The 53,291-nt window shown below is 73.5% G+C and carries 55 protein-coding genes and 1 pseudogene (1 of these 56 only partly in view); 28 read left to right on the plus strand and 28 right to left on the minus strand.

Annotated features, from left to right (window positions below):
* On the plus strand, positions 1-886 hold the 3' portion of the coding sequence (locus tag AB0K17_RS16235; protein ID WP_365983293.1) for a hypothetical protein. The gene continues 14 nt to the left of window position 1, outside the view; the window shows 886 of its 900 coding nt (coding positions 15-900); the start codon falls outside the window, past its left edge; its stop codon occupies positions 884-886.
* Positions 887-1,009: 123 nt separating this feature from the next.
* Positions 1,010-2,020 carry an LLM class F420-dependent oxidoreductase gene (locus tag AB0K17_RS16240; protein ID WP_365983294.1) on the plus strand — a complete coding sequence of 337 codons (1,011 nt, stop codon included), beginning with the start codon at positions 1,010-1,012 and terminating at the stop codon, positions 2,018-2,020.
* Between the two features lie 286 nt (positions 2,021-2,306).
* Here AB0K17_RS16240 and AB0K17_RS16245 read toward each other — a convergent pair whose 3' ends face one another.
* The 5 genes from AB0K17_RS16245 to AB0K17_RS16265 all read right to left on the minus strand — a co-directional run bounded on the left by AB0K17_RS16245 (position 2,307) and on the right by AB0K17_RS16265 (position 7,796).
* Positions 2,307-3,725, minus strand: a complete 1,419-nt coding sequence (locus AB0K17_RS16245) for a M1 family metallopeptidase (RefSeq protein ID WP_365965411.1) — start codon at positions 3,723-3,725, stop codon at positions 2,307-2,309.
* A gap of 12 nt (positions 3,726-3,737) precedes the next feature.
* On the minus strand, positions 3,738-4,529 hold the full coding sequence (locus AB0K17_RS16250; protein WP_365983295.1) for a maleylpyruvate isomerase family mycothiol-dependent enzyme: 792 nt from the start codon (positions 4,527-4,529) through the stop codon (positions 3,738-3,740).
* A gap of 75 nt (positions 4,530-4,604) precedes the next feature.
* On the minus strand, positions 4,605-5,687 hold the full coding sequence (locus AB0K17_RS16255) for a prenyltransferase (protein ID WP_365983296.1): 1,083 nt from the start codon (positions 5,685-5,687) through the stop codon (positions 4,605-4,607).
* Positions 5,684-6,415 (minus strand): class I SAM-dependent methyltransferase, encoded by a 732-nt coding sequence (locus AB0K17_RS16260; RefSeq protein WP_365965408.1) that lies wholly within the window; start codon positions 6,413-6,415, stop codon positions 5,684-5,686. The genes AB0K17_RS16255 and AB0K17_RS16260 overlap by 4 nt, the downstream gene beginning before the upstream one ends.
* 124 nt (positions 6,416-6,539) lie before the next feature.
* On the minus strand, positions 6,540-7,796 hold the full coding sequence (locus AB0K17_RS16265; RefSeq protein WP_365983311.1) for a glycosyltransferase family 4 protein: 1,257 nt from the start codon (positions 7,794-7,796) through the stop codon (positions 6,540-6,542).
* Between the two features lie 317 nt (positions 7,797-8,113).
* Between AB0K17_RS16265 and AB0K17_RS16270 the strand changes: the two genes are divergently transcribed.
* Both AB0K17_RS16270 and AB0K17_RS16275 read left to right on the plus strand, forming a co-directional pair.
* Complete coding sequence (locus AB0K17_RS16270; protein ID WP_365965407.1) at positions 8,114-8,779, plus strand: TetR family transcriptional regulator; 666 nt, start codon at positions 8,114-8,116, stop codon at positions 8,777-8,779.
* Positions 8,780-9,109: 330 nt separating this feature from the next.
* Positions 9,110-9,514 (plus strand): annotated as a pseudogene (locus tag AB0K17_RS16275) (response regulator transcription factor); the annotation flags it as partial.
* On the opposite strand, the gene AB0K17_RS16280 reads toward AB0K17_RS16275, so the two are convergent.
* The 6 genes from AB0K17_RS16280 to AB0K17_RS16305 form a co-directional block, all read right to left on the minus strand.
* Positions 9,440-11,251 carry an ABC transporter ATP-binding protein gene (locus AB0K17_RS16280; protein ID WP_365983297.1) on the minus strand — a complete coding sequence of 604 codons (1,812 nt, stop codon included), beginning with the start codon at positions 11,249-11,251 and terminating at the stop codon, positions 9,440-9,442. The pseudogene AB0K17_RS16275 and the gene AB0K17_RS16280 sit on opposite strands and share 75 nt — an antisense overlap.
* A gap of 296 nt (positions 11,252-11,547) precedes the next feature.
* Positions 11,548-13,233 (minus strand): ABC transporter ATP-binding protein, encoded by a 1,686-nt coding sequence (locus AB0K17_RS16285; protein WP_365983298.1) that lies wholly within the window; start codon positions 13,231-13,233, stop codon positions 11,548-11,550.
* A gap of 78 nt (positions 13,234-13,311) precedes the next feature.
* Positions 13,312-13,437, minus strand: a complete 126-nt coding sequence (locus AB0K17_RS16290) for a SapB/AmfS family lanthipeptide (protein WP_365965404.1) — start codon at positions 13,435-13,437, stop codon at positions 13,312-13,314.
* Positions 13,438-13,474: 37 nt separating this feature from the next.
* The gene (gene lanKC / locus AB0K17_RS16295; RefSeq protein WP_365965403.1) at positions 13,475-16,087 is read right to left on the minus strand and encodes a class III lanthionine synthetase LanKC; all 2,613 of its coding nucleotides are present in this window, start codon (positions 16,085-16,087) and stop codon (positions 13,475-13,477) included.
* 146 nt (positions 16,088-16,233) lie between these two features.
* Entirely contained in the window at positions 16,234-16,473 is a 240-nt protein-coding gene (locus tag AB0K17_RS16300; protein ID WP_365965402.1) for a ferredoxin, read from the minus strand.
* The gene (locus tag AB0K17_RS16305; protein WP_365965558.1) at positions 16,470-17,957 is read right to left on the minus strand and encodes an aldehyde dehydrogenase; all 1,488 of its coding nucleotides are present in this window, start codon (positions 17,955-17,957) and stop codon (positions 16,470-16,472) included. Before AB0K17_RS16305 ends, AB0K17_RS16300 begins: the two co-directional genes overlap by 4 nt.
* A gap of 242 nt (positions 17,958-18,199) precedes the next feature.
* Here AB0K17_RS16305 and AB0K17_RS16310 point away from each other — a divergent pair, with 242 nt between their 5' ends.
* From AB0K17_RS16310 to AB0K17_RS16330, 5 genes are read left to right on the plus strand one after another with little or no spacing between them, the layout of a single operon-like run.
* Positions 18,200-19,483 (plus strand): prenyltransferase/squalene oxidase repeat-containing protein, encoded by a 1,284-nt coding sequence (locus AB0K17_RS16310; RefSeq protein ID WP_365965401.1) that lies wholly within the window; start codon positions 18,200-18,202, stop codon positions 19,481-19,483.
* On the plus strand, positions 19,480-20,145 hold the full coding sequence (locus AB0K17_RS16315) for an SCO2322 family protein (RefSeq protein WP_365965400.1): 666 nt from the start codon (positions 19,480-19,482) through the stop codon (positions 20,143-20,145). Before AB0K17_RS16310 ends, AB0K17_RS16315 begins: the two co-directional genes overlap by 4 nt.
* Positions 20,142-21,362 carry a CbiQ family ECF transporter T component gene (locus AB0K17_RS16320; RefSeq protein WP_365965399.1) on the plus strand — a complete coding sequence of 407 codons (1,221 nt, stop codon included), beginning with the start codon at positions 20,142-20,144 and terminating at the stop codon, positions 21,360-21,362. The genes AB0K17_RS16315 and AB0K17_RS16320 overlap by 4 nt, the downstream gene beginning before the upstream one ends.
* The gene (locus AB0K17_RS16325; protein ID WP_365965398.1) at positions 21,359-23,032 is read left to right on the plus strand and encodes an ATP-binding cassette domain-containing protein; all 1,674 of its coding nucleotides are present in this window, start codon (positions 21,359-21,361) and stop codon (positions 23,030-23,032) included. The genes AB0K17_RS16320 and AB0K17_RS16325 overlap by 4 nt, the downstream gene beginning before the upstream one ends.
* The gene (locus AB0K17_RS16330; RefSeq protein ID WP_365965397.1) at positions 22,981-23,859 is read left to right on the plus strand and encodes an ECF transporter S component; all 879 of its coding nucleotides are present in this window, start codon (positions 22,981-22,983) and stop codon (positions 23,857-23,859) included. The genes AB0K17_RS16325 and AB0K17_RS16330 overlap by 52 nt, the downstream gene beginning before the upstream one ends.
* Here the strand turns inward: AB0K17_RS16330 and AB0K17_RS16335 are convergent.
* The gene (locus tag AB0K17_RS16335) at positions 23,843-25,012 is read right to left on the minus strand and encodes a steroid 3-ketoacyl-CoA thiolase (protein ID WP_365965396.1); all 1,170 of its coding nucleotides are present in this window, start codon (positions 25,010-25,012) and stop codon (positions 23,843-23,845) included. The genes AB0K17_RS16330 and AB0K17_RS16335 overlap by 17 nt on opposite strands.
* Before the next feature lie 431 nt (positions 25,013-25,443).
* On the opposite strand from AB0K17_RS16335, the gene AB0K17_RS16340 reads away from it, so the two are divergent.
* From AB0K17_RS16340 to AB0K17_RS16355, 4 genes are all read left to right on the plus strand, one after another.
* Complete coding sequence (locus AB0K17_RS16340; RefSeq protein ID WP_365965395.1) at positions 25,444-26,685, plus strand: cytochrome P450; 1,242 nt, start codon at positions 25,444-25,446, stop codon at positions 26,683-26,685.
* Between the two features lie 287 nt (positions 26,686-26,972).
* Positions 26,973-27,593 carry a DUF6230 family protein gene (locus AB0K17_RS16345; RefSeq protein WP_365965394.1) on the plus strand — a complete coding sequence of 207 codons (621 nt, stop codon included), beginning with the start codon at positions 26,973-26,975 and terminating at the stop codon, positions 27,591-27,593.
* On the plus strand, positions 27,580-27,984 hold the full coding sequence (locus AB0K17_RS16350; RefSeq protein ID WP_365983299.1) for a DUF6114 domain-containing protein: 405 nt from the start codon (positions 27,580-27,582) through the stop codon (positions 27,982-27,984). The genes AB0K17_RS16345 and AB0K17_RS16350 overlap by 14 nt, the downstream gene beginning before the upstream one ends.
* Positions 27,984-28,661 carry a hypothetical protein gene (locus tag AB0K17_RS16355; RefSeq protein WP_365965392.1) on the plus strand — a complete coding sequence of 226 codons (678 nt, stop codon included), beginning with the start codon at positions 27,984-27,986 and terminating at the stop codon, positions 28,659-28,661. Before AB0K17_RS16350 ends, AB0K17_RS16355 begins: the two co-directional genes overlap by 1 nt.
* Here the strand turns inward: AB0K17_RS16355 and AB0K17_RS16360 are convergent.
* Positions 28,648-30,576: a bifunctional glycosyltransferase 87/phosphatase PAP2 family protein gene (locus AB0K17_RS16360; protein WP_365983300.1), complete on the minus strand. Its 1,929-nt coding sequence runs from the start codon at positions 30,574-30,576 to the stop codon at positions 28,648-28,650. The two genes, AB0K17_RS16355 and AB0K17_RS16360, sit on opposite strands and share 14 nt — an antisense overlap.
* Before the next feature lie 73 nt (positions 30,577-30,649).
* On the opposite strand from AB0K17_RS16360, the gene AB0K17_RS16365 reads away from it, so the two are divergent.
* Entirely contained in the window at positions 30,650-31,345 is a 696-nt protein-coding gene (locus AB0K17_RS16365; protein WP_365983301.1) for a helix-turn-helix domain-containing protein, read from the plus strand.
* Positions 31,346-31,369: 24 nt separating this feature from the next.
* Positions 31,370-31,696 (plus strand): antibiotic biosynthesis monooxygenase, encoded by a 327-nt coding sequence (locus tag AB0K17_RS16370; protein ID WP_365983302.1) that lies wholly within the window; start codon positions 31,370-31,372, stop codon positions 31,694-31,696.
* A gap of 52 nt (positions 31,697-31,748) precedes the next feature.
* Here the strand turns inward: AB0K17_RS16370 and AB0K17_RS16375 are convergent, their stop codons facing one another.
* A complete protein-coding gene (locus AB0K17_RS16375) occupies positions 31,749-32,342 on the minus strand; it encodes a hypothetical protein (protein WP_365983303.1) in 594 nt (197 codons plus the stop codon).
* A gap of 109 nt (positions 32,343-32,451) precedes the next feature.
* On the opposite strand from AB0K17_RS16375, the gene AB0K17_RS16380 reads away from it, so the two are divergent.
* Complete coding sequence (locus AB0K17_RS16380) at positions 32,452-32,964, plus strand: GNAT family N-acetyltransferase (protein ID WP_365983304.1); 513 nt, start codon at positions 32,452-32,454, stop codon at positions 32,962-32,964.
* 7 nt (positions 32,965-32,971) lie between these two features.
* Here AB0K17_RS16380 and AB0K17_RS16385 read toward each other — a convergent pair whose 3' ends face one another.
* Positions 32,972-35,062 carry an MFS transporter gene (locus tag AB0K17_RS16385; protein WP_365965387.1) on the minus strand — a complete coding sequence of 697 codons (2,091 nt, stop codon included), beginning with the start codon at positions 35,060-35,062 and terminating at the stop codon, positions 32,972-32,974.
* A gap of 304 nt (positions 35,063-35,366) precedes the next feature.
* On the opposite strand from AB0K17_RS16385, the gene AB0K17_RS16390 reads away from it, so the two are divergent.
* Entirely contained in the window at positions 35,367-36,059 is a 693-nt protein-coding gene (locus AB0K17_RS16390; RefSeq protein ID WP_365965386.1) for an HAD-IA family hydrolase, read from the plus strand.
* Between the two features lie 218 nt (positions 36,060-36,277).
* Here the strand turns inward: AB0K17_RS16390 and AB0K17_RS16395 are convergent, their stop codons facing one another.
* Together AB0K17_RS16395 and AB0K17_RS16400 are read right to left on the minus strand one after the other, a co-directional pair.
* Positions 36,278-36,646: a hypothetical protein gene (locus AB0K17_RS16395; protein WP_365965385.1), complete on the minus strand. Its 369-nt coding sequence runs from the start codon at positions 36,644-36,646 to the stop codon at positions 36,278-36,280.
* 111 nt (positions 36,647-36,757) lie between these two features.
* Positions 36,758-37,240 (minus strand): MarR family transcriptional regulator, encoded by a 483-nt coding sequence (locus AB0K17_RS16400; protein WP_365965384.1) that lies wholly within the window; start codon positions 37,238-37,240, stop codon positions 36,758-36,760.
* A 50-nt stretch (positions 37,241-37,290) separates the two neighbouring features.
* On the opposite strand from AB0K17_RS16400, the gene AB0K17_RS16405 reads away from it, so the two are divergent.
* Positions 37,291-37,734, plus strand: a complete 444-nt coding sequence (locus AB0K17_RS16405) for a hypothetical protein (protein WP_365983305.1) — start codon at positions 37,291-37,293, stop codon at positions 37,732-37,734.
* A gap of 10 nt (positions 37,735-37,744) precedes the next feature.
* Here the strand turns inward: AB0K17_RS16405 and AB0K17_RS16410 are convergent, their stop codons facing one another.
* From AB0K17_RS16410 to AB0K17_RS16420, 3 genes are all read right to left on the minus strand, one after another.
* Positions 37,745-38,638 carry a virginiamycin B lyase gene (locus tag AB0K17_RS16410; protein WP_365965383.1) on the minus strand — a complete coding sequence of 298 codons (894 nt, stop codon included), beginning with the start codon at positions 38,636-38,638 and terminating at the stop codon, positions 37,745-37,747.
* 29 nt (positions 38,639-38,667) lie between these two features.
* Complete coding sequence (locus tag AB0K17_RS16415) at positions 38,668-39,075, minus strand: hypothetical protein (protein ID WP_365965382.1); 408 nt, start codon at positions 39,073-39,075, stop codon at positions 38,668-38,670.
* A 265-nt stretch (positions 39,076-39,340) separates the two neighbouring features.
* On the minus strand, positions 39,341-40,099 hold the full coding sequence (locus tag AB0K17_RS16420; protein WP_365965381.1) for a GntR family transcriptional regulator: 759 nt from the start codon (positions 40,097-40,099) through the stop codon (positions 39,341-39,343).
* Positions 40,100-40,314: 215 nt separating this feature from the next.
* Between AB0K17_RS16420 and AB0K17_RS16425 the strand changes: the two genes are divergently transcribed.
* Positions 40,315-40,491: a hypothetical protein gene (locus AB0K17_RS16425; protein WP_365965380.1), complete on the plus strand. Its 177-nt coding sequence runs from the start codon at positions 40,315-40,317 to the stop codon at positions 40,489-40,491.
* A gap of 62 nt (positions 40,492-40,553) precedes the next feature.
* Complete coding sequence (locus AB0K17_RS16430; RefSeq protein ID WP_365983306.1) at positions 40,554-40,760, plus strand: DUF6255 family natural product biosynthesis protein; 207 nt, start codon at positions 40,554-40,556, stop codon at positions 40,758-40,760.
* Here the strand turns inward: AB0K17_RS16430 and AB0K17_RS16435 are convergent.
* From AB0K17_RS16435 to AB0K17_RS16445, 3 genes are all read right to left on the minus strand, one after another.
* Positions 40,726-41,466: a class I SAM-dependent methyltransferase gene (locus AB0K17_RS16435; protein ID WP_365965378.1), complete on the minus strand. Its 741-nt coding sequence runs from the start codon at positions 41,464-41,466 to the stop codon at positions 40,726-40,728. The genes AB0K17_RS16430 and AB0K17_RS16435 overlap by 35 nt on opposite strands.
* A gap of 51 nt (positions 41,467-41,517) precedes the next feature.
* Positions 41,518-42,099 (minus strand): TMEM165/GDT1 family protein, encoded by a 582-nt coding sequence (locus AB0K17_RS16440; protein ID WP_365965377.1) that lies wholly within the window; start codon positions 42,097-42,099, stop codon positions 41,518-41,520.
* A gap of 183 nt (positions 42,100-42,282) precedes the next feature.
* Complete coding sequence (locus AB0K17_RS16445) at positions 42,283-43,077, minus strand: ABC transporter permease (RefSeq protein WP_365965376.1); 795 nt, start codon at positions 43,075-43,077, stop codon at positions 42,283-42,285.
* A gap of 240 nt (positions 43,078-43,317) precedes the next feature.
* Here AB0K17_RS16445 and AB0K17_RS16450 point away from each other — a divergent pair, with 240 nt between their 5' ends.
* From AB0K17_RS16450 to AB0K17_RS16460, 3 genes are all read left to right on the plus strand, one after another.
* Complete coding sequence (locus tag AB0K17_RS16450; RefSeq protein ID WP_365965375.1) at positions 43,318-43,986, plus strand: HNH endonuclease family protein; 669 nt, start codon at positions 43,318-43,320, stop codon at positions 43,984-43,986.
* A gap of 186 nt (positions 43,987-44,172) precedes the next feature.
* Positions 44,173-44,589, plus strand: a complete 417-nt coding sequence (locus AB0K17_RS16455) for a DoxX family protein (RefSeq protein ID WP_365965557.1) — start codon at positions 44,173-44,175, stop codon at positions 44,587-44,589.
* Between the two features lie 160 nt (positions 44,590-44,749).
* Positions 44,750-45,391 carry a hypothetical protein gene (locus tag AB0K17_RS16460; protein WP_365965556.1) on the plus strand — a complete coding sequence of 214 codons (642 nt, stop codon included), beginning with the start codon at positions 44,750-44,752 and terminating at the stop codon, positions 45,389-45,391.
* Positions 45,392-45,459: 68 nt separating this feature from the next.
* Here AB0K17_RS16460 and snpA read toward each other — a convergent pair whose 3' ends face one another.
* Entirely contained in the window at positions 45,460-46,137 is a 678-nt protein-coding gene (gene snpA, locus AB0K17_RS16465) for a snapalysin (RefSeq protein WP_365965374.1), read from the minus strand.
* Positions 46,138-46,390: 253 nt separating this feature from the next.
* On the opposite strand from snpA, the gene AB0K17_RS16470 reads away from it, so the two are divergent.
* Together AB0K17_RS16470 and AB0K17_RS16475 are read left to right on the plus strand one after the other, a co-directional pair.
* Positions 46,391-47,359: a LysR family transcriptional regulator gene (locus AB0K17_RS16470; protein ID WP_365965373.1), complete on the plus strand. Its 969-nt coding sequence runs from the start codon at positions 46,391-46,393 to the stop codon at positions 47,357-47,359.
* A 206-nt stretch (positions 47,360-47,565) separates the two neighbouring features.
* Entirely contained in the window at positions 47,566-48,141 is a 576-nt protein-coding gene (locus AB0K17_RS16475; protein ID WP_365965372.1) for a sigma-70 family RNA polymerase sigma factor, read from the plus strand.
* Positions 48,142-48,163: 22 nt separating this feature from the next.
* Here the strand turns inward: AB0K17_RS16475 and AB0K17_RS16480 are convergent, their stop codons facing one another.
* Together AB0K17_RS16480 and AB0K17_RS16485 are read right to left on the minus strand one after the other, a co-directional pair.
* Positions 48,164-48,631, minus strand: coding sequence for an NUDIX domain-containing protein (locus AB0K17_RS16480; protein ID WP_365965371.1), 468 nt, complete (start codon positions 48,629-48,631; stop codon positions 48,164-48,166).
* Complete coding sequence (locus AB0K17_RS16485; protein WP_365965370.1) at positions 48,624-49,109, minus strand: helix-turn-helix domain-containing protein; 486 nt, start codon at positions 49,107-49,109, stop codon at positions 48,624-48,626. Before AB0K17_RS16485 ends, AB0K17_RS16480 begins: the two co-directional genes overlap by 8 nt.
* A gap of 266 nt (positions 49,110-49,375) precedes the next feature.
* Here AB0K17_RS16485 and AB0K17_RS16490 point away from each other — a divergent pair, with 266 nt between their 5' ends.
* Positions 49,376-49,888, plus strand: a complete 513-nt coding sequence (locus AB0K17_RS16490) for a DinB family protein (RefSeq protein ID WP_365965369.1) — start codon at positions 49,376-49,378, stop codon at positions 49,886-49,888.
* 12 nt (positions 49,889-49,900) lie between these two features.
* Here AB0K17_RS16490 and AB0K17_RS16495 read toward each other — a convergent pair whose 3' ends face one another.
* On the minus strand, positions 49,901-50,776 hold the full coding sequence (locus tag AB0K17_RS16495) for a YwqG family protein (protein ID WP_365965368.1): 876 nt from the start codon (positions 50,774-50,776) through the stop codon (positions 49,901-49,903).
* 38 nt (positions 50,777-50,814) lie between these two features.
* Positions 50,815-51,165 carry a hypothetical protein gene (locus AB0K17_RS16500; protein WP_365965367.1) on the minus strand — a complete coding sequence of 117 codons (351 nt, stop codon included), beginning with the start codon at positions 51,163-51,165 and terminating at the stop codon, positions 50,815-50,817.
* A 687-nt stretch (positions 51,166-51,852) separates the two neighbouring features.
* On the opposite strand from AB0K17_RS16500, the gene AB0K17_RS16505 reads away from it, so the two are divergent.
* Positions 51,853-52,434, plus strand: a complete 582-nt coding sequence (locus AB0K17_RS16505; protein WP_365965366.1) for a hypothetical protein — start codon at positions 51,853-51,855, stop codon at positions 52,432-52,434.
* A gap of 58 nt (positions 52,435-52,492) precedes the next feature.
* Complete coding sequence (locus AB0K17_RS16510; protein WP_365965365.1) at positions 52,493-53,191, plus strand: DUF899 family protein; 699 nt, start codon at positions 52,493-52,495, stop codon at positions 53,189-53,191.
* Positions 53,192-53,291 lie beyond the last annotated feature (100 nt).

Raw genomic sequence — 53,291 nt, forward strand, 5'->3', positions numbered from 1 at the left:
CCTCACTCGAGGCGACGGCGGGGTGATCGGAGCAGCGGTGTTGCTGTTCATCGCCTCGTTCCTCGAATTCCACTCCTACGACTGTCACGGCGCGAGCGACTGCCCGACCGGCCCCAACGGCTGGAAGTCCCAGCTCTTCCCGGTCCTGCCGTCGATCTTCCTCGCCGGAATCATCGCCGCCGCCCTGATCGTCGCCGCGCGCTTCCAGCCCGAGGGACGCAAGCTCGTGGGTCTGAGCCTGGACCAGTGGGGCACGGCGCTGGCCGTGTTCGCCGCGTGGTCCTCGCTGTGGACCATCCTGGGCGGCCCGGAGGGCGTGTCCGGCCCCCTGATCAAGATCGAGCTCTCGCCCGGTGTCGGCCAGATCCTGGCGCTCATCGCCAACCTGCTGCTGGCGGCGGTGGCGGTGCTCACCCCGCGCACCCCGGCCCTGAAGGCGCCGCTGATGGGCACCCCGCAGCCGACGCCGGCGCCGTACGGCGCGCCGGGCGCGCCCGCGGGCTACGGCTACCCGGGCCAGGGCGGGATGCCGGGTGCCGGTGCCCCGTCGCCGTACGGTGCCCCGGACCAGACGCAGCCGTACGGTGGCGCGCAGCCGGGCCCGCAGGCCCAGCCGGGTCAGCCGGTGCAGCAGCAGCCGCAGCAGGCCCAGGCCCAGGCGCCGCAGCCGGCGGCGGGCGGGGGCGAGCCGTTCGCCCCGTTCTGGTTCGCGGTGCCGGTGGGGCGTCCGCTGTTCGCGGAGGACGGTTCGCCGACGCAGGTCTCCGAGCTGGTGCCGGGCACCTGGTACCTGGCGGTGGACCAGCGCGGTCAGGCGCTGGTGGCCCAGACGCAGGACGGCCGTCGCGGCCTGCTGCAGGACACCTCGGGCATCCAGCGCGGCTGACGCACCGCATGTGACCGATACGGCCCGCCGGGTTCTTCCCGGCGGGCCGCCGTCTTGTCCGGGGCGGGTCGCGCCCGTACAGTCACCTGACGCCCGGTCAGTCCCGGTACGGGAGGTGGCGGCATGCGGCTCGGTCTCGCTCTCGGCTACTGGGGCCGGCGGCCCGCGCCCCGCCAGCTGGAGCTCGCCCTGCACGCCGAACGGCTCGGCTACCACTCGGTGTGGACCGCGGAGTCCTGGGGGTCGGACGCCTTCACCCCGCTGACCTGGATCGCCGCCCACACCCGGCGGATCCGTCTGGGCACGGCCGTGGCCCAGATGGCGGCCCGCTCACCGGCCGCGACGGCCATGCACGCGCTGACCCTGGACCACCTCTCGGGCGGCCGCCTCCTGCTGGGGCTGGGCCTGTCGGGGCCGCAGGTGGTGGAGGGCTGGTACGGGCGGCCGTTCCCGGACAGCCCGCTGACCGCGACCCGGGAGTACGTGGACGTGGTCCGGCAGGTGCTGCGCCGCGAGGTCCCCGTGGCGCTCGACGGGCGCTACCACCCGCTGCCGTACCGCGGGCCGGGCGCCACCGGGCTGGGCCGCTCACTGAAGTCGATGACCCACCCGCTGCGCACGGGCCTGCCGGTGCTGCTGGGAGCCGAGGGGCCGCGCAACGTGGCGCAGACCGTCCGCATCGCCGACGGCTGGCTGCCGCTGTACTGGTCGCCGACGCGCACCGACCTGTACACCGAAGCGCTGGCGAACCGGCCCGAGGGTTTCGTGGTGGCACCGATGGCCCAGGTGCACCTGTGCGCGGACGTGGCCGAGGGGCTGCGGCCGGTGAAGCGGATGCTGGCGCTGTACGTGGGGGGCATGGGGCACGCGGCCCGTAATTTCCATGCGGACCTGATGGGCCGGATGGGGTACGAGAAGGAGGCGCGGCGCGTGCAGCAGCTGTTCCTCTCCGGGCGGCGGGAGGAGGCGGCCGAGGCGGTGCCCGACGCCTTCGCCGACGAGATCTCGCTGGTCGGCCCGCGCGAGCGGATCGCCGAACGGCTGCAGACATGGCGCGCCGGCCCGGTGACCGACCTGCTGGTGACGGCGCGGGACGAGCAGACCTTGACGGTGCTGGCCGAGCTGAACGGCTAGGTGCGCCCCGTAGGCGCGGGGCGGTGCCGATTTGGCGGCGCGGCACCCACCTGCGGGCACGTTGTGGCTTGTCGCGCAGTTCCCCGCGCCCCTGACGGGGCGCCGTGGTGGCGCGGACCGTGCAGCGCCCGTCAGGGGCGCGGGACGGTGTCGATCTGCGGCTGCGCCGCGTGGGCGCGATCGGCCACCGACGGCCCGCAGGCGCGGCGGCAGCCGCAAATCGGCGCTGCCCCGCGCCCCTACGGGGCGCCGTGGTGGCGCCTGACGAAGATGCGCCGGGCGCGGCTCAGTCGCCGGGCGAGGCCGGCTTGCCGGCCTGGTGCAGCCAGGTGGCGAAGACCTGGTCGGCCTCCTTCTTGCCCGCCGTGCTCTCGACGAGGTGGACGAAGGCGTCGGTGCCGGCGTTGGAGTAGCGGTACAGCTGCGTCCAGCGCTGCAGGACGGCGAAGAACGCGCGGTCCCCGAGCCGCTCGCGCAGCTTGTGCAGGACCATCGCGCCGCGCCCGTAGACCGGTGGGTCGGAGACGGTGCGGGCGGTGGGGGCGTCGGGCGGGAAGGCCCAGATGCCCTGGCTCTGGGGGTCCTTGCCGCTGTAGTAGTCGGCGAAGATCTGCCGGGCGGTGCGGCCGCCGTGCTGCTCCTCCCACAGCCACTCGGCGTAGGTGGCGAAGCCCTCGTTGAGCCACATGTCGCGCCAGGTGCGGGGCGTGACGGAGTTGCCGAACCACTGGTGGGCCACCTCGTGCACGACGGTCCGGTCCTCGGGGGCGGCGTGGAAGTACGGTTTGGGCTGGGTCTCCAGCGCGTAGCCGACCTCGGGGTTGTTGTCGACGACCGCACCGGTGGAGGAGAAGGGGTACGGGCCGAACAGGCGGCTGCCCCAGTCGAGGACCTGCGGCAGCAGGGCGGCGGTGCGCGCCGCGGCGTCGGCCTGCCCGGGGGCGGCCGCGACGTACACGGGCAGGCCGTGCGGGGTCCTGGCGGTGGTGACGGAGAACCGGCCCACGGCGACGGTGGCCAGGTAGCTCGCCATCTGCTGCCCGGTGTGCCAGGTGAAGGCGGTGCGGCCGCCGGGCCCGCGCTCGGTGGACGTCAGCTCGCCGTTGGCGACGGCCGTGAAGCCCTCGGGCACGGTGACGGTGATGTCGTAGGTGGCCTTGTCGGAGGGGTGGTGGTTGCCGGGGAACCAGGCCGTCGAGCCGGCCGGCTCGCCCAGGCCCACCGCGGCGCCGTCGGTGGCGATCCAGCCCTCGGTGGAGCCGTCCGGGTCGGTGATCTGCTGCGGCTTCCCCTCGTAGACGACGACCGTCCGGAAGCCGGCGTGCTTCTTCAGCGGCTTGGCCGGGAAGACCGTCAGCTCGCCGCCCTTGCGCGTCGTACGGGCGTCCTCGCCGCCGACCCGCACGCTGCGGACGGTCAGGCCCTTCAGGTCGAGGTTGAAGGAGGCGAGGTCCTCGCGGGGGTCGGCGGTGATGACGGCGGTGCCGCGCAGCCGGCCCGTGGCGGGGTCGTAGTCGAGGGTCAGGCCGTAGTGGCCGACGTCGTAGCCGCCGTTGCCCAGGTCCGGGAAGAGCGGGTCGCCCACGCCGGCCGCGCCCGCCCGGGGACCCGCGGGGCCGCCGCCGGTGCCGCCGCACGCGGTGGCGAGCAGCAGCACCAGGACGGCGGACAGCGCACGGCGGCGCGGGAACGGCCTCGCTCTCATGGGCCGATCACATCAGAAGGCGGTCCGCTCCAGCCAGTGGTCCAGCACGGCGCGGTCGCCGATGATCTCCACCCGGTCGGTGTCGGCGGGCAGCCGGCGGTAGAAGACGCCCAGAAGGTCGGTCATGGGGCCGCGCACGGCGACGGCCGCCTTCTCGTGGGACCGCCGCCACTGCACCTCCTCGCCCGTGGCGTCGATGAGCCACTCGGCCTGCAGCTCGGCCGGGGTGTCCGTGGCGTGCAGGTGGAGGGTGCGGCCGGGGCCGGTGAGCTCCCCGAGGGCCGCCTTCCAGGCTTTGGCCATGGGTGAGGTGATGGCGTCCAGCCACTCGTCGAGGCAGTCGGCGGCGATGTCGGGGGCGACGGTGAACTCGGCGGCGACGGTGGCGGCGACGTCGGCCCGGTGCATCACCGTCTCGTGCGTCATGCGGCGGGCCCAGAAGCGGGACTTCTGCTCCGGGCCGAAGGTCCACACGTCGGCGTCCGGACCGGCCTCGCGCAGGGCCTCGACGACCATCTCGGCGCCCTCGGCCAGGTGGCGGTCGAGGGAGTCGGCGTCGAACTTCTCGGCGCCCTCGATGCCGGAGATGTCGCCCTTGGGCAGGACGAACTCGGTCACCCGGTCGCGCACCCGCTCGGCGACGCCCCGGTGCGCGCTGCTGACGTGCAGCACGAGCTGGGCGAGGGTCCAGTCGGGGCAGGTGGGGACGGTGGCGGAGAGGTCGGCGCCGCGCAGCAGCTCGCGCATCTGCGCGGTCTGCTCCAGGACCTCGGCACAGTAACGCTCATGGCTGAAGAGTGTCATGGCGCCACTGTAGGGCCGGGGTACGACAATCCCCCGGTGGGGCTGGATCGTTGACCGCAGGAGCGGAACCGGAGGTTACGATTCCATGCCGCAGGGGCACTCCGGCTCCAGACCCGCCGGCAGCCGTTCGCCGCCGAAGACCGCCGTCGTCGCCTCGTCGCCGCCGAGCGCCGCCACGGCCAGCAGCAGCGAACCGGCCGTCCAGGTGGTCAGCTCCTCCGGCCAGACGGCCTCGTCCTCGAAGACGTAACCGGTCCAGTACATGCCGTCCTCGGCCCGCAGGTGGCCGATCCAGCGCAGGATGTCCACGGCCCGGTCGGACTCCCCCATCGCCCACAGGGCCAGCGCCAGCTCGCAGCTCTCGCCGCCGGTCACCCAGGGGTTGGGCACCACGCAGCGCACGCCGAGGCCCGGCACCACGAAGTCGTCCCAGCGCTCCTCGATGCGCTCCTTGGCGGCCACACCGGTCACGGCGCCGCCGAGCACGGGGTAGTACCAGTCCATGGAGTAGTGGCTCTTGTCCAGGAACCGCTCCGGGTGATGGCGTATCGCGTGCCCCAGCAGCCCCAGGGCCAGCTCCCAGTCCGGCTGCGGCTCCTCGCGGTGCTCGGCGACGGCCAGCGCGCAGCGCAGCGCGTGGTGGATGGAGGAGCTGCCGGTCAGCAGCGCCTCGCTGCGCCGGCTGCCGTCCTCCTCGGCCTTCCACCCGATCTGACCGCCGGGCTGCTGGAAGGTCAGGACGTACTCGACGGCCGCGTAGACGGTGGGCCACATGCCGTCGAGGAAGGCGTCGTCGCCGGTGGACAGGTAGTGGTGCCAGACGCCCACCGCGACGTAGGCGACGAAGTTCGTCTCCTTGGCGCGATCGGTGGGCTCGTCGGCGGCGCCGTCGGCGTACGCGGCGTACCAGGAGCCGTCCGGGTTCTGGTGCCGGGCGAGCCAGTGGTAGGCGGCCCGGGCCCGCTCGTGCTCGCCGGCCGCGTCCAGGGCCATGGCGGCCTCGACGTGGTCCCACGGGTCGAGGTGGTGGCCCCGGAACCACGGGATGGCCCCGTCGGCGCGCTGCACGGCGGCGATGCCGGCGGCGGTGCGGGCCGCCTCCTCGGCGGTGAGCACGCCGGGCAGGGCGAGGTGTTCGATGCGGCCGGCGCCGGTCATTCGGCGGCCGCCGGCAGGTGGGGCTTGGTGGCGTAGGCGACGAAGCTCTTGCCGATGACGGGGTTGAGCAGCTGCTCGGCGACGCGGGTGGCCGCGGGCTTCTTCATGATGTCCCAGACCAGCAGCTTGTGGTACGCGCGCACCGGCAGCGCCTTGTCGTTGTCCACGCCGAAGGCGCACTTCAGCCACCAGTACGGGCTGTGCAGGCCGTGGGCGTGGTGGGTGCCGTACGGCTTGAGCCCGGCCTCCGCCATCTTGCCGAGCAGCTCGTCGGCCTTGTAGATGCGGATGTGCCCGCCCTCGACCTCGTGGTACGCGTCGCTGAGCGCCCAGCAGATCTTCTCCGGCCCGTAGCGGGGCACCGTGATGGCTATCCGGCCGCCGGGCCTGAGGACGCGCACCATCTCGGCGAGCACACCCTTGTCGTCCGGGATGTGCTCCATCACCTCGGAGATGATGACGACGTCGAAGCTGGCGTCGGGGAAGGGCAGCGCGAGGGCGTCGCCCTCCATGGCGGTGGCCGTGGCCCCGGCGGGGGCCTCGCCGGCCTCCTTCATGGCGGCGAACCACTTGGCGACCTCGCGGATCTCCTCGCCGTTGCGGTCGAGGGCCACGACGTGCGCACCGCGCCGGTAGCACTCGAAGGCGTGCCGGCCGGCGCCGCAGCCCAGGTCGAGCACGCGGTCGCCGGCGGCGAGCGGGAAGCGGGAGAAGTCAACGGTCAGCAAGGCACTGCGCTTTCGCTCGTGGTGGTTTGTAGGCAGGCGTCCCGCTGGGGGCCCCTCCCAGCGGTAGCTGGGGGAGGGACGGGTGGGCACAAACCCACCCACGGTCCGCACGCGGGGGACGGCATCAGGCACCCCGGCCGGCGGACGCCGGCGCCATGGCGTTGCGATAGTGCTCCACCGTCCCGATCGCCGCCTGGCGCCACGTGAACTTCGCCAGCACCCGCTCCCGCCCCGCGGCCCCCAGCCGCCGCCGCAGCTCCGCATCGCCCAACATGCGGCTCAGCCCGGCGGCCAGCGCCTGCGCATCGCCCGGCGGTACCGCCAGGCACGTCTCGCCGTCGGGGCCGGCGACCTCGGGTATGGCCCCGCCCGTCGTGGCCACGAGCGGCGTGCCGGTGGCCATGGCCTCCGCGGCCGGCAGGGAGAAGCCCTCGTAGAGGGAGGGGACGCAGGCGACCTGCGCCGAGCGGACCAGGTCGACGAGCTCCGCGTCGCTGATGCCCTTGACGAATTCGATGGCGCCGTCGAGCCCGTGGCGCCGTACGGCCGCTGCCACCGGGCCCTTCTCGGGGCGCTTGCCGACGACGACGAGGTGGGCGTCGGGGTGTTCGCGGCGCACCTCGGCGAGGGCCTCGACGAGGTGGACGAGTCCCTTGAGGGGGACGTCGGCGCTGGAGGTGGTGACGATGCGACCGGGTACCTCCGCGACCGACGGGTCCGGGGAGAACAGCCCGGTGTCGGCGCCGATGTGCACGACGTGGACGCGCTCGGGGCGGACGCCGAGGTGGTCGACGATCTCCTGGCGGGAGGAGCCGGAGACGGTGAGCACGGACGGCAGCCGCCGGGCGACACGTTTCTGCATCTGCGTGAAGCCGTACCAGCGGCGCACCGAGGCGCGGCGCTTGCGGTTCGGTGCGGCGTCCAGCTCCAGCTGCCGGTCGACGGTGATGGGGTGGTGGACGGTGGTGACCAGCGGGGCGCCGAGCACGCCGGGGCCGCCCAGGAGCCCGTAGCCCAGGGTCTGGTTGTCGTGGATGACGTCGAACTCGCCGCGGCGGGCGGCGAGGTGGCGGCGGGCGCGCAGGGAGAAGGTCAGGGGCTCGGGGAAGCGCCCGGCCCACATGTGCCCGACCTCCAGCAGGTCGATCCAGTCGCGGTACTCCTCCCGCTTCGGCGTGCGGAAGGGGTCGGGCTGCCGGTACAGGTCGAGGCTGGGCAGTTCGGTGAGGGGGACGCCCTCGTCGAGGACGGGGTAGGGCTGGGCGCCGATGACCTCGACCGAGTGGCCCAGGCGGGCGAGCTCGCGGGAGAGGTGGCGTACGTAGACGCCCTGGCCGCCGCAGAAGGGGTTGCCCTTGTAGGTGAGCAGCGCGATGCGCAGGGGCCGGTCGCCGGCGGGGCCGGCCCCGCCCCCGTCGAGGAGGTTGCTGCCAACTCGTGTGACCGATGCCTCTGTGGCCTCAGCGGTCACTCCGGCCTCCTTCTCGCTGGCTGTTCCGCCGGAGCGTAACGGGTCGCGCTAATCTAGAACAAGTTTCAGACTGGGTCGTCGGAAGCTTGAATCTACCGGGATGTCAGAGGACCGAAAGAGCGGCGCCGGGTGATTCGCGCCACGGCCCGGGCCCTGCCATGCTGTGCCGTCCGGGCCGCACCGACACCGCTGGATGGAGTGTCACAAGACACCATGGAACGGGACACATGACGACGGAATCAAAGCCGGCACGGCCGGCCGGGACCCCCGCGCCGTCCCCCGCCGCCGCGGCCCCGGGCACCACCGGCCCGTCCCTGACCGCCCGCCAGGAGGCCCGGCGCGACCGGATCCTCCGCGCCACCACCCGCCTGGCCGCCCGCGGCGGCTTCGAGGCGGTACAGATGCGCGAGGTCGCCGAGGACGCCGGCGTCGCCCTCGGCACGCTCTACCGCTACTTCCCCTCAAAGATCCACCTCCTGGTCGCGGTGATGCACGACCAGCTGGACCAGCTGCAGGCGACCCTGCGCAAGCGCCCGCCGACCGGCGCCGACCCCGCCGAGCGGGTCGCCGGCACCCTGCTGCGGGCCTTCCGCGCCATGCAGCGCGACCCCCACCTGGCCGAGGCCATGGTGCGCGCCCTGACCTTCGCCGACCGCTCGGTCAGCGCCGAGGTCGACACCGTCTCCCGGCTCACCACCGCGATCGTCCTGGACGCCATGGGTCTGACCGGCCCGCCCACCTCCGAGCAGCTCTCGGCCGTCCGCGTCATCGAGCACACCTGGCACTCCGCGCTGATCACCTGGCTGTCGGGACGGGCCTCCATCGCCCAGGTCAAGATCGACCTGGCCACGGCCTGCCGCCTCATCGGCCCCGCCGCCCCCGCCACCCGCTAGACCGCACCACGGTGGGGGCACGGCTCTCGCGCCCGGGGCGGACCCGGACCGCGCCCCGCGCCCTTACGCCCCCCGGGTAGCGGGTAACTGCACCCGGAACAGCGACTCCGCCGGTATGAATTTATCGACGGGTGGCCCCAAGTGGTTCGCTACACGGAGCGGGAGAGGCGAAACGTGACACGCGTTCTGCTCGTACACGACACCTATCTGCTGCGCACGGCCCTGGCGGCCTGGCTCGGCAGAGAGCCGGACCTCGAGGTCTCCTCGGCGTCCTGGCGCGGGGCCCTCGCCACCTCCCGCGCCCTGCTGCCGGAGGTGTGCGTGGTCGACATGGACAGCCCCGACACGGACGCGGCGGGCACGCCCCCCAGAGGCGGGGGGTGGTGCGAGGGCCGGGAGGACCCCCGGGGCAACGGGGGAGATGCGGGGCGGCCCGGGGGCGCCCTGCTCGCCCTGGTGAGCGCCGGGCGGCCGGGACCGCTGCGCCGGGCCTACGAGTTGGGGGCCTTGGGATACCTGAGCAAAAACGCTTCACCCGACAGACTCGTCGACGCCATACGCCGCGTCGCCAAAGGCGAGCGCTACATCGACGAGACGCTCGGCTTCAACTTCCTTCAGGCCGCCGAGATCCCCCTCACCCGCCGCGAACTGAGCGTGCTGTCACTGGCCGCCGAGGGCGCCTCCGTCGGCGAGATCGCCCGCAGCCTGCACCTGTCGAACGGAACCGTGCGCAACTACATGGCCGCCATCACCCGCAAGACCGGGGCCCGCAACCGCGTCGACGCCATCCGCATCTCCCGCTGCGCCGGCTGGGTGTGAGCCCCCGCCCGCCCCCACCAGGTCCCGGTACAGCGCCGAACGCGCCAGCAGCTCCTCGTGCGTACCGCTCACCGTGCCGGGACCGTCCATCACCAGCACCTTCTCCGCGCGGCGGGCGGAGCCCGCACGGTGCGCGACGACCACCACGCTGCCGCCGGGGCGCGCCGCGAAGGCGCGCTCCACGCGCTCCTCGGCCGCGGGGTCCAGGTGGCAGGTCGCCTCGTCCAGCAGCGCCACGGGGGCCGGCGAGAGGTACGCGCGCACCAGCGCGACCAGTTGCCGCTCCCCCGCCGACAGCTCCCCCGGCACCACGGGGGCGTCCAGCCCGCCCAGCCGGCGCACCAGCGCCTCCGCCCCGATCGCCCGGACCGCGGCGGTGACCTCCGCCTGCGGCACCGCGTCCTCGCGCAGGTAGCGGAAGTTGGCGCCGAGGGTGCCGGAGAAGACGTACGCCTCCTGCGGGATCAGCACCCGGCGCGCGGGCGCTCCCGCACTGCCGGCGGGCACGCCCGCCACCCGCACCTCGCCCGACCACGGCTGCAACAGGCCCGCCAGCAGCCCCGCCAGCGTGGACTTCCCGGCCCCGCTGGGACCGACCACCACCAGCCGGCCGCCGGCCGGCAGCGTCAGGTCCACCTCCCGCAGGACGGGATCGGCGTGCGCGCCGTAGCCGAAGGTCACCCCGCGCAGCTCCAGGGCGGGTGCCGACGGACTCGGGGGGACGGGCCGCCCCTGCTCGGGTCCCGGCGGCGCGGCGGCCAGCCGGCGCAACACCACCAGGAACCGTGAACCACTCGTGCCCAGGCCGTGCACCAGGCCCTGCAGAGCCGGCAGCAGGGACTGCGTCAGATACGTCAGCGCGCCGACCAGGGCGCCCGGCGAGACGCCGTGACCCAGCAGCCAGGGGGCGGCGGCCAGCAGCGGTACGACGGGCAGGCGCCCCGCGACGGCCAACGCCCCGGCGCGCGCCAGCGACCAGCGCGCCAGGGCGTCCGCCGTGCGCCGCCCCTGCTCGATGCGGGCGCCCGCGCCCTCGCGCACGACCTGCTCCGCGCCGGCGGCGGCGACGTCCCGCAGCCCGGCCGCCAGCAGGCCGAGCTCCTTGGCCAGCGCCTCGTCGGCGGCCAGGTACGCCTCCTGGCGGCGGGCGAGCGGGCGCAGCGTCGCCACGAACAGGGCCAGCCCCAGCAGCAGTGGCGGTACGACGACCGCCAGCAGCACCGGCGCCAGCAGGAACAGACCCGCCAGGGCCCCGGCCGCGGTGAAGACGAACGACCGCGTCACCATCAGCAGACCCGCGAAGGTGTCCCGGGCGATCTCCACCTGGTGCGTCAGACGGGAGACGGCACCGCCGTCACCGTCGACCAGGGCGCGCGTGACGACGCGGCGCACGAGGGTGTCGCGCAGCGGCTCGACGAGGGCGGCGATGCCGCGGTACGTACGGGCGGTCCCGAAGGCGCCGACGACGACGGCGAGCGCGGCGACGGCGAGCCAGGCGAGGCCCGTGCGGGGCGCTCCCGCGAGGAACCCGGCATCCAGGGCCCTGGCCAGGGCGTAGCCGGTGGCGAAGGTGTGCAGGGCCTCGACGGCCGACCAGGCGGCGAGGGCCGCGAGGGGGCGGCGGTGCCGTGCGATGTACCGGAGTGCTGCCACTGCTGTGTCCTCTCCCCGACCCCGCCCTTCCACCGTTCCCGAAGGGGCTCCGCCCCCTCGCACCCCCGCCCCCGGCCTACGGCCGGGGGGGAGGAGGTTCACGGGGGCTCCGCCCCCGCACCCCCACCGGGGGCTCCGCCCCCTGGACCCCCACGGGGCAGCGCCCCGGGCCTGGTCGCCGGGGGCTGTACCCCGGGCCTGGTCGCCGGGGCTGCGGCCCCTGGGCCCCGCCGGGCCGCGTCCCGGGCCCGGTTGCCGGGAGCCGCGGACCCTGGGCCCCACCGGGCAGCGCCCCCTCACCCACCGAAAACCGCTCGGTACTCGTGCTCGCGCCGCCACAATTCCTCGTGCGTGCCCACGGCGCGGACGCGCCCGTCGTCCAGCCAGGCCACGCGGTCGGCGCGGGCCGCCGTCGCGCTGCGGTGGGCTATCACCAGGCGGGTGGGCGCCGCCACCGTTCCGTCCAGCAGTGCGGCGCCCACGCGGCGTTCCGTCACCGAGTCCAGGCTCGACGTCGCGTCGTCCAGGACGAGTACCCGGCCCGCGTGGGCGAAGGCCCGGGCCAGGCCGAGGCGTTGGGCCTCGCCCCCGGACAGCGGCGCCCGGTCGCACCGCGTCGCGTACCCCGCCGGCAGTCGCCGGACGAAGTCGTCCGCGCAGGCGGCCCGCGCGGCCGCGACGACCTCCTCCGGCGGGGGCGCGTACGCCCCGAGGGCGATCGTGTCGCCGATCGTCTCCCCCAGCAGCGCCGGGCGCTCGAACGCGTACCCCACCGCGCGCCGCAGTTCGTCGTGGGCGAGTTCGCGCAGCGGGATGCCGTCCAGGGTGACGTCCCCGGTCGTGGGGTCGGTCAGGCGGCCGGCCACCGCCGCCAGCAGGGACTTGCCGGTGCCCGATCGTCCGACGACGGCGGTGGTCGTGCCGCCGGGCACGTCCAGGTCGATGTCCTGCAGCACCCGGCGTCCGCCGCGTTCGACGCTCACGCCGCGCAGGCGCAGCGTGCCGTCGCCGTCGCGGCGGCAGCGCCGCGTGCCGTAGGCGAGGGGTTCGAGGGAGCGCACCTCGGCGATGCGTGCGGCCGCGGTGCGGCTGTGGACGAGGGTGTTGACGCGGCCCACCAGCGCGCCCACTCCCGTGGCGAGCGCCGCGTACCGCGCCGCGGCGAGCACGTCGCCGACGCTGAGTGCCTCTTGCGCGAGTCGGAGTCCGGCGACGGCGAGGACGGCGATCTGCAGCAGGGGGACGAGGACACCGGCCTGCGCGGTGGAGCGGCCCTGTACGCGCCACATGCGGTGGCCGTGCCGGGAGAGGCCGGCGAGCGGTTCGAGGATGCGGTCGCGTTCGCGGGCGGCGGTGCCGGCGGCGGCGATGGTCCGTACGCCGCCGGCGGCCTCCATGAGCCGGCCGGCGAGTTCGCCCTGGTCGCGCTGGTAGCCGGTGAGGGTGTCGGCGGAGGCGCGGGCGAAGGCGCGCAGCAGCAGCGCCAGGAGGGGGGCGCCGGCGAGGAAGACCAGGGCGAGGCGGTAGTCGATGAGGCCGAGCGCCACGATGCCGCCGAGCGGCCCGGCGACGGCGGGGAGGGTGCCGGCGAGGGAGGCGGGTGCGGCGCCGGCGTGGGCGGCGTTGCCGACGAGGCGGGTGACGAGGTCGCCGGCGGGGATGCGGGCGGTGGTGCGGGGGCCCGCGGCCAGGGCGTGGTCGAGGGCGTCGCGGCGCAGCCAGGCCGTGGTGCGCGAGGTGGTGGTGGCGGTGAGGAGGTCGCCGGCAGCGTCGAGGACGGCGCAGGCGGTGATGAGGGCGGCGCACAGCAGGACCCATCGCCCGGCGTCATGGCGCGCGGCGAGCAGCAGGTCGAGGGCGTGGCCGAGGGCGGCCGGCAGGAGCAGGGCCGCGCCGGTGCTCGCGGTGGTGGCCGCGGCGAGGGCGAGGGTGCGGCCGGCGCTGTGCCTCACGGCGGCGCGCAGGGTGGCCGTGCCGGCCATGCGGGTTCCTCCCGACAAGGGCGGGGTGGGCCCTCCTCGGGGGAGGGCCCACCAGGTGCGGTCACCCGCGAGCGTGGGTCACAGGCACAGGACGGTGCTGGCCGTGCTCCAGCACAGGAGCAGGCTCGCGTTGCTGCCGCCGCCGTGGCCGCCGTCGTGCGACAGCTCGTCGGACTCCAGGCTCTGCAGGTCGAGGAGTGCCATGGTTCTTCCTTTCGTGGGGACGGGATTGCTGTGTGGGTTACGACTCCACTGCGCCGCAGGCGCGGTGGGGCCGGCTCTGGGGCCCCGGAAGGGGCAGGAAGGGCAGCCCGGCGGTGGGTTCGCCGTGGGCGGCCGCGAGGGCGAGCAGGATGCCCGCGCCTCCGGTGGCGAGGTCCATGGACAGCCGCATCATCTGGTGCCCGGGGAAGGCGAGTTCGCCGCGGTAGGGCATCGCGTACCAGTCCATGGCGGCCACTTGGGCGGTGAGGTCCGCCTCCGTCGCGCCGGGCGCGGTGGTGCGGGCGAGGTGCCAGACCATGCCGGCGCGGCCCTGGAGGAGCCCGGGCTGGGCGTAGAAGCGGGAGCGGGCGGCGACAAGGATGCGGTCGCGGGCCTCGCGGAGGTCCTCGTCGGCGTCCGCGGGGCGGTGGGCGAGGAAGTCGTCGAGCACCGCGCCGATGCCGACGCTGCCGTCGCCGAGGTAGGGCATGGTGCGCCAGCCCTCGTCGACGTCGAGGGAGCCGATGGGGGTGCGCACGCAGGAGGCGAGGTCGGTGCGCAGGGCGGTGCCGGCGAGGTCGAGGAGGGCGGGGTCGCCGGTGCGCTCGTGCAGCCGCAGGAAGAGCAGGGCGGGGCCGGTGGCGCCGTGCAGGAGCCCGGCGCGGCGCCGCCCGGTGGCGGGTTCGGCGAGCTTGCGGGCGGCGGCGCGGGCCGCTTCGCGGGCGCAGGCGTGCAGGTGGGCGTCGTCGGTGGCGGTGGCGAGCTCGTCGAGGAGCAGGCCGACGCCGGCCAGGCCGCCGTGCAGGCCGGGGCCGAGTCGCTGCCACTGTTCGGCGAGGATCGCACCGGCGAGGTCGTGGGCGCGGGCGGTGTGGCCGAGGCGGTGCAGGGCGAGGGCGGCGCCGGCGATGCCGTCGTACAGGCCGAGGGGGGTGCCGGGCGGTACGGGGTCGGTGTGCCGCAGCAGCCATTGTTCGCCGGCCTCGTGGCGGCCGGCGCCGGCCGCGGCGAGGGCGTAGAGCACTCCGGAGGCGCCGTGGGCCAGGCCCAGGCCGCCGCCGTCGGCGAACTGGGCGATGTCGCCGGGGTAGAGGCGGTCGTCCCGGCCGGGTGTGGCGGAGGCGAGGACGGCCCGCACGAGGGAGTCGCGGGCGGCGGGCCACTGCTGCGGCTCGGGCAGGCCGGCGTAGCGGGGCCGGGGGCCGGGTGCGGGGCGGGTGGGCGGCGTGCCGGTGATCTCGGCGACGGCCTCGTCGAGGAATTCCCGTGGCACGGCGGGGAAGTGTGCGGCGATGGTGTCGGCGAGGTGGGCGGCCTTGCCGCGGTCGACGGTCAGCAGCGTGGTGATCGGCAGGAACAGTGCCAGGCGCAGGCAGGCCAGGGCGTAGCGGTCGACGGCGGTGCCGGTGCGGTCGGGCGGGGCGACGAAGCCGGGGTGGGCGACGACCTGGCGGCCGTGCTCGTCGGCCGGTGCCGCGGCCTCGAAGTCGATGAGGGTGACGCTCTGTTCGTCGGGGGCGACGAGGATGTTGAACATGTGCAGGTCGTTGAAGACCACGCCTCGCTCGTGCACGCGGGCGACGGCGTCCTCGACGGCCCGGTGGATGCGCAGGGCCCATGCGGTGTATGCGGCGAGGGCGGCCGGGTCGGTCTCGGGGGCGAGCAGGGGGTGGCGTTCGGCGAAGAAGGAGTTCAGGGGCCGGCCCTCGACGAAGTCCATGACGAGGAAGCGGTGGTCGCCGACGGTGAGCCAGTCGCGCAGGCCGGGGGCGACGCCGCTGCCGGCGAGGCTGCGCAGCGCGTCGCGTTCGCGCTCCAGGCGCATGACGGCGTCGGCGCCGTCGGCGGCAAGCCCGGCGTGCGGGCGGCCTTCCTTGAGGACGACCGCGCTGCCGTCGCGGGTGTCGGTGCCGCGGTAGACGCCTCCGCCGTTGGAGAAGTGCAGGGCCTTCTCGATGCGGTAGGGCAGGTCGGTGACGGTGGTGGCGTTGCGGGCGGCCAGGTGGGGTGCCAGGAAGGCGGGCAGGGTGACCCACTCGGGCGTCTGGAAGGCGGGGTTGCGCAGGTCGGGCACGAGGGTGCCGGTGGGGTCCTCGACGGCGGGCACGAGGGCGCCCTTGGCGTCGGTGCAGTAGCGGCGGGCGAAGGCGCCGTAGCGCACGTACAGCGGGCCCTCGTGCCAGCGCAGGTCGGTCAGGATGTACGGGCCGGGCAGGCCGCCGAGGATCTCGTGCAGTTCGGTGAGGACGGTGTGCAACTGCGTCTCGTCGGCCGGGTAGACGGTGACGAACTTCCCGCTGCCGTCGCGCGGTGCGTACTTGCTGTTGCGCAGGTGCAGCAGGTGGGGCGCGGGCACGAACTTGAACGGGATGCCGCGCGGCACGCAGTAGTCCCACACGGCGGCCGCGGTCTTCTCGGCGCCCTCGGCGGTGGTGGAGACGTGGATCTTCCAGCCCTGCGCGGGCTGCCCGGAGGTGTCGGCGGGCGTCAGGTGGAGCCAGTCGCCGCTGCGGGCGCTGCGCCAGCCGGCGGGCACGGGCCGGCGGGCGGTCTCGTACGGGGCCGTGCGGGCGGCCGGTGCGCCGCTCGCGTCGGGGACGTCGTAGAACTCGCGGTCGGCCAGGCAGTAGACCTCGTACCGCTTCTCCATCGGCCCCCCTCTGCTGCCTGCTGCGGACGGGAAGAGAGTTCCACCGCGGGAGGGGGCCGGGACAGTCACGCGTGTCATGAACATCCCGTGCAGAACGCACGCGTAAATATATGTCCGGACCAGGTCGAACACCCTGGGGCAGGCCCTCACTCGGGAGGGGGGAAGAGCACCTCCCCGGTGGCGCACAGGCGGATGGTCACGGCCTCGGCGGGGCAGTTCTCGGCGGCCTCCCACACCTCCGCGCGGGCGGCGGTCTCCTCCGTCACGGGGTGCGACTGCCGGACCGCGTCCAGCCGGAAGGCGCCGGGTGCGGCCGCCGCGCACTGCCCGGAGCCCACGCACAGGCTCCGGTCGACGCTCACCCGCCAGCGCGCGCCCTCGCTCACCGGCCGTCCCCGGCGCCGTGCTCGCGGGGCAGGTGGATGGTCTTCTGCTCCAGGTACTCCGTGTACCCCTCGGGCCCGAACTCCCGGCCGAGGCCGGAGTCCTTGTAGCCGCCGAAGGGCCCGGTCATGTCGAGGCTGAAGGTGTTCACGGAGTACGTGCCGGTGCGCACCCGGCGGGCGATGGCGATGCCGCGCTCGACGTCGCGGGTCCACACGCTGCCGGACAGGCCGTAGTCGGAGTCGTCGGCGATGCGCACCGCCTCCTCCTCGTCGTCGTAGGGCAGCAGGCACACGACCGGGCCGAAGATCTCCTCGCGGGCGACGCGCATGGCGTTGTCGACGTCGCCGAGGAGGGTGGGCTCCACGTACCAGCCGGTGGTGCGCCCGCCGGGGCGGCCGCCGCCGGCCAGGACGGTGGCACCCTCGCGGCGGGCGAGCGCGATGTACTCCAGCGAGCGGTCGCGCTGGCGCCGGGCGACCAGCGGGCCGACCTCGGTGGCGGGGTCGAGCGGGTCGCCGACGACGAGCGCGTCCGCCGCGGCCGCCAGGCGCTCGGCGACCTCGGCGTAGTGGGAGCGCGGGGCGAGCACCCGGGTCTGGGCGACGCACGCCTGGCCGTTGTTCATCCAGGCGGCGGGGACGATGCCGGCGACGGCGGCGTCGAGGTCGGCGTCGGGCAGCACGATCGCGGCGGACTTGCCGCCGAGTTCGAGGGTGACGCGGGTCAGGTGGCGGGCGGCGACCTCCATGACGCGCTTGCCGGCCGCGACAGAGCCGGTGAAGGAGACCTTGTCGACGCCGGGGTGGCCGACGAGGTACTCGCCCGTCCCCCGGCCGGCCGGCAGGATCGACAGCACCCCCTCGGGCAGGCCGGCGCCGGCGACGACGTCGGCGAGCACGTACGCGTCCAGCGGGGTCTCCGGCGCGGGCTTGAGCACCACCGAGCAGCCGGCCAGCAGGGCGGGCGCGAGCTTGGCGGCCGCCACGAACTGCGGCACGTTCCAGGGCGCGACGGCCGCCACGACGCCGACCGGCTCCCGGCGCACGAGCAGCGGCCCGAGGAGGCCGGCGCGGCGCTCCTCGTGCGGGAAGTCGCGGGCGGTGGTGATCGCCGCGTCCCAGACCATGACGGCGCCGAGGGCCTGGGCGAGGACGCTCCAGGAGTAGGGGGAGCCGTTCTGGGCGGAGATCAGCCGGGCGATCTCCTCGTGCCGGGCGGCGATGCCGTCCTTGATGCGGGTGACGACCTCGATGCGCTCGGCGAGCGGCAGCCCCGACCACACGCCGGAGTCGAAGGCCCGCCGGGCGGCGTCGACCGCCCGGTCCACGTCGGCGGGCGAGGCGTGGGGGACGCGGCCGATGACGGCCTCGGTGTGCGGCGAGCGGACCTCGATGACGGCCGCCCCCCGGCCGGGCGGGGCGGGGGCCGGGTCGGCGAGGGTGCCGCCGATGAAGAGCTGTCCGTGCTCGACGATGTCGGCCATCGCGGTCGCCTCCCGGAGCGTGTGTCCCATATTTCTGACGGAGCATCAGTTGTGCGTCTCTGTGCTGATAGCAGCTGCCGGGGGACGGGGCAATGGAGGTGCCGGGCAGCCGGGGCGCGGGCCGGGTCGGCAAAGGGGGCGAATATGTCGATATCAGTGCTCGGTAAGGGGCCGGATAGAGTGGTCGTCCCCTACCGGAAGCGCCGCCACCCGGCCGACTGAACAGACCGAGAGGCACCACCATGGCCCCCTCCCCCGCCGCCCGCGTGCGCCGCGCCGCCGCGACCCTGGCCACCGCCGCCGTCCTGAGCGCGCTGGCCGCCCCCGCGGCCCTGGCCGACGGCGGCTCCCCCGCCCCGGCGGCCGCCCCGGTGGCCCCCGGCCTCTTCGGCACCGGCGACCCCCAGTACGACGGCGTCTTCCGGCAGTCGCTCGCCCTGCTCGCCCAGCACGCCACCGGCGTGACCCCGGCCCCGCAGGCCGTGCGGTGGCTCGCCGGCCAGCAGTGCGCCGACGGCGGCTTCGCCGCGTACCGCGCCGACACCGGCCGGGCGTGCGACGCCAAGGCCGGCGAGTTCACCGACGCCACCGCCACCGCCGTCCAGGCCCTCGCCGCCACCGGCGGCAACGAGCAGGCCGTGGCCAAGGCCATGACCTGGCTCACCGCCCACCAGAACGAGGACGGCGGCTGGGGCATGGCCCCCGGCAACCCCACCGACGCCAACTCCACCTCCAGCGCGATCGGCGCGCTCGCCGCCGCCGGCAAGGACGTCGCCAAGGCGACGGCCAGGAGCGGCAGGAGCCCCTACGACGCACTGCTCGCCCTGCAGGCCGGCTGCGACAAGAACGAGGACGAGCGCGGCACCTTCGCGCCCAACGACCTCGCCTCCGCCGCGGCCGCCCTCGGCATGCTCGGCAAGGGCTACCTCGCCGGCACCCCCGCCAAGGACACCAAGGACGCCAAGCCGGCCGACAAGCCCCTCAAGCCCCTGGAGTGCGCCGACGGCGACACCTCCGCGCGGCCCCAGGACGCGCCGGCCGGCGCCGAGGCCGTCGCCGCGTACCTGGCGCGGAAGACGGAGGCCAACGGCGGCTACCTGAAGTCCGCCATGCCCGGCGCCCCCGAGGGCCCGGACCTGGGCACCACCGCCGACGCCACCCTCGCCCTGGCCGCCGGCGGCCACCGCGCGGCGGCCGGAAAGCCCCTGACGTGGCTGCAGTCCGCCGACGCCAAGGCCGCCGAGTGGGCCAAGGGCAACCCCGGCCGCCTCGCCAAGCTCGTCCTCGCCGCGCACGCCGCCGGCGCCGACCCGCGCGCCTTCGGCGGCACCGACCTGGTCACCGCCCTGAACGAGACCGGCCCCAAGCAGCAGCCCACCGGGTCGGCCTCCCCGGAGAAGAAGGACGAGAAGAAGAAGGACTCCGGCAAGGGCATGGGCGTCTGGTGGATCGTCGCCGTCTTCTTCCTCGCCAGCACCGGCGTCGGCTTCCTCATCAGCGGCCGCAGGAAGAAGAACCAGCCGTGACCGGGCGCAGCACCAAAGCCCTGGCCGCCGCGCTGCTCGCCGGCGTGCTCGCCGTGCTCGGCGCGGCGCCCGCCCACGCCGACGGCTACCGCTACTGGTCCTTCTGGCAGGCGGGCGGCACCCAATGGACGTACGCCACGCAGGGCCCGGCCACCGCCCGGCCCGCGGACGGCAGCGTCGTCGGCTTCCGCTTCGCCGTCAGCAAGGACTCCTCCGACGCCGCGAAGCCGCGCACCGCGCCCGCCTTCGGGCCGGTGTGCGACGCCACACCGGCGCGCGAGGGCAGCAAGCGCATCGCCGTCGTCCTCGACTTCGGCACGGCCGCCGACGCCGCGAACGCCGTGGAGCCCCCGGCGGCCCACAGCGCGTGCGCCCAGGTGAAGCAGGATGCGAGCGCCGCCGACGCGCTGGCGGCGGTCGCACCGCCGCTGCGCTACGACTCCAACGCCCTGCTGTGCGCCATCGCCGGCTACCCGAAGTCCGGCTGCGGCGAGAAGGTCGGCGAGCAGGCCACGGACGCGCCGAAGTCCACCGCGACGCCCGCCGCCGGGCAGCAGGACGACGACGGCGGCCCCTCCGCCGGCCTGATCGCGGGCATCGCCGCCGTGGTCGTCCTCGGCGGCGCCGCGGTCTGGCAGGCACGGCGGCGTCGCAACGGATGATGCGCGGACACGACCGCGCGTCCGCACTGCATCCGGGCGCGTGGTGGGTATGGGCACTGGGCCTGGCCACCGCGGCCTCCCGCACGACGAACCCGCTGCTGCTCGGCCTGCTCGTCGCCGTCGCCGGCTACGTCGTCGCCGTGCGGCGCACCGACGCCCCCTGGGCCCGCTCCTACGGGGCGTTCCTGCGGATCGGGCTCGCCGTCGTCGTCATCCGGCTCGTCTTCGCCGTCGTGCTCGGCTCGCCCATCCCCGGCACGCACACCGTCCTCACCCTGCCCGAGGCGCCCCTGCCGCACTGGGCGCGCGGGGTGCGCCTGGGCGGCCGGGTGACCGCCGAGGCCCTGCTCTTCGCCCTGTACGACGGGCTGAAACTGGCCACCCTGCTGGTCTGCGTGGGCGCCGCCAACGCCCTCGCCAGCCCGGCCCGGCTGCTCAAGTCCCTGCCGGGCGCGCTGTACGAGGCGGGCATGGCCGTGGTCGTCGCCATGACCTTCGCCCCCCACCTCGTCGCCGACGTCCGCCGGCTGCGGGCCGCCCGGCGGCTGCGCGGCCGGCCCGACCGCGGCCTGAAGGCCCTGCTGCAGGTCGGCCTGCCCGTGCTGGAGGGCGCGCTGGAGCGGTCCGTCGCCCTGGCCGCGGCGATGGACGCCCGCGGCTACGGGCGCACGGCACACGTGCCGCCCACGCTGCGGCGCACCACCACCGCCCTCACCCTCGGCGGCCTGCTCGCCGTCTGCGCCGGAACGTACGGCCTGCTGGCCGACGCGGGAGCGGCGTACGGGGTGCCGGTGCTGGTGACGGGCGTGCTGCTGGCCCTCGCGGGCCTGTGGCTCGGCGGACGCCGGACGCTGCGCACCCGCTACCGGCCGGACCGGTGGGGCGCGCGGGCCTGGCTCGTCGCGGCGTCGGGTGCGGCGGTGGCGGCACTGACGATCTGGGCGGCGGCGCGCGAACCGGCAACAGCCCTGCACCCGCCGGCGTTCCCGCTGACGGCCCCGACGCTGCCGCTGTGGCCGGCGGCGGGTCTGCTGCTGGGGCTGCTGCCGGCGTGGATCGCCCCGGCGACCCAGCCGGTTCGTGGGCAATCGTTCCGCAGGGCGATGGGGGCACCTCCCAGCGGTGGCTGGGGGAGGGTGGGCAAAAACCGGGCCACCGGGCCGCACCACCCCTCGCCCACCGGGCAGCACCGCCGCGACAAGGAGCCCACGCAGTGATCCGGTTCGAGAACGTCTCGGTCACCTACGCCGACGCGAGCCGCCCCGTCCTCGCCGGTGTCGACCTCACCGTCCCCGAAGGGGAGTTGTGCCTGCTCGTCGGCCCCTCCGGCGTCGGCAAGTCGACCCTCCTCGGTACGGTCAGCGGTCTCGTCCCGCACTTCAGCGGCGGCACCCTGCACGGCAGGGTGACCGTCGCGGGCCGTGACACCCGTACGCACCGTCCGCGCGATCTCGCCGACGTCGTCGGCACCGTGGGCCAGGATCCGCTGGCGCATTTCGTGACCGACACCGTCGAGGACGAGCTCGCCTACGGCATGGAGTCCCTCGGCGTCCCGCCGGCCACCATGCGCCGCCGGGTCGAGGAGACCTTGGACCTCCTCGGTCTGGCGGCCCTGCGGGACCGGCCGATCGCCGAGCTCTCCGGCGGGCAGCAGCAGCGTGTGGCGATCGGTTCGGTCCTGACCACGCACCCCGAGGTGCTGGTGCTGGACGAGCCGACGTCCGCCCTGGACCCGGCGGCGGCCGAGGAGGTCCTGGCCGTCCTGCAGCGCCTCGTCCACGACCTGGGCACCACCGTGCTGCTGGCCGAGCACCGGTTGGAGCGGGTCGTGCAGTACGCGGACCGCGTGATCCTGCTGCCGGGCCAGGGCCTGCCCGCGGTGGCCGGTACTCCGGCGGAGGTCATGGCGGTCTCGCCGGTCCGGCCCCCGGTGGTCGCGCTGGGCCGGCTCGCGGGCTGGTCGCCGGTGCCGTTGACGGTGCGCGACGCCCGCCGCCGGGCGGGCGGGCTGCGCGAGCGCCTGGCCCCGTACGCGCCCGCCGTGAGCGCACCGGAGGCGGCCGCGCCCGTGCCCCGCCCCCGCCGCCCGTGGCGGAGGAAGGCCCGGCCGTCCGGGGAGGCGGCGCCCGCCGCGCAGGTGACGGGCGTGGCCGTGCGCCGGGGCCGCGTGCCGGCCCTGCGCGAGGTGACGCTGTCGGTGGGCGCCGGGGAGACGGTGGCGCTGATGGGCCGCAACGGTGCCGGGAAGTCCACGCTGCTGCGCACGCTGGCCGGCCTGCACGAGCCGCAGCGCGGCACGGTGCGGGTCGGTGGTGCGGACCCGCGCCGGGTGGCCGCGCGCGAGGTGTTGCGGCACGTCGGTCTCGTACCGCAGGACCCGCGGGACCTGCTGTACGCGGACACGGTGGCCGCGGAGTGCGCGGCCGCCGATCAGGACGCGGGGGCGGCGCCGGGCACGTGCCGGGCCCTGGTCTCGGAGCTGCTGCCGGAGGTGGCCGACGAGGTGCATCCGCGCGATCTGTCGGAGGGGCAGCGGCTGGCGCTGGTGCTGGCGGTGGTGCTCACGGCCGGGCCGCCGCTGCTGCTCCTGGACGAGCCGACGCGCGGCCTGGACTACGCGGCGAAGGCTCGTCTGGTGGGGCATCTGCGCGGGCTGGCCGCGGCCGGTCACGCCATCGTGCTGGCCACGCACGACGTGGAGCTGGCCGCCGAGGTGGCGCACCGGGTGGTGGTCCTGGCGGAGGGCGAGGTGGTGGCCGACGGGCCGACGGCGCAGGTCGTGGTCTCCTCGCCGGCATTCGCCCCGCAGGTCGCGAAGATCCTGGCGCCCCAGCCGTGGCTGACGGTGGCGCAGGTGGAGAAGGCCCTGCAGGGGGAGGCGTCGTGACCCGTCCCGTCCGGCTCGGCCCCCGCTCGGTCGCCGCCCTGGTCCTGGTCACGGCCGTCGGTGTGGCCGCCTTCGGCTGGCCGCTGCTGGCCGCACCCGGTTCGGGGCTGGCGCATTCCGGGGATGCGCCCTGGCTGTTCGCCGGTCTGCTGCCGTTGCTGCTGGCCGTGGTGGTGGCGACGGTCGCCGACACCGGGCTGCAGGCGAAGGCGGTGGCGATGCTGGGGGTGCTGGCGGCGGCGGGTGCGGCGCTGCGGCCGCTGGGTGCGGGCACCGCGGGCATCGAGCCGATGTTCTTCCTGATGGTGCTCTCGGGCCGGGTGCTGGGGCCGGGCTTCGGGTTCGTGCTGGGTTCGGTGTCGATGTTCGCCTCGGCCCTGCTGACCGGCGGGGTGGGACCGTGGTTGCCGTTCCAGATGCTGGCCATGGGCTGGGTGACCATGGGTGCGGGGCTGCTGCCGGGGGCGCAGCGGTGGCGCGGCCGCCGGGAGACGGTGCTGCTGGCGGCGTACGGCGCGGTGGCGTCGGTGGCCTACGGCACGGTGATGAACCTCCAGGGCTGGCCGTACATCGGCTCGCTGGCCTCGGGGATCTCCTTCGTGCCGGGTGATCCGCTGCCGGACAACCTGGCCCGTTTCGCCGCCTACTGCCTGTCGACCTCCCTGGGCTGGGACCTGCCGCGGGCCGTGGTGACGGTGGTGGCCACGCTCACGGTGGGGCCGGCGGTGCTGCGGGCGCTGCGCCGGGCGACGCGGCGGGCGGCGTTCGATGCGCCGGTGGCGTTCGCCGAGGTCCCGCCGCGGGATCGCGTCACAGCCGCTGAATGATCGTGGCCGCGGCCTGTGCCCCGCCCGCGCACATGGTGACGAGGGCGAATTCGCCGTCGCGGCGTTCGAGTTCGTGCAGGGCGGTGGTGATCAGGCGGGCGCCGGTGGCGCCGACGGGGTGGCCGAGGGCGATGGCGCCGCCGTTGACGTTGACCTTGTCGAGGTCCTGGTCGAAGACCTGGGCCCAGGAGAGCACCACGGAGGCGAAGGCCTCGTTGATCTCGACGAGGTCGATGTCGCGCAGCGACATGCCGGCCCTGCCGAGCACGGCCCGGGTGGCGTCGACGGGGCCGTCGAGGTGGAAGTGCGGGTCGGCGCCGACGAGGGCCTGGGCGACGATGCGGGCGCGGGGGCGCAGCCGCAGGGCGCGGGCCATGCGCTTGGAGGCCCACATCAGGGCGGCGGCGCCGTCGGATATCTGCGAGGAGTTGCCGGCGGTGTGCACGGCGGTGGGCATGACGGGTTTGAGGCCGGCGAGGGCCTCCAGGGTGGTGTCGCGTAACCCCTCGTCGCGGTCGACCGAGCGCCACATGCCGCCTCCGGCGAGCTGTTCCTCCTCGGTGGTGGGCACCTGGACGGCGAAGGTCTCGCGCTTGAAGCGCTCCTCGGCCCAGGCGCGGGCGGCCCGCTGCTGGGAGAGCAGGCCGAGGGCGTCGACGCGTTCGCGGGTCAGGCCGCGCCGGCGGGCGATGCGTTCGGCGGCCTCGAACTGGTTGGGCAGATCGACGTTCCACTCGTCGGGGAAGGGCTTGCCCGGCCCGTGCTTGGAGCCGCTGCCGAGCGGCACGCGGGACATGGCCTCCACGCCGCAGGCGATGCCGACGTCGATGACCCCGGTCGCGATCATGTTGGCGACGAGGTGGTTGGCCTGCTGGGAGGAGGCGCACTGGGCGTCGACGGTGGTGGCCGCGGTCTCGTAGGGCAGGCCCATGGCGAGCCAGGCGGTGCGGGCGGGGTTCATGGACTGTTCCCCGGCGTGGGTGACGGTGCCGCCGACGATCTGCTCGACGCAGTCGGGCTGGATGCCGGTGCGGGCGAGCACCTCGCGGTAGGTCTCGCCCAGCAGGTAGGCGGGGTGGAGGTTGGCGAGCGTGCCTCCGCGCTTGCCGATCGGGGTGCGTACGGCTTCGACGATGACGGGTTCGGCGGCCATTGGCTCGTTCGCTCCTTAAGCGTCGCGGGGCGTCCCGGCGCCCCGGCCGGCAACGAGGGCCTGTCCGGCGGATCGTTTCGTGCCCGGTAAGGGGCACGGGGCAGCGTTCGATCTGCGGCTGCCGCCGCGTGGGCGCGATCGGCCACCGGCGGCCCGCAGTTGATGCACGGCACTCCCGCTGCGGGGCACGGCACGATCCGCCGGAAAGACCCTGGTACGTGTTCTAGTTCCGCCTGGCAGTCTTACGAGCCCCACCGCCGGGCACAAGGGGTGCGCAGGCCGCTCCGGCAAGGGAACGCGCCATCGCCCTTGCCGTCGCGGGCCGGTCTCACTACCGTCGGACGACAACCTTCTGACGGAGCGTCAGAGATCTCCGGGGCGGCTCCGTCACTCATTGGCGGTTCCCCGGCGGTTCCTTGGCGGTGGTGGCCATGTCCTCCTGTCCCGCGCTGCCCGACGGCTTCGACCTCACCGATCCCGACCTGTACCGGCAGCGGCTGCCCCTGCCGGAGTTCGCGCTGCTGCGGCGTACGGCGCCCGTCGCCTGGATCGCCCAGCCGCCGGGTGTCTCGGGCTTCGGCGACGCGGGGTACTGGGCGGTGACCCGGCATGCCGACGTCAAGGAGGCCTCCACCCGGCCGGAGGTCTTCTCCTCCTCCCGCAACACCGCCATCATCCGCTTCAACCCGCGCATCAGGCCCGAGCGCATCGACGCCCAGAAGCTGATGATGCTCAACATGGACCCGCCCGAACACACCCGCGTCCGCCGCATCGTCCAGCGCGGCTTCACCCCGCGGGCGATCCGCGCCCTGGAGGGCGCCCTGCGCGAGCGGGCCCGGGCCATCGTGACCGCCGCCGGCGAGCGCGGCAGCGGCGACTTCGTCACCGACATCGCCTGCGAACTGCCCCTGCAGGCCATCGCCGAGCTCATCGGCATCCCCCAGGGCGACCGGTCCCGGATCTTCGAGTGGACCAACCGCATGATCTCCTACGACGACCCGGAGCTCGCGGTGAGCGAGGAGAGCGGCACCCGCTCGGCGGCCGAACTCATCGCGTACGCCATGGCGCTGGCCGCCGACCGCACCCGCTGCCCGCGCCGGGACATCGTCAGCGCCCTGGTGGCCGCGGAGGACGAGGGCAACCTCGCCTCCGACGAGTTCGGCTTCTTCGTGCTGATGCTGGCCGTCGCGGGCAACGAGACCACCCGCAACGCCATCAGCCACGGCATGCACGCCTTCCTGACCCACCCCGAACAGTGGGCGCTCTACCGCAGCGAGCGCCCGGTCACCGCCGCCGAGGAGATCGTGCGCTGGGCGACGCCGGTGGTCTCCTTCCAGCGCACGGCGACCTGCGAGACGGAGCTGGGCGGCGTACGGATCGGGCCGGGCCAGCGCGTCGGCCTGTTCTACGCCTCCGCCAACCACGACCCGGAGGTCTTCACGGCGCCGGGCGCCTTCGACATCACCCGCGACCCCAACCCCCACCTCGGCTTCGGCGGCGGGGGCCCGCACTTCTGCCTGGGGCGCTCGCTGGCGGTGCTGGAGATCGGCCTGATCTTCGACGCCATCGCCGACACCCTGCCCGGCATCCGTCTGGCCGCGCCGCCGCGCCGCCTGAGATCGCCCTGGCTGAACGGCATCAAGGAACTGCGCGTCCACTACCGCGCCCCCTAGGCAGGGTGCCGTGCTGCGCCTGGGCTCGGGGTGGCGCGTTCGACTGCGGGGCGCCGTGGGCCGGCGCAGTGCCCCGTCAGGGGCGCGGGGCAGCGTTCGATCTGCGGCGGCCGCCCAACTCCCTTTTGCGCCACGGCCATCGGTCCATACCTGAACCCTTGTCAGCTACATGCGGTGCACTTACCCTCGGGTACACCTTTCCGGGACGGCGTCTGCGCGCCAGGTCGCGCACCGCAGCGCCCGCTCCCCCATGCACCACTCACCTCACTCGTCGAGGGGACATCCGCATGAAGGACGCTCAGGGAAGACAGGTGACGGGCCGGGTCAGGTGGCGCAGGTTCGCCGTGCTGGCCGTGCCGGGCTTCGCCGCCACCGCCGCACTGGCCGTCGCGCTCTCGCAAGGGGCGCTGGCCGCGTCGTTCGCCGTCTCGGGCCAGGAGTTCAAGGTCGGGGCGTCCAGCATCGAGGGCCTGGGCTTCGCCCAGTACGGCGGCATCGACAAGAACGCGCGCGGCAAGCTGCTGCCGGTCGCCGTGACCGCCATCAAGAAGGCCACGATCCACGACCTGTGCCAGTCGGTTGTCACCAGCCTGCCGGTGATCGGCGACATCTCCCTCAGCCTCACCGCCGGCAAGGGCGGCAACCCGGTGGAGGCGGAGAACCTCTTCCTCGACGCCACCCACATGGGCGGCAACGCCACCTTCGAGGACATCGAGATCGGCCGCGACGCCTCGACCCTCAACAAGGGCCCCGCCTCGGCCCAGGGCCTGCAGGACGCCTTCGGGCAGCAGGCGAAGTCCATCAAGATCGACAATGTGCAACAGGTGGCCTGGGCGACCACCGCGGGGAAGTTCAAGCTCTCCGGCCTGAGCATGGACGTCAAGCTCGGCAAGCATGAGTGCTTCTGACCTCCGGCGGCGCTGGCGGCTGTGGCGCAAGGGCCGCCCGTTCTGGGGCGGCCTGGCCGCCGTCCTCGCGGGCGCCGAGATCTGCGTCATTCCGCTGGCTCCGCTGAAGGTCATGCTGGAGCAGGGCATCGCGGGTGTTCCCGGGGTGCTCATGGGCCTGGTCATGATCGTGATGGGCCTCTCCGCCTGGTTCGCCCCGCAGTACCGGGCCCTGGCCGGGATCCTCACCGTCCTGGTCGCCACGGCGACGCTGGTGATGTCCAACCTCGGCGGGTTCCTCATCGGCACGATCCTCGGCAACGTCGGCGGCGCCATGATCTTCGCCTGGCAGCCGGTGCCGGCCGTTGCACGAGGCGCGCAGGAACGTTCTCCCTCCCCCAAGGAGTCCTGATGCCGTTACGTACGCACGCCCTCATGACCGCCGGTGCCGCGCTCGCCGCGGCCGCGCTGACCCTGGCCGGCAGCGGCCCGGCCGGCGCCACGGCCGCCGACGAGGCCGGTCCCACCACCGTCCGGCCCGCCGGCCACGCGTTCGCCGCCACCCTCAACGGCGAGGTCACCCTCAGAGCCGGCTCGCTCACCGTGACCTGTACGACGTCCACCTCCGCGCCCACCGCCGGCAACGACACCAACCACGTGCCCGCGGCCCCCGACAACACCAATGCGGCCGGCCCGGTCGTCAGCAAGGCCAACGCGCCCACCTTCTCCGACTGCAGCTCCAGCCTGCCCGGCGTGGACATCACCATCACCACGACCGGCACCTGGGACATCGCCATGCAGCACGGCTCCCCCGACACGGCCTCGCTCACCGCGCCCGCCGCCGGCATGGTCCTCAAGAGCAGCGGCCTGGCCAACTGCACCGTCACGGCCTCCCCCGACGCCCCCGCCGTGATCCCGGCGACGTACACCAACGGCGCGCCCTCGCAGATCACCGTCACCGACGCCGCGGTCCCGGTGAGGATCGAGGGCGGCTTCGGCTGCCCGACGACCGCCACGACGGCGGTCTTCAACGCGAAGTACGACGTCACGGACGTCACGGACCCGTCGTCGCAGATCACGGTCGGCTGAGCAGCCGGGCCGGGGGCCTCGCCGCCTCCGGTTCGCGCACCACCCCGCACGTCCCGCTGCGCGCCCCGGGGATCGCCGCGAGCGCCGGCCGCCCCGGGCCCGTCAGCGCGTACTGGAGGGCGAACCCGCAGGCCACCACGAGCGCACCGCCCGCCGCGTCCAGCACGTAGTGGTTGGCGGTGCCGACGACCACCGACGAGGTCAGCAGCGGGTAGAGCATCCCGGCCCAGCGCAGCCACCGCCTGCGCGTCACGACCGCGATCACCACGCCGCACCACAGCGACCAGCCGATGTGCAGCGACGGCATCGCCGCGTACTGGTTGGACAGGTCGGTCAGCGCCCCGAAGTCGGGGTTGGACAAGTCCTGCGGGCCGTTGGCGGTGTCGACGAAGCCCAGGCCCGGCATCAGCCGCGGCGGGGCCAGCGGGTAGAGCCAGAAGCCGGCGAGCGCCAGCAGCGTCGCGAGGGCCAGCGCCGTACGCGCCCAGCGGTAGGTGGCCGGGCGGCGCCAGTACAGGTAGCCCAGCAGGCACATCGGCACCAGGAAGTGGAAGGTGCCGTAGTAGTAGTCCATGGCGTCCGCGAGGCCGCCGCGCCCGGCCACGAAGTGGTTGAAGGCGTGCTCGACGTCCAGGTGCACGAACTCCTCGACCCGCAGGATCTGCCGCCCGTGGTACTCCGCCGTACCGCGCGAGTCGGGGGCCTGGGCACGGATGTAGGAGTAGACCCAGTAGCCGACCCGTATCAGCATCAGCTCCAGCAGCAGGTTCGGGCGGTTGAGGGCGCGCTTGAAGAAGCGCAGCAGCGGCACCCACGTCGAGCGGCCGCGCTGCGGCTCGGCGACGGGAGTGGGCGCGGGGGCGTCCCACTCGGCGCAGGAGCGCGACAGGAACGGCACCACGCAGGCCGTGACCAGCGCCGCGAGCAGCGGCGCATGCCGGCCGACGGGCCCGAGGACGGGATTCGGCGGGACGAGGACGACGCTGGGCAGCGTCGTCACGAGCACCGCCAGCACCGGCCACGCCGGCCGGTCGGCGCGCCTGCGGCCGACGCGGCCCACCGCGGCCAGCAGGATCCACAGCTGCTGGTGCGGCCAGGCGATCGGGGAGACGACCAGCGCCGCACAGCCGGTGACGGCGGTGGCCAGCAGCACCTGCCCGTCCCCGGCGTAGCGGGCGGCCCGGCGCAGCGCCACCACGACCACGACGGCGCCCACCAGCCCGTACAGCCCCAGCTCCGCCGGCCCGCGCAGGCCGGCGCGCAGCAGCAGAGCGTGCAGCGACGCGGCGGCCGCCCCGCCCGGTCCCGCGCCGGCGATGCGGTGCGCCCCGTGCACCCAGTACGTCCACGAGGCCTCCGGCAGCGCCGCCCAGGCCAGCGCCGTGCAGACGGCGAAGACGACACCGGTGCCGACGGCGGCGCGGCGGCGCCCGGTCAGCCACAGCAGGGGCGCGAACAGCAGCGCCGCCGGTTGCAGCGCGGCGGCGAGCCCGGTGAGCACGCCCGATACCCGGCCGCGGGGCGGGCAGCAGCCCAGCAGGACCAGCAGCACCGGGACGATGCCGCTCTGCCCGAGGACGAAGCCGTGCCGCACGGGCAACGAGGCGACGGTCAGGACGACGGCGAGCGGGGCGAGCACCGGCCGCAGGCGCGGGCCCACCGGGCCGGGCACGGCCCGCGCCGCGACCAGCGCCACGGCGACGGCCGGCAGCAGCGCGCCCGGCGTCCCCTCCAGGGGCCCCAGGACCAGCCCCGCGAACGGGGTACCGATCACGTGGTCGCCGCCGTGAAGGGCCCCCTTCCCGTGGAACAGGACGGCCACGGCCCGGCGCACGAACGGCAGCCCGGCCACCAGGCACAGCGCCCCCAGGACCACGCCGACCCGGGAGACCGCCCTCCGCTGCGCATCCGCCACTGCTCCGCCGCTCCTCCGAAAACTCCCACAGGTCGCCTGATTCCAACGCTCCCGGGGCCGTTAGGGTGCGGTCATGAGCACCAGCGGACGTACGACGGGACCCGGGGACGACGCGACGCGAGCAGGCGCCCCGCCGCTGCGGGCCGACGCCCGGCGCAACCGGGAGCTGCTGCTCGCCGCGGCCCGGGAACTGTTCGCCGAGCAGGGCCTGGAGGCCCCCCTGGACGAGATCGCCCGCCGCGCCGGCGTCGGCAACGCCACCCTCTACCGGCGCTTCCCCACCCGCGAGGCCCTCATCGAGGCGGTCTTCCACGAGTCCCTCGCCCAGGTCATGGCCATGGGCGAGCAGGTCCGCCGCGGCGAGGACGCCATGGCCGCCCTCACCTCCTACATGGAGCGCATCTTCCAGGGCCTGGCCGCCGACCGCGGCGCGATCGAACTGATGACGACGACCATCGAGGCCGGCGAGAGCCTCGCCGCACTGCGCCGGCACAACCACGAGACGGTCAACGAGCTGGTCCGCCGGGCCCAGGAGCAGGGCACGATGCGGCCGGACGTCGTCGCCGAGGACCTCCTGCTCCTCCTCGCCGCCCTCGGCAGCTGCGTCCCCTCCGCCGACGCCGTCTCCCCCGGCTCCTGGCGCCGCCACCTGGCCCTTCTCCTGGACTCCCTGCGCACGGCCCCCGCCACCCCCCTGCCGGCCCCGCCCCTGACCATGCCGCAGGTGGCGGACGTCCTCGCCGATCTGGGCGGCGGCCGCCGCGGCTGAGGCGGCCTGCGGCAGGATGACCCCATGAGCATCGTGAAGATCAACGTCCTGACCGTCCCGGCCGAACAGCGCGAGGTCCTCGAACAGCGCTTCGCCTCCCGCGCGGGCGCCGTGGAGCACTCCGACGGCTTCGAGTGGTTCGAGCTTCTCCGCCCGGTCGAGGGCACCGACCAGTACCTCGTCTACACGCGCTGGCGCAGCGAGGAGGACTTCCGGGCGTGGATGGAGGGCCCGATGAAGTCCGCCCACCAGGGCGGCGGCGAGGGCGCCCCCCAGCAGCGCCCGGCGGCAAGCGGCTCGACCCTGTGGAGCTTCGAGGTCGTCCAGCAGGCGGGCCCGAAGAGCGCCTGATGCCGTTCCCCGGCGGACCCACCCGGGTCCGCCGGTCCCCGCGTGTCGCCCCTCACGTTGTCCGGCCGCTCGATTCAGGGGTGGCCGGAGGGTTTTCCCGGGCATGGTGCCACCGCTTCTCCGCGGAAACGCACCAGGCACGGCAAATGACGGCAATCGCGCCGAACACCAGGACCAAGGTGACCGTGTCACCGAGGGTGAGTGCGTCCGGTCCCTGGGCGCCTGTGATGACGTCGGCGCCTCCCATCACTCCATAGAGGTTGACGGCGAACAAGGCGATCCAGTACAGCACTCGGGCGAATCTCGCCGCGGGCGACATCAGGTGCCTCAAGAGCAGCAGCCGCTTCACTGTGATGGGCCTCGCCTCTTCCTGCGGTGTCGCTTCGGCTGCCGTGTAGCACTTTTCCAACCAGTCCTGAACCCTTGCCGCCGCCACCGGCGAAGGTGCCAACTGCTGTCGCATCTGCAACCAGCCACTGAGGAATTCCACCTCCATCCGGGCGGTCTCCAGACGTTCTCGGTGCAGTTGGTCGACGCTTCTTCGTCTCTTGTGGTCCTTGACCGCGAGTCCGACCCCTCCGACTGCGGCCGTGACGATCGGCACCATCAGCGGCACGACGTAAGAGAGAATGTCCTTGGTTGTCACCCGTAGCTCCTTTCCGCACGGTAATGGCGGTGCATCGGTAACGAGCGAAGAGAGCATCGGTCGCCAAAAGCAGCTGCCCCCTCGCAGCCGCCGTGCAACGATCCGCCGCATGACGAGCGCCGCCGCCCCCCTGTGGGCCATCGCCCCGCAACCCGCCGGCTCCCCGGAGGCGGCCGCGCTGCTGCGCGAGTACCTGACCGATGTGGCCGATCGCTGGCACCTGCGGGAGGACGGGCGGCCGTGCACCCCGGAGGAGATCGCGGGCTATCTGGCCGAAACGACCGACGACGACATCACCCCGCCGCTGGGCGTGCTGCTGGTGGGCCGGGACGGCGGAGGGGAGCCGGGCGGGTGCGTGGGGGTGCGGCGGCTCGACGCGCGTACGGCCGAGTTGACGCGGATGTTCGTACGGCCCGGGCACCGGGGGCTCGGTGGGGCGCCGGCGCTGCTGGCGGCCGCGGAGGCCGCGGCGCGGGCGTGGGGTGCGGGGCGGATGGTGCTGGAGACGCGGCGGGACCTGACCGAGGCGCGGGCGCTGTACGCCCGGCACGGCTACGTGGCGATCGCGCCGTACTGCGAGGGGCCTTACGCGGAGGTGTGGCTCGGCAAGGACCTCGGCTGAGCGCCGCTCAGCGGCGGTGGTCGCTCTTCGCGCCGCGTGCCTCGCCGTCGCGCGGCTGTTCGGCGTCCGAGCCGCACAGTTCGGCGCTGAGTTCGTGGACGAGCGCCTGGAGGTCGTGGGGCCGGTCCTTGGCCGTCCACCAGTCGCCGAGCAGCTCGGCGAGCATCTCCTCCCGGGCCCGGAAGAGCAGTTGGGCCTCCAGCTTGCCGGCCTCGGTGAAGAGCAGCACCGGCCCCTCGCGGGCGACCAGCCCGCGGGTCTCGAGTTCGCGGGCGGCCTCGGTGACGACGCGGACGGGGATGTCCGCGCGTTCGGCGAGGAGCGGGGGTTCGGCGTGGCCGTCGCGGTGGATGCGCAGGAGCATCCAGCTGGCGGCGGGGCGCAGGTCGAGCCCGGCGCGGTCGGTGACCTTCTCGTAGATGCGGCGCCGGCCCTCGCGGCTGCCCAGCAGGGACAGGGCGCGGGCGACCTCGTCGTGCGAGGAGCGTTCGACGGGGTTGCTGGAGACGACCTCGCTGGCGTCGGGGGCGGTGACGCTGGCGCGCAGGGGTTCCTCGCGCAGCAGCCAGGCGAGGGCGAAGGCGAGGAGCGCGGGGGGCACCGCGTAGAGGAAGACGTCGGTGATCGACTGGGAGTAGGCGGCGAGGACGGCGCCGCGGCGGTCGGCGGGCAGCCGTCGCAGGGCGTGCGGGTCGGCCTGCAGGGTGGCCGGTCCCAGGCCGGGCGGCAGGGGGACGCCGGCCAGGGCGGCGGCGATGCGCGGGCCGAGTTTGTTGGCGAAGATCGTGCCGAAGACGGACACGCCGAACGAGGCGCCGATGGAGCGGAAGAAGGTCGCGCCGGAGGTGGCGACGCCGAGGTTCTCGTACGCGACGGAGTTCTGCACGATCAGCACGAGGACCTGCATGACCAGGCCGAGCCCGAAGCCGAAGACGAAGAAGTACAGGCTCGTGGTGGCGGTGCTGGTGGCCGGGTCGAGCTGGTGCAGCAGGAGCAGGCCGAGGACCGTGACGGCGGTGCCGGCGATGGGGAAGACCTTGTACCGGCCGGTGCGGCTGACGATCTGGCCGGAGCCGGTGGAGGCGATGAGCATGCCGGCCACCATCGGCAGCATGTGCACGCCCGACATCGTCGGTGAGACGCCCTGGACGACCTGCAGGAACGTCGGCAGGTACGTCATCGAGCCGAACATCGCGAAGCCGATGACGAAGCCGATGACCGAGCACAGCGTGAACGTGCGCAGGCGGAACAGGCCCAGCGGCAGTACGGGTTCGGCCGCGCGCCGTTCGACGCGCACGAACGGCACCAGCAGCGCCACGCCCAGCACGCCCAGCCCGATGATCTGCCAGGACGCCCAGGGGTACGTCGTACCGCCCAGGGAGGTCATCAGCACCAGGCAGGTCGCCACCGCGGCGATCAGGAAGGTGCCCAGGTAGTCGATGCGGTGCGGGCGGCGGGCCGAGGGGATGTGCAGGACGGCGGCGATGACGGCGAGGGCGACGACGCCGACGGGGAGGTTGATGTAGAACACCCAGCGCCAGCTGAGGTGGTCGACGAACAGGCCGCCCAGCAGCGGGCCGAGCACGCTCGTGCAGCCGAAGACCGCGCCGAACACGCCCTGGTAGCGGCCGCGGTCCCGGGGCGGGACGATGTCGCCGACGATCGCCATCGACAGCACGATCAGGCCGCCGCCGCCCAGCCCCTGCAGCGCGCGGAAGGCGATGAGCTGGGGCATGTTCTGGGCGATGCCGCACAGGGCCGAGCCGGCCAGGAAGATCACGATGGCGGTCTGGAAGAGCTTCTTGCGCCCGTACTGGTCGCCCAGCTTGCCCCACAGGGGCGTCGCCGCGGTCGAGGCCAGCAGGTACGCGGTGACCACCCAGGACAGGTGCTCCAGGCCCCCGAGATCGCTGACGATCGTCGGCAGGGCGGTGGAGACGATCGTCTGGTCGAGCGCCGCCAGCAGCATGCCCAGCAGCAGGGCGCCGATGGCCACGCGCACGGTGCTCTGCGACCGTCCCTCACCGGGCGCGCCCACCGCCGCCGGCGCGGGCGGGGATGCGGCGGCCCCGGGGGGCCTCGGGGTGTCCTGGGCCATGGGCAGCTCCTCCCGAACGGGGGTGCGGTGCATGCGGCCGGCCCGCGTCACTCGGCCGGCGCCACTCGCCGGCTTCCATGGTCGCCCGGATGGCCGTCCACGGCTCGCCGGGCTAGGCCGACCAGGGCCGTTGGCGCTGCGGGCGCCCGTTTTGTATCTTTGAGAAACAAAGTGGCTCCGCCCGCACTCCCTGACCGGCGGGTGGAGCCGCTTGTCCTCAAAACCCCGCTGGTCCTCAAACCCGGCTTGCCCTTACAACCCCGCTCGCCTTCCCCCGCGCTCCGCCAGGCCCCTGGAGGCCCCGATGACGGCCCACGCCCCCGCCGAGACCCCCGCAGGCGCCACGCTCACCGCCCGCGCGCTCCTGCTGGACATGGACGGCACGATCGTCAACTCCGACGCCGTCGTCGAGCGCTGCTGGCGCCGCTGGGCCGCCGAGCACGACCTGAACGGCGACGCGGTCATGAAGGTCGTCCACGGCCGCCAGGGCTACGCCACCATGGCCGTCCTGCTGCCGGAGCGCCCCATGGAGCTCAACCACGAGGACAACCGGCGCATGCTGGCCGCCGAGACCGCCGACGTCGACGGCGTCGTCCCCGTCCCCGGCGCCCCCGCCTTCCTGGCCGCCCTCGCCGACCTCCCCCACGCCCTCGTCACCTCCGCGGACCGCGCCCTGTCCGAGGCCCGCATGACGGCCGCCGGCCTGCCCATGCCGCCGGTGCGCGTGACCGCCGAATCCGTCGGCGCCAGCAAGCCCGACCCCGAGGGCTTCCTCAAGGGCGCCGCGGAACTGGGCTTCGCCCCCGAGGACTGCATCGCCTTCGAGGACTCCGAAGCCGGCATCACCGCCGCCAAGGCCGCCGGCATGCGCGTCGTCGGCATCGGTCCCCGCGCCGCCGCCCACGCCCCGGACGTCGCGGTCGCCGACCTGACGTCGGTACGGGTGGACCAGGACGAAGAATCCGGCCGCATCCTGCTCCACATCACAGCGGCCTAACGCGCCCCGTCAGGGGCGCGGGGCAGTGCCGGACCACCACGGGGCCCCGTCAGGGGCGCGGGGAACTGCGCGACAAGCCACAAGGCACCCGCAGCCGAAAGCGCCGCGCTGGAACACCCGCACCCCGCGGGCCGGCACCCCGCCCGTGCCGAATCGCACCCGCACGACGGCAACCGGCGGCGCCGTCCGGCTACCGCGGCCCCGCCCCGTACGTCATGTCACGCCGCCTCCTGGGCCGTGACGTGGCTCATCGTCCGCTCCAGGGCCTCCACCGGGGAGAAGACAAAGAACTCGCTGTCCTCGACCGCCCGGGGCGAGTGCCCCGGCGGCCAGTAGAACGTCTGCCCCGTCTCGTACGTCTCCTCGCCCTGCGCGGTCCGCAGGGCGATGCGCCCCTTGGTGATGCAGCCCCAGTGCGGGCACTGGCACATGTCGTCCTCCAGGCCCTTGAGCCGGGGGCTCAGATCGGCACCCTCGGACGCACGCATGTACAGCACGCTCATGTCGCCACCGAGCTGCTGCGTGCGGATCTCGACTCCGCCGCCCGTGAACGTGACGGGCGTCTCGTCCCATGTCGTCGACGTCATGGCCGTACTCCTCGCGCTGCTGCCCCTTCTTTCACGATAGGCACGCGGGAATAGGTGCGCAGCCTCGGCCAACTGCCGCTACCGAGGGTTACAGCCGTCAAGGCATCCCCCTTACTTCCCCTCCCCCTCCATCACTTGCCCGAACGAGGCGACGAAGGCCGTGATGAGGCGGGCGAATTCACTGCGGTCGGATTCCGGCCAGTCCGCCATCGCCTTGCCGAAGACGGCCCGGCGCACCCGGTGCGCCCGCTGCAGCTGCTCCTTCCCCGATGCGGTCAGTTCGAGCAGCGTGCGCCGGCGGTCGGCGGGGTCGGCGTGCCGGGTCAGCAGCCCGTCCTCCACGGCCCGCAGCACCAGGCGGCTGGCCCGCGGCTGGTCGACGCCGAGCGCGGCGGCGACGTCCGTGACGGTGCAGGAGCGGCCCCGCTCCTCCACCGCGTCCAGCACCCCGAACAACGTGGGATCCACCACCTGGCGCCCGCCCTCGGCGGACGCCAGCCGGGCCAGCGAACGGCGGGTCTGACTGCGGCGGATCGCCACCATGGCCCGCTCGACGGCGGCAACGGCTTCTTCTTGCTGGTCACCCTTCGACATGCATGCTAGCTTACAACTGTTGTCATAACGCATGCATAAGGGGGACCCTCATGACCACCCAGGACACTGCCCTGCCCGACGTCCGCATCCACCGCCCGCTCGGCTACTGGCTCAAATCCATCGACCGTTCCATCGAAGAGAGCTTCGCCCGCCTCCTCGCCGACGAGAACCTCACCCGCCGCGGCTGGCAGGTCCTCAACACGGTCTCCTACGAGCCGATCACGGTCGCCGGAGTCGACGAGACGATGGCGGCCTTCCTCTCCGCCACCGAACCGACGATGCGCCCGTACGTCGAGGCCCTGACCGCCCGCGGCTGGGCCCGCCCGACGCACACCGACACGTTCGAACTGACGGAGGCGGGACGGGCCGCCCACCGCCGCATCTCCGAACGCATCGGAGCCGAACGCGCCCGCATGATGGAGTGCCTCACGCCGGACGAGTACGGCGTACTGATGGACCTCCTCCAGCGCCTGGCAACCCACCTCGACGCCTGAGCAGGCACCCTCACCCGGGAACGACGCGCGCAAGCGCGCCGTTCTCCAGGGCCACCCACAGCGCGCCGTCCGGCCCGAGCGCGATGCCGTGCGGCTCGCTGCCGGGCGTCGGCAGGTCGTACACCGCGATCGCACCGTCGGACGCGATACGGCCGACGCGATTGCCGCCCCACTCCGTGAACCACGCCGCACCGTTCCCGTCCGCGGTGATGGCATGCGGCCGGGCGGTGCGGTCGGGCAGCGGATACTCCGTGATCCGGCCGTCGGCGGTGATGCGACCGATCTGGCCGGCGGCGATTTCGACGAACCACAAGCCGCCGTCCTGGCCTGCGGCGATACCCACCGGCGCGGCGGCCTCGGTCGGCAGCGGGTGCAAGGAGACCGTGCCATCGGTGGTGATCCTGCCGATCGCATGGGCCTGGTTCAAGGTGAACCACAGCGCACCGTCGCCTCCGGCGGCGATCGCGGAGGGAAACGCACCGCTGACCGGGAGCGGGAACTCGGTGACCTGCCCGTCGGGGGTGATGCGGCCGATGCGGTCGGCAGCGGTCTCGGTGAACCACAGCGCGCCGTCCGGCCCGCAGGCGATACCGAACGGCGCACAGTCGGCGGTGGGCAGCGCGAACTCCTCGATCGCACCGTCGTCCACCGAGATCCGGCCGATCCGGTGGGCCTGGTACTCGGTGAACCACACCGCCCCATCGGGCCCGGAGGTGATGACCGTCGGCCGGCAGGACGGCTCCTGGAGCTGATACGTCGTCACCTCCCCGCCGGGCACCAGCCGGCCGATCCGGCCACTGTGGACGAGCGTGAACCACAGCGCACCGTCCGGCCCTGTGGTGATCGCGTACGGCCCGCCGTCACGGCCGGCCACCGCGTACTCCTCGATGGAAACCTGGGTCAAAGTGCTCCTCTCCGCGTCGTTCGAGGACTCTAACCCGCGGAGCAGAGACCGTCGTTCGGACAGAACATCACCCAGGTGTAGTTGTAGCCGCTCCGTATGGTCACGGGATTCGGCCGCGGGCCGTCGTTGATGTACGACCCCGGGTCGGGCGTGGCGGTGAAGGTGACCGTCGTGCCGACCGGGAAGGTCGCGGTGCAGTTACCGGTCGGGGTGGGCGCCGGGTCGGGGGACGTGTACGGGTCCCACGCCTGCGTGTGGCAGTTGATCCCGGCGGGCTGACTGGTGATGGTCCCCCCGCCCCAGCCGTCACTGATCCACGCGGACAGCTGAGCGGTGGACTGCGCCTGAACCGGAGCGACGGACGCCATCGCGACGGCCGTGACAAGTGCGGTGACGACTCCCGTCGCGCGCCAGGCGCCGTGCGTCTTTCTTCTCATGGCAGGCTCCTCGGATCGAACAAGCCGACCCCTACGACCAGCGTATTCACCCGCCCGGAGAGCTGCTATGCGAATGCGGCGCCCGCCGCGACCTTGCCGCCGATGCCGTCGAGGAAGGTGACCTCGACAGCGGTCAGGTAAGCGCAAACCCTGCGTCCATGCGCGCCCCTCTCTCCGACTGGCTCAAGCCTGCCAGCCGCACACCCCCGGGGTGAGGGAGACCGAGTGAAGCGCCGCCGCAACCATCCCGCGAGTTCCCCCGGTCTCACGCATCGAACTCGTACTCCAGGACGTACGACGCGGAATCCAGCGTCATCTCGCTGAACTCCACAGCCCGTCCTCCTTCCGCAAAAGCCGTGCGGCAAATCTGGATGACCGGGGTGCCGGAGGACAGGCCGAGTTCGGTGACTTCCTCTGCGGAGGGCATGCGGGAGCGGAGTTCTTCACGGAAGCGGACCGGTTTGCAGCCGAGCTCCGCGAGGCGGGCGTAGGTCCCGCCGGGGCCCGTGTCCTCGCGGGTCACGGCAGAACCGGCGACGAGCTCGGACGGCAGGTAGGAGACGGCCGTCTGGACCGGTTTTCCGTCCAGCAGGAATCGGCGGCTGCGGACGCAGACGGTCGCTGTCGGGGACAGTCCCAGCGCCGTGGCGACGTGTTCGGGAGCCGTGCGCTCCGCGACCTCCACGCGGTCGACGACGAGAGCACGTTCTCCCAGGTCGGCGGACCAGATGGACTGCCCGGAGCCCCAGTTGCCACCGCTCAACCGCTGAATGCCGTGCCGTCGCAGCGGATGGAACGACCGCACGAAGACGCCGGCACCCTTCCGGGCCTCGGTGATGCCCTCATTCTGCAGCACGCCGAGCGCCTGCCGGGCCGTCATCCGCGCCACGTTGTAGGCGGCCATCAGCTCGTTCTCGCCGGGCAACCGGTCACCGGGGGCGTATTCGCCCGCCTGGATCGCGTCGCGCAGTTCGGTTGCGATCCTCTGGTACTTCGTACGGCGGACAGAGCCCTGCTCGGCCATCGGGTGATCACCTCTCCTCCCTGAACAGCCTACGGGCGCCCCACCCACCGGTCCGAACGGGTATCCCCAACCCCTTTGGTTTGCGAGCCGGTTGACTTCTCTAGAGAGAGAATGCTTCACTGTTGCTTCTCTAGAGATGAATGCTCAGGGCGCCTTCTCCGTGTTCTTCTACCTTTTACCGTCGCGGAGTCAAAGTGTGTGATGACACCAGTCCGATGCAGCCTGCCGCAAAACCTTCACAGGGAACCGGCCGGGCCCAACCGCCCCCGCCCTGCCACCGCTGCAGGGAGATCAAGGCCCGCCGCTACACGGCCGTCCGGCAGGGCGACCAGAAGACGGCCGAGGCCATGGCCACCGCCATGGGGCTGCACCTGAGGGCGGCGCACTCGTGAGGCGGCGGGAAAAGCGGGCGCGGCGGGCGAAGGTCGTACGGGCGGCGTTTCCCGGGCGGCCCGTGAAGAGGGCGCGTTGTGCGCACGCGCAGGGGGCCTGGACGCTGGTCGGGGGGATCGAGTCCTGCCGCCAGTGCGGTACGCAGCGCTTCGCGGACTACCGCGCCCTCGCCCTGGCCCTGGAGCTGCCGGAGCGGACGGTGCCGAGCGCGCCCACCACCGCCGGCGGCGGCCTCATGCGCCGGGCGTGGGCCGCAGCACCAGCGTGAGGAAGCCGAAGGAGTCCCGGTAGGCGCTCAGCCATTCGTTGCGGTGGGTGGTGGCTGCTGTCAGGGCCTGGGGGCTGTCCGGGTGGTCGGGGTGGTCGAGGGCCCAGGTGGAGAGGGTTCCGGTCCAGGCCCATTCGTAGGCGTCGAGTTCGCGGCGGGTGCTGATGTGGCCGTGGACGGGGGTCCATCCGTCGGTGGTGACGCGCTGCATGAGGCCGGTGAGGTCGTCGAGGTCGCCGAGCGTCTCCACCGCCTCGGCGGAGGGCTCGCGCTCCCAGAAGCCGTCGCCTATGAGGACGCGGCCGCCCGGCGCGAGGTGGCGCCGGGCGGCGGCGAGGGTGGCGGTGGGGCCGCCGAAGGCGTGGGTGGAGCCGACGCACAGGACGAGGTCGAAGGCGTGGGGGGCGGTGAAGGCGCCGGCGTCGGCCTCGTGCAGGACGAGCCGGTCGTGGACGCCGAGGCGTTCGGCGCCGGCACGGGCGGCCGCCAGGGCGGGGGCGGAGACGTCGACTCCTTCGGCGCGCAGGTGCGGGTATGCGGCCAGCGCGCGCAGGAGCCATTCGGCGCGGCCGCAGCCGAGGTCGAGGACGCGGGCGTCCTCGCGCGGTACGGCGCGCTCCAGGAGGGTGCGTACCGCGTCGTCGTCGAGCGGGGCGGCGATGGGGTGGTCGGCGTGGGCGAGCGCGGAGATCTGTTCACGGTTCACGGGCGGAGCGTGACACGCCCGTGAACCGGCAGGCATCCCATTTCCGGCCCGTCAGCCCAGGACGGCCTCGTAGAGGCTGAAGCCGGCGAGGGCGAGCATGACCATGGCCGCGACCTTGGTGACGAGCCGCAGCGGCACGTAGCGCATGAGGGTGCGGCCGCCGAGGATGCCGAGGGCGGCGACGGCCCACAGGGCGGCGGTGGCGCCGAGGCCGACGGAGAGGGGGTCGTCGTAGCGGGCGGCGAGGTTGGCGGTCATGATCTGGGTGAGGTCGCCGAACTCGGCGACGAGGATGAGCATGAAGCCGGCGCCGGAGACCTTCCAGAAGGACTGGTCGGCGGGCTTGGGCGTCTCCTCGTCCTCGTCGTCCTTCTTCAGCAGCAGCATGGCCGCGCCGGCGAGGAAGAGCAGGCCGACGACGGCCTGGACGGCGCGGTGCGGCAGGAGGGTCAGGACGCTGCCGGCGGCGATGGCCAGGGCGACGTGGACGAGGAAGGCGGCGGCGACGCCGGCGAAGACGTAGGAGGCCCGGTAGCGGGTGCCGAGCATGAGGCCGGCCAGGGCGGTCTTGTCGGGCAGCTCGGCAAGGAAGATCACGCCGAAGACGAGCGCGGCGACGGTGATGCTGATCACAGGGGTGGTTCCTCTGTACGGGCGGGCCGCCGCACCGCAACGCTCCAGGGGTCGCTTCGGCACGGCAGCGTCGTGGACACTGCGGCCGAAGGTCTCGCTGACCGGTGGCACCGCGTGGTGCACCGGCTCCGGGCGCCGGCCGGGCGCTGAGGCTCGGCAGTATGTCGACGGTCCGGCGAAGAGCTACTCCCCTTCTGCTGCTCCCAGCGTACGGGATCGGTGGAGGATGCCGCACGCGACGAGTTCCAGGACGACGGTGACGGCGACGGCCTGCACGGCCATGAGGGCGACCAGCACGAACAGCTGCACGACGCCCGCCTGCACCGGTGAGGCGCCGCCCAGCAGCATGCCGACGAAGGCGCCCGGGAGAGTGACGAGGCCCACGGTGCGGGTCTGGTCGAGGCCGGGCAGCAGGGCGTCGGAGGCGGCGGGCCGGGCGATCTCCAGCCGGGCCTCGCGGGGCAGGAGTCCGAGGGCGAGGCCGGCCTCGACCTCGCCGTGCCGGGTGCGCAGCTCGTCGAGGGCGCGCCGGCCGCCCAGCACGGTGGCGGTGAGGGCGTTGCCGATGAGGATGCCGGTGATGGGGATGAGGGCGACGCCCTTGAGGGGAACGAGGCCGGTCAGCAGCAGGACGGCCACGACGGGCAGCACGCCGGCGCCGATGGGTGCGGCCGCCCACCACCAGGTGCGGTTGTGGGTGATGCGGCGCCCGGCGGTGCGGACGGCGACGGCGAACATGAGCGCGAGGAAGGCGAGGAGCAGCGGCAGGGCCCGTACGACCCAGCCGATGGCGAGGGAGACGACGGCCAGCTGAACGGCGGCGCGCACGCCGGCGAGGGCGATGGCGCGGGCGTAGCCGCGTTCGTGGGAGTCGGCGAGGCGGGCGCGGGCCGCGACGGTGACGGCCGCCAGCAGCAGGGCGGCGAGCACCACGCCGAGGGTGGTGTTGGCGGGCAACAGGGTGTCGGCGGCGAGCACGCGGCCACCCTAAGCGCGGCGAACATCCTTGTGCCGGTGGTGAGCTGGCGGCGTGTCAGGCCGGCTCGCCGCCGCCGTCCTGAAGTTTGCGTTCCGCTTGCATCTCACGTCCGCAAACCCTTGCTTTGACATGACCCCGTCGCCATCCTGTCATCTGGCGACCACCCCCCTGCCACCCGTCGCCGCGATCCTGGCCGCGCTTCGACGGCCCGTACCCCCACCATCCCCAAGGGAGTTCCCATGCCCGGACCGCGCCTCCCCCTCGGCAAGCAGAGCGTCTACGCGCGTCGTACGGCGGTCGCCGCGGGGCTCGCCGCCCTCGTCGGCTCCCTCGTCCTGAACGGCCCGGCGGCGCAGGCCGCGCCGCCCACCCCGCCGGACGCCGCGACCGTCCGGGCCGAACTGGCCAAGCTGACCGTCCAGCCGGAGGGCTCGATGGACGGCTACAGCCGGGCGAAGTTCCCGCACTGGATCACCCAGCACGGGCAGTGCAACACCCGCGAGGTCGTGCTGCAGCGCGACGGCAAGGACGTGGAGCAGGACGAGCGGTGCGCGGCCGTCTCGGGCACCTGGTACTCGCCGTACGACGGCGCGACCTGGCACGACGCCCAGGACATCGACATCGACCACGTGGTGCCGCTCGCCCAGGCGTGGCGCTCGGGCGCCGACAAGTGGACCACCGCGCAGCGCCAGGCGTTCGCCAACGACCTCTCGCGTCCGCAGCTGATCGCGGTCACCGACCGCGTCAACCAGGCGAAGGGCGACAAGGACCCGGCGCAGTGGCTGCCGCCGCTGAAGTCCTACCAGTGCGAGTACGCGCGCATGTGGGTGTCGGTGAAGTACGACTACAAGCTCACCGTCGACGCCGCCGAGAAGAACGCCCTCGCCGGCATCCTGGGCGGCTGCTGATCGACGAGCGTCATCGCACGGCACTGCAGGTGGGGCGGCCCCTGACGGGGGGCCGCTCTTCACCGTCCGTAATGAAAAAATCAAAAACTTGAACTTGCAAGTACTGTTAGGCCTCCCTAACCTGTAGCCCTCGTCGTTCCACCGTCCCCGAAGATCACGAGGAGCTCCGCCATGCCCGCCGCCACCCTGACCGCGCGCGTCGATGCCGCTCGGCCCTACGTCCTGTCCCTGTTCCGGATCGTCGTGGGCCTGCTCTTCGCCTGCCACGGCGCCGCCTCCCTCTTCGGCGTCCTGGGCGGCGCGGTCGGCACGCACGGCGGCTCGATCCCGGCGGGCACCTGGCCCGGCTGGTACGCGGCCGTGATCCAGCTCGTCGCCGGCGCGCTCGTCCTGCTGGGCGTCGGCACCCGCAGCGCGGCCTTCATAGCCTCCGGCTCCATGGCCTACGCGTACTTCGACGTGCACCAGAGCGTGGCCCTGTGGCCGATCCAGAACGGCGGCGAGTCCTCGGCGATGTTCTGCTGGGCCTTCCTGCTGCTGGTCTTCACCGGCCCGGGCGCGCTGTCGCTGGACCGCCTCTTCGGCCGGGGCTCGCGGGGCTGACGCCACTGCCGTGACAGGCGAGGCGCTCGTGACTCTCGTGACAAAACCGACCCCGAGCGCACTTTCCGGCACGTCTCCGCGTACGCTGTACGGTTGTCAAGGCCGCCCCTGCCGCTCCCCTGCGACGTCGCGGCGGGGGACCGTACCGGGAGTGAAGGACGTGCTGGAGCAGTTGGGGGCCTTGGCCGGCACCCCGTGGATATACGTGATCGTCGCCGTGTCCGTCCTCCTGGACGTCTTCCTGCCGGTCCTGCCCAGCGGAGTCCTGGTGATCGCCGCGGCCACCGCCGCCGCCGGCTCCGCCGCGGGCGCGGTCGGCGAGGCGACGGCCGTGCACGCGCACTCGGGGTTCCCCGACGTCTTCGCACTCGTGATGTGCGCCGCCACCGCCTCCGTGCTCGGCGACATGATGGCCTACCGCGTCGCCTGGCGCGGCGGCGACCGCTTCGATCGCGCCATCGCCCGCTCCCGCCGGCTCACCGCCGCCCAGGCCCGCCTGGGCACGGCCCTGCTGCGCGGCGGCGGCCCGCTCGTCGTCGTCGCCCGCTTCGCGCCCGCCGGCCGCTCGGTGGTCAGCATCGGCGCGGGCGTGATGCACCGCCGGGTGGCCGAGTTCCTGCCCTGGTCGGCCCTGGCCGGCCTGACATGGGCGGCCTACAGCGTCTGCCTCGGCTACTTCGGCGGCCAGTGGCTCGGCGCGAGCTGGCTGAGCACGGCCGTCTCCGCCCTGGCGCTGTTCGCGGCCGGCGCGGGCGCGGCGTTCCTGATGCGCCGCCCGCAGGAGGCGGAGGCGTCGTCCTGACCCCTCGCCCCTGACGCACCGGTGGCCCGGTTCCGTACGGAACCGGGCCACCGTCATTCCGCGACGGTTCAGCGGGCCGTGGTGAAGACGCCGTTCTTGCCGTCCTTGGCGAAGGCGCTCAGGCCGTTCGCCCACAGCTGGTTGACGCGGCTGCGCTCGGCCGAGTTCGGGTACGGGTTGGTGCAGGAGGGGCCGGGGCCGCCACCGGACATCAGCTCGCTGCACGGACCGGAGTAGTGGTCCGGCAGCCCCAGCACGTGACCGGTCTCGTGCGCGGTCACGCGCGTGGAGTCGTACTGCTCGTTCTGCTGGTAGTCGAGGAAGACGTACCCGCGGCCGTGGCCGTCGGTGCTGGCGTACGAGCCGCGCGAGTCGTTGCCCTCGTAGTATCTGAAGTCGGCGTTGCTGCCGGCGCGCAGTTGGACGTTGCGCACCGAGCCGTTCCAGATGCGGGCGCTGTTGGCTATCTCCGTCGCGAAGCTCGGCGCGTTGCTGGCGTCGTAGGTGACGGTGACGGTCTTCAGGCCCGGCGAGGCGGCCTGCTTGGCCTGCGCCGACTTCATCACGGCCTCGAAGAATGCCTTGTTGTTGGCCTCCTCGGCCTTCGAGCCGACGTACGCCGAGCGCGAGTGGTGCTGCCCGTCCAGCGTCTGCGGCGCCGTGGCGGCGGAGGCGGGTACGGCGGTGAGCGTCGCCGCGAGGCCGATGCCGAGCGCGGCGGAGAGCACCATCGTGGAGGGTTTCATGTGGGGGACTCCATTCGTGCCGAGAGCCCACTGCTGCCGCCGTGGTGGGAACGGCGGGAGGGGCTCACCGGGTGAACTCGTGTTCCCCCTGAGTTTCTGACGAGTTATCAATGGTGCGGATGATGCCAGTTGGCCATAACGCCATCCAATCGCCTATCCTCCGCCACCACTTCCCCGCCCCCCGTCCACCCACCACCCTGTACGTCCTGGATGTGTCTGGTGTGACGTACGAGGCGCTCGATATGCTCCCGGAATGGAGCTCGAGGTCCGGCACCTCCGTGCACTTTGCGCCATCGCGGACACCGGTAGCGTGCGGAAGGCCGCGGTGCAGCTCGGCATGACCCAGCCCTCCCTGACCACCCAGCTGCGCCGCATCGAATCCACCGTCGGCGGCACGCTGTTCACCCGCGGGCAGCACGGCAGCCGCCCCACACCGCTCGGCCACAGCGTCCTGACCCGAGCCCGGCCCATCGTCGCCGAGATGGCCGCCCTCGTCGCCGCCGCCCGCGAAGCCGCCCTGGGCGTCGGCGGGTTGCGCCTGCGCATCGGCAGCATCGGCAGCCACGCCGTGGCCGGCTGGCTGCGTCGCATCCACCGCCGGCTCCCGGAGACCGACACCACCATCCACATAGAGGTCTCCTCCAACACGCTCCTGCAACTCCTCGCCACCAACCAGCTCGACGTCGCCTTCGTCCACGAGACCGCCGGCTTCCCCCTGCACGTCCCGCCCGGCGTCGAACGCCGCGTCCTCGTCGCCCGCGAACCGCGCTTCGTCGAACTGGCCGCCGGCCACCCCGCCACCCGAAGACCCGTCGCCCACCTCGCCGACCTCGCCCACGAACCCTGGATCGTCGACCCCACCGCCGACGACGAGGCCGCCGCCCTGCGCCGCGCCTTCACCGCGACCGGCCTCGACCCCCGCCTCGTCCACGTCCGCGACACCGCCACCGCCGCCGACCTCGTCGCCTCCGGCGAAGCCGTGCGCCCCTGCCAGCCCACCGCCCCGCCCCGCCCCGCCGGCGACACCGTCGTCCGCCCGCTGGCCGGCGACCCCCTCACCGTCCAGCTCTCCCTCGCCTCGCGCTCCGGCTCCCTGCCACTGCACGACGTCGACGCACTCTTCGCCGACCTCACGGCCGCCTACTGCGACGCAGCCGCCGCCAGCCCGCCGTACCGCGCCTGGCTGGCCGCCCACGACAGCCCCCTGCCCCCGCCGGCGTAACCGGTGCGTCGCACTCCGTGAAAACCATCGCGCCTCGAATGCACGATTGGGCCCTCCGGAACGCTACTGAGGGCAGAGAGCACACACCCGCTCTCCGGTGCTCGCGAGGGGAGGCACCGCCGGCAGCAAACGGAGGGATCCGAGCAGCACGTGAACGCGGAACTCACGGAACTCGCACGCGACATGACCGTCGAGGGGGACGTCAGGTGAGCGAGGAGCACCACCGCCCCACCACCCGCACCGCCGCCCCCGAACCTCCTGGCATTCCGGCCGACTTCCACGCGTTCCACCGGCTCTACCGCGGGCCGTACGTCCGCTGGGCCGAACTCCACCTCGACTCCCGCGCGGACGCCGAGGAGGCCGTCGACCTCGCCTTCGAACAACTCCTGCTCGGCTGGCCCACCGTCCTGCGGCAACCCGTGCCCGAGGCGTACGCCTGGCGCGTCGTGAAGAACCGCACCACCGACCTCGCCCGCGCCCGCGGCCGCCGCCCCGTCGTCGCCGACGTCGCCGCCTTCGAGACCACCGCCCTGCGCGAGGCCGACGACCCCATCGACGCCCTCGTCGAATCCCTCACCCTCTACCAGGCCCTGAGCGCCCTGCCCGACCGCCAGCGCGACGTCATGCTGCTGCGCTTCGGCCTGTGCTTCAGCACGAAGGAGACCGCGCGCATCCTCGGCATAACCGAGGCCGGCGTCCGCTCCACGGTCCGCTACGCCCGCCGCCGCCTGCGCCGGACGTTCGGGGAGGGGGCGGACGGCGCGGAGCGCCGCGGGGAGTGACGGCGGACGCGACGACCGGCGGCTACCGGGTGGCCGGCATGGTGCCGTTGCGCCAGTCGTCGACGCGCCTGCGGATACCGGCGACCATCGGCAGTGCGTCGACCTCGGCGGGGGCGAACCAGCGCACGTCGGTGGACTCCTCCGACACCGCAAGCTGCCCCGTCAGGGGGCGGGCGAGGAAGCACACGGAGAACTCCTGCCGCACCTCGCCGTCGTCGTAGGCGAAGACGTGGCGGGGATTGCTGTAGGTGCCGACGAGACCGACGATCTCGACGTCGATCCCCGTCTCTTCCTTGGTCTCCCGCACGGCACAGTCCGGCAGGGACTCACCGATGTGCATCGCCCCGCCGGGAAGCGCCCACATGCCGTTGTCGCGCCTGCGCTGCAGCAGAATGCGTCCACTGTCGTCGACGACGACTGCGGAAGCGGCCGGCACGAGGCTGTTGGCGGCCGGTGCGTCCGGGTCGTCCTCGTAGTCCCGCCTACCCATCGCGGTCTCCCTCCCATACCGGAGTGCCTCGCTTCCACAGCTCCTCGACATGCGAGGCGAAGCGGTCGAACATGCCGTCGTCCTGGTGCCGGCGCAGGTGAAGGGTGGGGGCGTCATGGCCCACGTGGTGGGTCAGCAAGGGCGTGACGATCATGTCGTCGTCGAAGCGGAACACGGAGAGGTACGCATGGCCGTCGCTGTACCTCGCGTCGATTCCGGCCTGCTCCTTGATCTTCTCCAGCTCGGCGAGCGTCACCCGGATGCGGGTGGACAGGGTCAGCGCGACCCCTTCTTCGCGCTCCCGGGTCTCGTCCTCTCCGACCGCCTCACAGACCGCCCACCGGTGCCGGGCGTGCGGAACCCGGCCCGCCTGAGTGATCCAGCGGCCAACCGTCTTGACGTCGACGCCGCACCGCTCGGCCAACTGTCGGTCCGTCAGCCGGGTTTGCGCCATGGCGCGGCGCAGCGCTTCGTTCACGGATACCCCCTGGGACGTCAGGAACGTTCGGCAACGTACTCCGACTCCGTGCCCCACGCACCCGCGCGACGCGCGCGAGGCCGAGTACGTCGCCGTACCGCCTCCCCACCGCGTGGAGCCCCCGGGGGCGTACTGGCTGCTGCCGGCGCCGGGCGGGCCGGAGGACCGCTGCCGGGGCGCAGCCCTGCGCGGGCTGCTGGCCGCGGGGGCGGATACTGACCCCGGACATCGGCCCGGTCACCGGCACGGATGAAGGAGCACCGTCAGTGAGCAGCGACGACAGCCGCATAGGACCACCCCACCTCGGCAGTGAGCGGGAGACGCTGCGGGCCTTCCTCGACTACCACCGGGCGACCCTCGCCATGAAGTGCGAAGGGCTCACCGACGAGGAGCTGCGGCAGCAGTCGATGCCGCCGTCCACGCTGTCGCTGCTGGGGCTGGTGCGGCACATGGCGGAGGTGGAGCGCACGTGGTTCCGCCGTGTCTTCGAGGACAACGACGTGCCCCTGGTCTGGTCCGACAAGGTCGACTTCCAGGCGGCGTACGACGCGAGCGCCTCCACCAGGGCCGAGGCGTTCGCCGCCTGGGAGGCCGAGGTGGAGAACTCGCGCCGCGTCGAGCGGGAGGCCGCCTCGCTGGACGTCACCGGGTACCAGCCGCGGTGGGGCGAGGAGGTGTCACTGCGGATGGTGATGGTGCACGTGCTCCTGGAGTACGGCCGCCACAACGGGCACGCGGACTTCCTGCGCGAGGGCGTCGACGGGACCGTGGGTGCCTGATGCGCGCCCGCGTCAGCTGCACTGCCAGGTGAACATCGCGCGGTCGAAGCGGCGTGCGGCCAGGTCCTCGGGGCGTATGAGCCAGTAGAGGGTGCCGAGGTCGCCCCACGTCATCCCGGCGTCGTCGTCGCTGCCGAACTGGGCGAGCAGCACCCAGCGCAGCGCCTCCTGCGGGATGCGGGGGTCGTTCCACGGCGGGCTGCCCAGGGTGCCGTGGGCGACCTCGGTCTCGACGTCGTCCTGGTCGGGGCTCGCGTGGCCGCCGATGCGGTGCTTGCTGTCGTCGACGCGCTCGTACACGTCCTCCCGGAAGTCCTCGTCCCACAGCGGGTGGTCGTCGTCCATCGGGTCGAACTCCCGGTAGACGACAGGGTGCCAGTCGTACGGTGCCGTCGACTCCACCCGCGCCGTCAGCGGCACCTCGCGGTACGGCCGTATCCCCGCCGGCGCCGCCCGCTCGGCGACGGGCACGCCCGCCGGTACGTACAGCACGCGCGCCCCCGCCCACGTGGCCGGGTCGTCCGGCCTGACCAGCGCGCGGCCGTCGTCGAGCTGCCCGTCGAAGTAGAAGAAGGCCAGCGTGCCGTCCTTCGGCAGGGGAATGTCGAGTGCGGCGCCGGGCAGCGCGGCGCAGTCGACGGAGGCGATGAAGGTGAGCGGCCCGTGCCCCTCCCACACCGGCCACTCCTGCCCCTCCGGCAACTCCGGCAGCCCACCGAGCCGCCCGACGACGGGATCCGCACCGGTGGCCGTCCGCAGCCCCGCGCTCGGCCGCAGCAGACCGAGCCACCGCTCGGCGACGTCGGCGGGCAGGTGCTCACGGGCCAGCGCGCGCAGCGCGCCGACGGTGGCGTCGGGGGTGTCGGTGGCAGCAGTGCTCGGTGTCATGGGGCGATGATGCACCGGGCCACTGACAACGACCGGGGTCAGGCTCCCACGTTCGTCAGGACGCACACGTACTCGGCGGGACGCACCCCGCCGTCGTCCGGGTGGTCCAGCACCGCCGGGTAGGTCATCCTCGTGCCGGGATACGCCTGCGGGCAGTCGGGCGGGCCGTCCTGGAAGACGGATGCGCCTTCCCCTGCCACCAGATAGGCGCCGCACTGGTACCCCGGCGCATTCATCAGGAGGGCGGCGTCCCTCTCACCGCCGGAGCCGCTTCCCGTCCAGGCGAGGCAGTAGACGGACCCCGGATCACCGCCGGTGGCCGGTTCCGCAATGATGCGAATGGCCTGGAGCGGCGTGGACCCGCCGCACAGTGCCTCGATGTCGGCCACGTACCAGGGCGCACCGGGAGCACAGATGTCGTTCCTCGACGCGCAACCGGCCGGGCCGTTAGGGAATTTGTGCGTCACCTGGAGGCAGTCCGGCTCCCTGCTCGCAGGCGGTGACGAGGGGGCGACGACCGTCCGGTCTGCGGCGGTTGCTCCGGGCGGTGCCGGGGGGCGTGCCGGGCCATGGGCGGCACCGTCCTCCACCGGCTGCCGCAGCAGCAGCAAGGCCGCGCAGGCACCGACGGCAAAGGCGACCACTCCGCCGGCCGTCGTGGCTTTCCACGGCAATCGCCGAGGCGCAACGTCGTCCCGGATGACCGGGATGACCGGGATGTTCCCGAGGGTGTCGCCATTGTGGAAGGCGAGGACTTCATCCGGCCGCGGCGGTCTGCGAAGTGGTGGCGGTGGCGGCGTGTCCATGGTTTCCCCCCGGGCGCCGTGCGTGGGTGTGGTGTGGTGTGCCGACGCTAGGACACAGGGGATGCGTGTGTGCCGAACTGACCTGGCGAACCACTCTGTTGTGTGGTGGCCCGCCGAACAGTGCGCCGTTCCGGCCGCGCACGGACTGCCGCGACGCGTGTCCGACTACGCCTGATGCTCCCTTGCCTGGCACATGAGGATGAACCACGGTTTGGGTGGGTGTGGATGCTGCTCGGCGCTTCGGCGCCTTCCGGGGAGGGGCGGTAGTTCATGGGTTCTGCAAGTCAGTGGGCACGCGAGACCTTCGGCGATGTGGCCGATGACCTGGTCGAGGCCATCCCTGCCGGCCTCCTTCGAGCCCATGAGCGGGCTCGCAGCGGGCAGGAAGGCGTCCAGACGCAAACCTTGGAGGCGTACGGCCACGGCTTGTACGCGGCACAGTACGAGGAGCTTGCCGCCGGCCTTGCCTCGCTGGGGGACGCGGTGCGTCTCCACGGACGCAGCATAATGATCGTCCGCAAACACGTGATCTATCCGTTCCGCTATGCGAAGAAGGATGTGCCTGTCACCGCAGCGCGCCTTCGACGGGCCACAGGTTTCCGAGCGGACCTGATCCGACGCCACGGCCCGGAGCCGATGCAGCAAACGCTGGATCTGGGGCTGGAGGAGCTGGAGGAATCCGAGGTTCATCCGGACCTCGATCTCATCCCTCACGACTTCCGCCTCGTACTCGTCGCTTATGCCTGTTCCATGGATCAAGGCGTCACGCGTATCGAGTGGGGCTCTGCCGAGCTCCGCCGGGAGGACCGCTTCCTCATCTGGCACCACCACGAGGCGCTGATCCCGCGCTGAGCTGCGCGGGCCGGGGCCCGCGCGGACAATGGAGGGAGAGAGCACGGGAGGCGGGGCCATGGGCCTGACCAATCTCACCACCGAGTCTGCGGAGTACGCGCGCGCCCGCGAGGAGCTGCGGCAGGCCGAGATCGAGCTGATGCGGCACCGCGAGCGCGTCGCCGCGCTGCGGCGTGGGCTGCCGGCCGGGCCCGTCGTCGAGGACTACGTCTTCGAGGAGGGACCCGCCGATCTGGCGGACGGGGACGCGCCGGTGCGGAGCGTGCGGTTGAGCGAGTTGTTCAGCGGGCCCGGGCGGGATCTGGTCGTCTACCACCTGATGTACGGCAAGCGGCAGACCGAGCCGTGCCCCATGTGCACGATGTGGATCGACGGGTTCAACGGGGTGGTCCACCACATCACCCAGAACGCCGACTTCGCGGTCGTCGCCGCGGCCGACCTGCCCGCCCTCCGGGCGCACGCCCGCATGCGCGGCTGGGCGAACCTGCGCCTGCTCAGCGCTGCGAACAGCACCTTCAAGTACGACCTCGGCAGCGAGGACGCCGCAGGCGAGCAGGACTCGACCGTCTCGGTCTTCACGCGCGACGACGACGGGTCGGTACGGCACTTCTACTCGGCGCACCCGCGGATGGCCGAGGACATCGACCAGCGGGGCATCGACCTGCTCAGCCCCGTCTGGCACGTCCTCGACCTCACGCCCCGCGGCCGCGGCGACTGGTTCGCCGCGCTCGACTACGGGGGCGGGGCGGCAGCCTAGGCCGTGTCCGACGGGTCCGGTAGGGCCCCGGCCCGGGCCTGTTCCACCGGATCTATAGTTCGGCCTCGTGAACAAGGAGAACGGCTGGGAACCGCGTCAT

Origin of the sequence: Streptomyces sp. NPDC049585, assembly GCF_040675615.1 — a bacterium.
GTDB classification, from domain to species: Bacteria; Actinomycetota; Actinomycetes; order Streptomycetales; family Streptomycetaceae; genus Streptomyces; species Streptomyces luteosporeus.

What these genes read in the sequence shown, in the direction of transcription:
- AB0K17_RS16240 (WP_365983294.1), top strand. Translation starts at nt 1,010, where the DNA reads ATGCGGCTCGGTCTCGCTCTCGGCTACTGGGGCCGGCGGCCCGCGCCC.
- AB0K17_RS16245 (WP_365965411.1), bottom strand. Translation starts at nt 3,725, where the DNA reads ATGAGAGCGAGGCCGTTCCCGCGCCGCCGTGCGCTGTCCGCCGTCCTG.
- AB0K17_RS16250 (WP_365983295.1), bottom strand. Translation starts at nt 4,529, where the DNA reads ATGACACTCTTCAGCCATGAGCGTTACTGTGCCGAGGTCCTGGAGCAG.
- AB0K17_RS16255 (WP_365983296.1), bottom strand. Translation starts at nt 5,687, where the DNA reads ATGACCGGCGCCGGCCGCATCGAACACCTCGCCCTGCCCGGCGTGCTC.
- AB0K17_RS16270 (WP_365965407.1), top strand. Translation starts at nt 8,114, where the DNA reads ATGACGACGGAATCAAAGCCGGCACGGCCGGCCGGGACCCCCGCGCCG.
- AB0K17_RS16285 (WP_365983298.1), bottom strand. Translation starts at nt 13,233, where the DNA reads ATGGCCGGCACGGCCACCCTGCGCGCCGCCGTGAGGCACAGCGCCGGC.
- AB0K17_RS16290 (WP_365965404.1), bottom strand. Translation starts at nt 13,437, where the DNA reads ATGGCACTCCTCGACCTGCAGAGCCTGGAGTCCGACGAGCTGTCGCAC.
- lanKC (WP_365965403.1), bottom strand. Translation starts at nt 16,087, where the DNA reads ATGGAGAAGCGGTACGAGGTCTACTGCCTGGCCGACCGCGAGTTCTAC.
- AB0K17_RS16305 (WP_365965558.1), bottom strand. Translation starts at nt 17,957, where the DNA reads ATGGCCGACATCGTCGAGCACGGACAGCTCTTCATCGGCGGCACCCTC.
- AB0K17_RS16310 (WP_365965401.1), top strand. Translation starts at nt 18,200, where the DNA reads ATGGCCCCCTCCCCCGCCGCCCGCGTGCGCCGCGCCGCCGCGACCCTG.
- AB0K17_RS16320 (WP_365965399.1), top strand. Translation starts at nt 20,142, where the DNA reads ATGATGCGCGGACACGACCGCGCGTCCGCACTGCATCCGGGCGCGTGG.
- AB0K17_RS16335 (WP_365965396.1), bottom strand. Translation starts at nt 25,012, where the DNA reads ATGGCCGCCGAACCCGTCATCGTCGAAGCCGTACGCACCCCGATCGGC.
- AB0K17_RS16340 (WP_365965395.1), top strand. Translation starts at nt 25,444, where the DNA reads ATGTCCTCCTGTCCCGCGCTGCCCGACGGCTTCGACCTCACCGATCCC.
- AB0K17_RS16345 (WP_365965394.1), top strand. Translation starts at nt 26,973, where the DNA reads ATGAAGGACGCTCAGGGAAGACAGGTGACGGGCCGGGTCAGGTGGCGC.
- AB0K17_RS16350 (WP_365983299.1), top strand. Translation starts at nt 27,580, where the DNA reads ATGAGTGCTTCTGACCTCCGGCGGCGCTGGCGGCTGTGGCGCAAGGGC.
- AB0K17_RS16355 (WP_365965392.1), top strand. Translation starts at nt 27,984, where the DNA reads ATGCCGTTACGTACGCACGCCCTCATGACCGCCGGTGCCGCGCTCGCC.
- AB0K17_RS16365 (WP_365983301.1), top strand. Translation starts at nt 30,650, where the DNA reads ATGAGCACCAGCGGACGTACGACGGGACCCGGGGACGACGCGACGCGA.
- AB0K17_RS16370 (WP_365983302.1), top strand. Translation starts at nt 31,370, where the DNA reads ATGAGCATCGTGAAGATCAACGTCCTGACCGTCCCGGCCGAACAGCGC.
- AB0K17_RS16380 (WP_365983304.1), top strand. Translation starts at nt 32,452, where the DNA reads ATGACGAGCGCCGCCGCCCCCCTGTGGGCCATCGCCCCGCAACCCGCC.
- AB0K17_RS16385 (WP_365965387.1), bottom strand. Translation starts at nt 35,062, where the DNA reads ATGGCCCAGGACACCCCGAGGCCCCCCGGGGCCGCCGCATCCCCGCCC.
- AB0K17_RS16390 (WP_365965386.1), top strand. Translation starts at nt 35,367, where the DNA reads ATGACGGCCCACGCCCCCGCCGAGACCCCCGCAGGCGCCACGCTCACC.
- AB0K17_RS16395 (WP_365965385.1), bottom strand. Translation starts at nt 36,646, where the DNA reads ATGACGTCGACGACATGGGACGAGACGCCCGTCACGTTCACGGGCGGC.
- AB0K17_RS16400 (WP_365965384.1), bottom strand. Translation starts at nt 37,240, where the DNA reads ATGTCGAAGGGTGACCAGCAAGAAGAAGCCGTTGCCGCCGTCGAGCGG.
- AB0K17_RS16405 (WP_365983305.1), top strand. Translation starts at nt 37,291, where the DNA reads ATGACCACCCAGGACACTGCCCTGCCCGACGTCCGCATCCACCGCCCG.
- AB0K17_RS16415 (WP_365965382.1), bottom strand. Translation starts at nt 39,075, where the DNA reads ATGAGAAGAAAGACGCACGGCGCCTGGCGCGCGACGGGAGTCGTCACC.
- AB0K17_RS16420 (WP_365965381.1), bottom strand. Translation starts at nt 40,099, where the DNA reads ATGGCCGAGCAGGGCTCTGTCCGCCGTACGAAGTACCAGAGGATCGCA.
- AB0K17_RS16425 (WP_365965380.1), top strand. Translation starts at nt 40,315, where the DNA reads ATGCAGCCTGCCGCAAAACCTTCACAGGGAACCGGCCGGGCCCAACCG.
- AB0K17_RS16450 (WP_365965375.1), top strand. Translation starts at nt 43,318, where the DNA reads ATGCCCGGACCGCGCCTCCCCCTCGGCAAGCAGAGCGTCTACGCGCGT.
- snpA (WP_365965374.1), bottom strand. Translation starts at nt 46,137, where the DNA reads ATGAAACCCTCCACGATGGTGCTCTCCGCCGCGCTCGGCATCGGCCTC.
- AB0K17_RS16470 (WP_365965373.1), top strand. Translation starts at nt 46,391, where the DNA reads ATGGAGCTCGAGGTCCGGCACCTCCGTGCACTTTGCGCCATCGCGGAC.
- AB0K17_RS16480 (WP_365965371.1), bottom strand. Translation starts at nt 48,631, where the DNA reads ATGGGTAGGCGGGACTACGAGGACGACCCGGACGCACCGGCCGCCAAC.
- AB0K17_RS16495 (WP_365965368.1), bottom strand. Translation starts at nt 50,776, where the DNA reads ATGACACCGAGCACTGCTGCCACCGACACCCCCGACGCCACCGTCGGC.
- AB0K17_RS16505 (WP_365965366.1), top strand. Translation starts at nt 51,853, where the DNA reads ATGGGTTCTGCAAGTCAGTGGGCACGCGAGACCTTCGGCGATGTGGCC.
- AB0K17_RS16510 (WP_365965365.1), top strand. Translation starts at nt 52,493, where the DNA reads ATGGGCCTGACCAATCTCACCACCGAGTCTGCGGAGTACGCGCGCGCC.